At 66.0% G+C, this 57002-nt stretch carries 49 protein-coding genes and 2 tRNA genes (1 of these 51 running past the window's edge); 16 read left to right on the top strand and 35 right to left on the bottom strand.

Features of this window, described 5'->3' with window-relative positions:
* Window positions 1-2030: the 5' portion of a TonB-dependent receptor gene (locus tag BM031_RS10015; protein WP_091874370.1), read on the bottom strand. The gene continues 175 nt to the left of window position 1, outside the view; the window shows 2030 of its 2205 coding nt (coding positions 1-2030); its start codon is at window positions 2028-2030; its stop codon lies beyond the left edge, outside the window.
* Between the two features lie 217 nt (window positions 2031-2247).
* Window positions 2248-3519 (bottom strand): glycerate kinase type-2 family protein, encoded by a 1272-nt coding sequence (locus BM031_RS10010; RefSeq protein ID WP_091874369.1) that lies wholly within the window; start codon window positions 3517-3519, stop codon window positions 2248-2250.
* Between the two features lie 182 nt (window positions 3520-3701).
* On the opposite strand from BM031_RS10010, the gene BM031_RS10005 reads away from it, so the two are divergent.
* Window positions 3702-3777 (top strand) — tRNA-Val (locus BM031_RS10005).
* Between the two features lie 40 nt (window positions 3778-3817).
* Window positions 3818-3894: transfer RNA gene (locus tag BM031_RS10000), tRNA-Asp, on the top strand.
* Between the two features lie 320 nt (window positions 3895-4214).
* Here the strand turns inward: BM031_RS10000 and BM031_RS09995 are convergent.
* Entirely contained in the window at window positions 4215-5369 is a 1155-nt protein-coding gene (locus BM031_RS09995; RefSeq protein WP_091874365.1) for a GGDEF domain-containing protein, read from the bottom strand.
* A gap of 279 nt (window positions 5370-5648) precedes the next feature.
* Here BM031_RS09995 and BM031_RS09990 point away from each other — a divergent pair, with 279 nt between their 5' ends.
* Window positions 5649-6134, top strand: a complete 486-nt coding sequence (locus BM031_RS09990; protein ID WP_091874364.1) for a cyclic nucleotide-binding domain-containing protein — start codon at window positions 5649-5651, stop codon at window positions 6132-6134.
* The gene (locus BM031_RS09985) at window positions 6131-7294 is read left to right on the top strand and encodes an AI-2E family transporter (protein WP_091874362.1); all 1164 of its coding nucleotides are present in this window, start codon (window positions 6131-6133) and stop codon (window positions 7292-7294) included. Before BM031_RS09990 ends, BM031_RS09985 begins: the two co-directional genes overlap by 4 nt.
* A 45-nt stretch (window positions 7295-7339) precedes the next feature.
* Here the strand turns inward: BM031_RS09985 and BM031_RS09980 are convergent, their stop codons facing one another.
* From BM031_RS09980 to BM031_RS09960, 5 genes are all read right to left on the bottom strand, one after another.
* On the bottom strand, window positions 7340-9577 hold the full coding sequence (locus BM031_RS09980; RefSeq protein ID WP_091874360.1) for a YgiQ family radical SAM protein: 2238 nt from the start codon (window positions 9575-9577) through the stop codon (window positions 7340-7342).
* A 90-nt stretch (window positions 9578-9667) separates the two neighbouring features.
* On the bottom strand, window positions 9668-9952 hold the full coding sequence (locus BM031_RS09975) for a DUF4404 family protein (RefSeq protein WP_091874358.1): 285 nt from the start codon (window positions 9950-9952) through the stop codon (window positions 9668-9670).
* 10 nt (window positions 9953-9962) lie between these two features.
* Window positions 9963-10175: a VF530 family protein gene (locus tag BM031_RS09970; protein WP_091874356.1), complete on the bottom strand. Its 213-nt coding sequence runs from the start codon at window positions 10173-10175 to the stop codon at window positions 9963-9965.
* A 238-nt stretch (window positions 10176-10413) separates the two neighbouring features.
* Window positions 10414-12540: a M3 family metallopeptidase gene (locus tag BM031_RS09965; protein WP_091874354.1), complete on the bottom strand. Its 2127-nt coding sequence runs from the start codon at window positions 12538-12540 to the stop codon at window positions 10414-10416.
* An 83-nt stretch (window positions 12541-12623) separates the two neighbouring features.
* Window positions 12624-14744, bottom strand: coding sequence for a M3 family metallopeptidase (locus BM031_RS09960; RefSeq protein ID WP_091874353.1), 2121 nt, complete (start codon window positions 14742-14744; stop codon window positions 12624-12626).
* A 220-nt stretch (window positions 14745-14964) separates the two neighbouring features.
* On the opposite strand from BM031_RS09960, the gene BM031_RS09955 reads away from it, so the two are divergent.
* A complete protein-coding gene (locus tag BM031_RS09955) occupies window positions 14965-16260 on the top strand; it encodes an FAD-dependent oxidoreductase (RefSeq protein ID WP_091874351.1) in 1296 nt (431 codons plus the stop codon).
* Here the strand turns inward: BM031_RS09955 and BM031_RS09950 are convergent.
* The 3 genes from BM031_RS09950 to BM031_RS09940 all read right to left on the bottom strand — a co-directional run bounded on the left by BM031_RS09950 (window position 16235) and on the right by BM031_RS09940 (window position 20856).
* A complete protein-coding gene (locus BM031_RS09950; RefSeq protein WP_091874349.1) occupies window positions 16235-16438 on the bottom strand; it encodes a SlyX family protein in 204 nt (67 codons plus the stop codon). The genes BM031_RS09955 and BM031_RS09950 overlap by 26 nt on opposite strands.
* A 58-nt stretch (window positions 16439-16496) precedes the next feature.
* Entirely contained in the window at window positions 16497-18635 is a 2139-nt protein-coding gene (locus BM031_RS09945) for a DUF4214 domain-containing protein (RefSeq protein WP_091874348.1), read from the bottom strand.
* A gap of 160 nt (window positions 18636-18795) precedes the next feature.
* The gene (locus BM031_RS09940) at window positions 18796-20856 is read right to left on the bottom strand and encodes a UvrD-helicase domain-containing protein (RefSeq protein WP_091874347.1); all 2061 of its coding nucleotides are present in this window, start codon (window positions 20854-20856) and stop codon (window positions 18796-18798) included.
* 67 nt (window positions 20857-20923) lie between these two features.
* Here BM031_RS09940 and modA point away from each other — a divergent pair, with 67 nt between their 5' ends.
* From modA to BM031_RS09920, 4 genes are all read left to right on the top strand, one after another.
* Complete coding sequence (gene modA, locus BM031_RS09935; RefSeq protein ID WP_091874345.1) at window positions 20924-21697, top strand: molybdate ABC transporter substrate-binding protein; 774 nt, start codon at window positions 20924-20926, stop codon at window positions 21695-21697.
* Window positions 21690-22406: a molybdate ABC transporter permease subunit gene (gene modB, locus BM031_RS09930; protein WP_091874343.1), complete on the top strand. Its 717-nt coding sequence runs from the start codon at window positions 21690-21692 to the stop codon at window positions 22404-22406. The genes modA and modB overlap by 8 nt, the downstream gene beginning before the upstream one ends.
* A 98-nt stretch (window positions 22407-22504) precedes the next feature.
* Window positions 22505-22990, top strand: a complete 486-nt coding sequence (locus BM031_RS09925) for an SRPBCC family protein (protein WP_091874342.1) — start codon at window positions 22505-22507, stop codon at window positions 22988-22990.
* A 163-nt stretch (window positions 22991-23153) separates the two neighbouring features.
* Complete coding sequence (locus tag BM031_RS09920) at window positions 23154-23624, top strand: PEP-CTERM sorting domain-containing protein (protein ID WP_091874340.1); 471 nt, start codon at window positions 23154-23156, stop codon at window positions 23622-23624.
* Between the two features lie 31 nt (window positions 23625-23655).
* On the opposite strand, the gene BM031_RS09915 is transcribed toward BM031_RS09920, so the two are convergent.
* On the bottom strand, window positions 23656-25095 hold the full coding sequence (locus BM031_RS09915; protein WP_091874338.1) for a dihydrolipoyl dehydrogenase: 1440 nt from the start codon (window positions 25093-25095) through the stop codon (window positions 23656-23658).
* Between the two features lie 62 nt (window positions 25096-25157).
* Entirely contained in the window at window positions 25158-26051 is an 894-nt protein-coding gene (locus tag BM031_RS09910) for a LysR family transcriptional regulator (RefSeq protein WP_091874337.1), read from the bottom strand.
* Between the two features lie 97 nt (window positions 26052-26148).
* Between BM031_RS09910 and BM031_RS09905 the strand changes: the two genes are divergently transcribed.
* The 3 genes from BM031_RS09905 to BM031_RS09895 all read left to right on the top strand — a co-directional run bounded on the left by BM031_RS09905 (window position 26149) and on the right by BM031_RS09895 (window position 28699).
* A complete protein-coding gene (locus tag BM031_RS09905; protein WP_091874335.1) occupies window positions 26149-26751 on the top strand; it encodes a glutathione S-transferase family protein in 603 nt (200 codons plus the stop codon).
* A gap of 4 nt (window positions 26752-26755) precedes the next feature.
* On the top strand, window positions 26756-27652 hold the full coding sequence (locus tag BM031_RS09900; RefSeq protein ID WP_091874333.1) for a pyridoxamine 5'-phosphate oxidase family protein: 897 nt from the start codon (window positions 26756-26758) through the stop codon (window positions 27650-27652).
* A gap of 207 nt (window positions 27653-27859) precedes the next feature.
* Window positions 27860-28699, top strand: a complete 840-nt coding sequence (locus BM031_RS09895; RefSeq protein WP_229408749.1) for an oxygenase MpaB family protein — start codon at window positions 27860-27862, stop codon at window positions 28697-28699.
* A 39-nt stretch (window positions 28700-28738) separates the two neighbouring features.
* Here BM031_RS09895 and BM031_RS09890 read toward each other — a convergent pair whose 3' ends face one another.
* The 3 genes from BM031_RS09890 to hemE form a co-directional block, all read right to left on the bottom strand.
* Entirely contained in the window at window positions 28739-29560 is an 822-nt protein-coding gene (locus BM031_RS09890; RefSeq protein ID WP_091874330.1) for an SEL1-like repeat protein, read from the bottom strand.
* 82 nt (window positions 29561-29642) lie between these two features.
* Window positions 29643-31649: a primosomal protein N' gene (locus BM031_RS09885; RefSeq protein ID WP_091874328.1), complete on the bottom strand. Its 2007-nt coding sequence runs from the start codon at window positions 31647-31649 to the stop codon at window positions 29643-29645.
* 580 nt (window positions 31650-32229) lie between these two features.
* The gene (gene hemE, locus BM031_RS09880) at window positions 32230-33312 is read right to left on the bottom strand and encodes a uroporphyrinogen decarboxylase (protein ID WP_091874326.1); all 1083 of its coding nucleotides are present in this window, start codon (window positions 33310-33312) and stop codon (window positions 32230-32232) included.
* A gap of 90 nt (window positions 33313-33402) precedes the next feature.
* Here hemE and BM031_RS09875 point away from each other — a divergent pair, with 90 nt between their 5' ends.
* The 4 genes from BM031_RS09875 to BM031_RS09860 all read left to right on the top strand — a co-directional run bounded on the left by BM031_RS09875 (window position 33403) and on the right by BM031_RS09860 (window position 41998).
* On the top strand, window positions 33403-35325 hold the full coding sequence (locus tag BM031_RS09875; RefSeq protein WP_091874325.1) for a dipeptidyl-peptidase 5: 1923 nt from the start codon (window positions 33403-33405) through the stop codon (window positions 35323-35325).
* The gene (locus BM031_RS09870) at window positions 35322-39431 is read left to right on the top strand and encodes a DEAD/DEAH box helicase (RefSeq protein ID WP_091874323.1); all 4110 of its coding nucleotides are present in this window, start codon (window positions 35322-35324) and stop codon (window positions 39429-39431) included. The genes BM031_RS09875 and BM031_RS09870 overlap by 4 nt, the downstream gene beginning before the upstream one ends.
* 59 nt (window positions 39432-39490) lie before the next feature.
* Window positions 39491-39973 carry a hypothetical protein gene (locus BM031_RS09865; RefSeq protein ID WP_091874322.1) on the top strand — a complete coding sequence of 161 codons (483 nt, stop codon included), beginning with the start codon at window positions 39491-39493 and terminating at the stop codon, window positions 39971-39973.
* A gap of 141 nt (window positions 39974-40114) precedes the next feature.
* Window positions 40115-41998, top strand: coding sequence for a DUF885 domain-containing protein (locus BM031_RS09860; protein WP_091874320.1), 1884 nt, complete (start codon window positions 40115-40117; stop codon window positions 41996-41998).
* A 63-nt stretch (window positions 41999-42061) separates the two neighbouring features.
* On the opposite strand, the gene BM031_RS26290 is transcribed toward BM031_RS09860, so the two are convergent.
* The 19 genes from BM031_RS26290 to BM031_RS09765 all read right to left on the bottom strand — a co-directional run bounded on the left by BM031_RS26290 (window position 42062) and on the right by BM031_RS09765 (window position 56698).
* Entirely contained in the window at window positions 42062-43453 is a 1392-nt protein-coding gene (locus BM031_RS26290) for a DUF4214 domain-containing protein (RefSeq protein WP_091874319.1), read from the bottom strand.
* A 225-nt stretch (window positions 43454-43678) separates the two neighbouring features.
* On the bottom strand, window positions 43679-44434 hold the full coding sequence (tatC, locus tag BM031_RS09850; RefSeq protein ID WP_091874317.1) for a twin-arginine translocase subunit TatC: 756 nt from the start codon (window positions 44432-44434) through the stop codon (window positions 43679-43681).
* The gene (gene tatB, locus BM031_RS09845; RefSeq protein WP_091874316.1) at window positions 44435-44944 is read right to left on the bottom strand and encodes a Sec-independent protein translocase protein TatB; all 510 of its coding nucleotides are present in this window, start codon (window positions 44942-44944) and stop codon (window positions 44435-44437) included. It abuts the gene before it with no gap.
* A 9-nt stretch (window positions 44945-44953) separates the two neighbouring features.
* Window positions 44954-45199: a Sec-independent protein translocase subunit TatA gene (gene tatA, locus BM031_RS09840; protein WP_091874314.1), complete on the bottom strand. Its 246-nt coding sequence runs from the start codon at window positions 45197-45199 to the stop codon at window positions 44954-44956.
* A 102-nt stretch (window positions 45200-45301) separates the two neighbouring features.
* Window positions 45302-45676: a histidine triad nucleotide-binding protein gene (locus BM031_RS09835; RefSeq protein ID WP_091874527.1), complete on the bottom strand. Its 375-nt coding sequence runs from the start codon at window positions 45674-45676 to the stop codon at window positions 45302-45304.
* A gap of 142 nt (window positions 45677-45818) precedes the next feature.
* Window positions 45819-46160 (bottom strand): phosphoribosyl-ATP diphosphatase, encoded by a 342-nt coding sequence (locus BM031_RS09830; protein WP_091874313.1) that lies wholly within the window; start codon window positions 46158-46160, stop codon window positions 45819-45821.
* Window positions 46157-46555, bottom strand: coding sequence for a phosphoribosyl-AMP cyclohydrolase (gene hisI, locus BM031_RS09825; protein ID WP_091874311.1), 399 nt, complete (start codon window positions 46553-46555; stop codon window positions 46157-46159). Before hisI ends, BM031_RS09830 begins: the two co-directional genes overlap by 4 nt.
* A 9-nt stretch (window positions 46556-46564) precedes the next feature.
* Window positions 46565-47326 (bottom strand): imidazole glycerol phosphate synthase subunit HisF, encoded by a 762-nt coding sequence (gene hisF, locus BM031_RS09820; protein WP_091874310.1) that lies wholly within the window; start codon window positions 47324-47326, stop codon window positions 46565-46567.
* A 158-nt stretch (window positions 47327-47484) separates the two neighbouring features.
* Window positions 47485-48261: a 1-(5-phosphoribosyl)-5-[(5-phosphoribosylamino)methylideneamino]imidazole-4-carboxamide isomerase gene (hisA, locus tag BM031_RS09815; protein ID WP_091874308.1), complete on the bottom strand. Its 777-nt coding sequence runs from the start codon at window positions 48259-48261 to the stop codon at window positions 47485-47487.
* Between the two features lie 40 nt (window positions 48262-48301).
* Window positions 48302-48943 (bottom strand): imidazole glycerol phosphate synthase subunit HisH, encoded by a 642-nt coding sequence (gene hisH, locus BM031_RS09810; protein ID WP_091874306.1) that lies wholly within the window; start codon window positions 48941-48943, stop codon window positions 48302-48304.
* A gap of 10 nt (window positions 48944-48953) precedes the next feature.
* Window positions 48954-49544: an imidazoleglycerol-phosphate dehydratase HisB gene (hisB, locus tag BM031_RS09805; protein WP_091874305.1), complete on the bottom strand. Its 591-nt coding sequence runs from the start codon at window positions 49542-49544 to the stop codon at window positions 48954-48956.
* A 45-nt stretch (window positions 49545-49589) separates the two neighbouring features.
* Window positions 49590-50678 carry a histidinol-phosphate transaminase gene (hisC, locus tag BM031_RS09800; RefSeq protein WP_091874303.1) on the bottom strand — a complete coding sequence of 363 codons (1089 nt, stop codon included), beginning with the start codon at window positions 50676-50678 and terminating at the stop codon, window positions 49590-49592.
* On the bottom strand, window positions 50675-51505 hold the full coding sequence (locus tag BM031_RS09795) for a DNA-methyltransferase (RefSeq protein ID WP_091874301.1): 831 nt from the start codon (window positions 51503-51505) through the stop codon (window positions 50675-50677). Before BM031_RS09795 ends, hisC begins: the two co-directional genes overlap by 4 nt.
* Window positions 51502-52821: a histidinol dehydrogenase gene (gene hisD, locus BM031_RS09790; protein WP_091874299.1), complete on the bottom strand. Its 1320-nt coding sequence runs from the start codon at window positions 52819-52821 to the stop codon at window positions 51502-51504. The genes BM031_RS09795 and hisD overlap by 4 nt, the downstream gene beginning before the upstream one ends.
* 3 nt (window positions 52822-52824) lie before the next feature.
* Window positions 52825-53490, bottom strand: a complete 666-nt coding sequence (gene hisG, locus BM031_RS09785) for an ATP phosphoribosyltransferase (RefSeq protein WP_091874526.1) — start codon at window positions 53488-53490, stop codon at window positions 52825-52827.
* A 9-nt stretch (window positions 53491-53499) separates the two neighbouring features.
* Window positions 53500-54753, bottom strand: a complete 1254-nt coding sequence (gene murA, locus BM031_RS09780) for a UDP-N-acetylglucosamine 1-carboxyvinyltransferase (RefSeq protein ID WP_091874297.1) — start codon at window positions 54751-54753, stop codon at window positions 53500-53502.
* Window positions 54754-54755: 2 nt separating this feature from the next.
* Window positions 54756-54992: a BolA family protein gene (locus tag BM031_RS09775; protein WP_091874296.1), complete on the bottom strand. Its 237-nt coding sequence runs from the start codon at window positions 54990-54992 to the stop codon at window positions 54756-54758.
* Window positions 54993-55010: 18 nt separating this feature from the next.
* On the bottom strand, window positions 55011-55778 hold the full coding sequence (locus tag BM031_RS09770) for an ABC transporter permease (protein ID WP_091874294.1): 768 nt from the start codon (window positions 55776-55778) through the stop codon (window positions 55011-55013).
* Complete coding sequence (locus BM031_RS09765; RefSeq protein WP_091874293.1) at window positions 55775-56698, bottom strand: ABC transporter ATP-binding protein; 924 nt, start codon at window positions 56696-56698, stop codon at window positions 55775-55777. The genes BM031_RS09770 and BM031_RS09765 overlap by 4 nt, the downstream gene beginning before the upstream one ends.
* Window positions 56699-57002 lie beyond the last annotated feature (304 nt).

Raw genomic sequence — 57002 nt, 5'->3', positions numbered from 1 at the left:
GTCAGCGGCGCACCGACGAACTCGACCGCTTCGTACAGGAAGAAGTTGATCTTGCTGCGATACGACCAGTCGGTGAAGAAGTACAGCTCGCCGTCGCGGAAGGGCACGCCGTAGCGGGCGGTGGCGTTGACGCTCCAGCGCGGCGCCTGCGGCAGCGGGTTGCCGTCGATGGCGACGCGGCCGGCCGCGTTCAGCGGGTTGGTCACGGTGCACGAACCGCAGCGGTTCACCGACAGGCTGGCGTCGCGGATCTGGGTGTAGTTGTAGCTGGCGCCGGCGCTCACGCGCAGGGCGGTGCTGAGGGCCGCTTCGAAGTCGAACTCGGCGCCCTTGCCTTTGGTCTTGTCGGCGTTGATCAGGCGGTTGACGTTCGAGTTGCCGCCCACCACGGTCAGCTGCTGGTCCTTGACGGTGTAGTCGTAGATCGAGAACGAGGTGCGGGCGCGGCGCTCGAACAGGTCGGCCTTCACGCCCAGTTCCACCGAGGTGATGGTTTCCGAATCGGCGACGGTGATCGGCACGGCGGCCGAGGCGGCCGCGATACTCGGCGCGCGGAAGCCGGTGGCGACGCGGCCGTACACGTTCACGTCATTGTTCAGCTTGTAGCTCGCCGACAGGTCCCAGTTGATCTTGTCCTGGCTGGTCGACACCGAGCCAGGGCCGATCTGCACGACGTTTTCGGCCGTGATGGTGCGGAATTCCTTCTCGTCCTTGGTGTAGCGCACGCCGCCACGCACAGTCCAGTCCGGGCTGATGGTGTAGTTGACCGACGCGAACGCGGCCCAGGCATCGTTCTTCTGGTTGCTGACCAGGCGCGAGGTGCGCGCGCCGGTGGTGCTGTTGAAGTTGTCGCTACCACCGGTGGCGTCTTCATCGAAGAAGTACAGGCCCGTCTGCCAGTTGAGCGGGCCGGTGTTCTTCGATTCGATGCGGAATTCCTGGGTGTACTGGTCGAGGTCGCTGATATAGCCGCCGGTCTCGACCTGGAACGGGATGAAGCCCGGGCCGGCCGGGGTGCCGCCGTCGATGTCGCCGCGGCTGAAGTAGTCGCTCACGTGCTCGTAGCCGGTGATCGAGAACAGGCGCACGCTGCCCAGGTCCCAGCTCAGGCGCAGGTTGGCGCCGTTGGTTTTCAGGCGCTGGAAGTTGTCGGCGTTGGTGACGATGGAATCGAGGTCGTAGCCGGGCGCGATCTTGTTGCTGCCTTTTTGCAGCAGGTTGGCGCGGAACAGGCGGGCGCTGCCGTTGGTATTGCGCTGGTGGAAGTTAGCCAGGGCATTGAAGCTGCTGTCCGGGCTGTACAGCACCTGCACGCGCTCGGCGTGCTCGTTGTAGCCGTCGAGCTCGTTGCGCTTTTGGGTCTTGGCGACGTCGGCGAAGTTGTCGACGAAGTCATCGCGGTGCTGGCCGACGGCAGACACCCGCATCGCCCATTTGTCCGACAGCGGCACGTTCACCGCGCCTTCGAGGTTGGCGGTCTTGCGGCTGGCGATCGAGGCGTTGTAGTAGCCCTCGGTCTTGCCCAGCTTCGGACGCTCGGATTCGAATTTCACCACGCCGGCCGGGGTGTTGCGGCCGAACAGGGTGCCCTGCGGGCCGCGCAGTACTTCCACGCTGGCCAGGTCGAAGATCGGGAAGCCTTTCAGGATCGGGTTTTCCTGCACCACGTCGTCGTACACGAGCGAGACCGGCTGCGAGGCGAAGGTATTGAAATCGGTATTGCCGTAGCCGCGGATGTAGAAGCGCGGGAAGGTACGGCCGTTGGAGGATTCGACGTTCAGGCTCGGCACCTTGCCGGCCAGCAGGCGGATGTCGTCGCCGCCGGAGATCAGGACGTCCAGTTTCTCGCCCTTGAGCGCGGTGACCGACACCGGCACTTCGCGGATGTTCTCCGTGCGGCGCTGCGCGGTCACGGTAACGGTCTGCAGTTCAGGGGCCTGGCTCGTGGTGGTCTGGGCCTGGGCGGGTACGGCCGCCGCCAGGGCCAGTGCTGCGAGCACGCGCTGGTGCATCTTGGACATCTTGATCATGGAGTTTTTCCTAACGATTGATAAAAGAACCGATGTCCCCGTTCTCTTCCTGGTCGCGCCGCTGTGGATCGCACGGGCGGCGCGGGCGGCTTGTCCGCCTCCGGCCGCGCATCTTGGCGATGTCTTAAGCTTGCCGGGTTTGCAAGGGCGTATTCTCAATGATGACTATGCGGCAGTGCAACAAGCACACGGCTGGGCTGTACGTTTTTCAACACCTTTACAACACATCGGCCTCGATGACGACGGCGCGGAAGTCGTTGACATTGGTGCGGGTGGGGCCGGTGACGATCAGCTGGCCGAGGGCGTCGAAGAAGCCGTAGCCGTCGTTGTCGGCCAACCGCGCCCGTGCATCGAGGCCCTGGGCGCGGGCGCGCGCCAGGGTCCCGGGCGCGAGCCAGGCGCCGGCATTGTCCTCGGTGCCGTCGATGCCGTCGGTGTCGGCGGCAATCGCATGCACGCCCGGCAGGCCGTCCAGCGCGACCGCCAGCGCCAGCAGGAATTCGGCATTGCGCCCACCGCGCCCCTTGCCGCGCACGGTGACGCCGGTTTCGCCGCCGGACAGGATCACGCAGGGCGCGGCCAGCGGCTGGCCATGGGCGAGGACCTGGCGCGCGATGCTGGCGTGCACCAGCGCCACCTCGCGCGCCTCTCCTTCCATGCTGGACGACAGGACCATCGCCGCATAGCCGGCCGCGCGCGCAGCCGCGGCGGCGGCGTCGAGCGCCTGCTGGGCGGTGACGATGACGCGGGTCTCGTTGCCGGCCAGGCGCGGGTCGTCCGGCAGCGGCGCGGCCAACTCTGGGTTGGCCAGCACGCTTCGTACCGCATCGGAGACGGGAATGCCGTACTTGGCGAGGACGGCGAGCGCATCGGCGCCGGTGCTGCCGTCGGGCACGGTCGGGCCGGACGCCACCACGGCCGGATCGTCGCCGGGCACGTCGGACACCACCAGCGTCAGCACGCGCGCCGGATGGCAGGCCAGCGCCAGCCGCCCGCCCTTGATCGCGGACAGGTGGCGCCGCACGCAATTCATCTCGCCGATCGGCGCGCCAGAGCGCAGCAGTTCCTTGTTGATCGCGCGCTTTTCTTCGAACGTGATGCCGGGCGCCGGCAGCGACATCAGCGCCGAGCCGCCGCCGGAGACCAGGCACAGCACCAGGTCGTCCGGCCCCAGCCCGGCCGCCGCGTCCAGCATGCGCCGCGCCGCGTCTTCGCTGGCCGAGTCCGGCACCGGGTGGCCGGCTTCGATGACCTCGATGAAACGGGTCGGTGCGCCGTGGCCATAGCGCGTGACCACCAGCCCCTCCAGCGGCCCGTTCCAGTGCCGCTCCACCGCCTCGGCCATGCGCGCGGCCGCCTTGCCGGCGCCGAGCACGAGGGTGCGTCCCTTGGGCGGGGGCGGCAGGTGCGGCGCGACCAGGTGGTAGGGATCGGCCGCGGCCATGGCGGCGTCGAACAGGTGGTGCAGCAGCGGGTGGGCAGCGGGCATGGAAGGGCTCCTCGACACGGTCCATGATCTTTGCACAAAAGCGCCGGCGCGGTGAAAAGATGCCGGCCCGGCGGTTTTTAATTTTTTTTCAAAAACCCTTGCACACCTCGAATTGCAGCCTCTATAATTCGGGCCTCTTCGGACGCAATGACAAGCGTCAGGTAGAAACCTCTGAAGGAAACGGGCGCTTAGCTCAGTTGGTAGAGCGGATCCCTTACAAGGATTAGGTCGGGAGTTCGAGCCTCTCAGCGCCCACCACGTCATTCAAAGGTTGATCGAAGTAACGATCAGATTAAACGGAGCGGTAGTTCAGTTGGTTAGAATACCGGCCTGTCACGCCGGGGGTCGCGGGTTCGAGCCCCGTCCGCTCCGCCAGCTACAAGTAAAAAGGATCCTTCGGGATCCTTTTTGCTTTTCCGCGCAGGAGTTCTCCCCCTGCGGGGAGAACGGTTTGGGGCTCGAAGGGATTTCCTTGCAAGGAAATCCGCGGCCCGCGGCACGTGGGCGAGCCCCGTCCGCTCCGCCAGCTACAAGTAAAAAGGATCCTTCGGGATCCTTTTTGCTTTTCCGCGCTAACTTCTTAACTTCGGGGTCAGGTCTGACATTCGGACACGAGCTCTGCTTTCCGGCATCTCGCCGACGGCACGTATTGTTGTGGCCGTGTCCAAATGTCAGACCTGACCCCGAAGTTGATTTTAAGCGCGGCGCTGCTGGGGGATGCCTGCTTCCACCCGGTCCCGTCCCCCGCTCTTGGCCGCGTACAGCGCATGGTCGGCACGCGCCAGCGCGGCGCCGAGGGTTTCGTTCGGGTCGAGGACGACCACGCCGATACTCACCGTCATCGTGTACGACGCGCCACTGGTGATCACGGTGGCGCTGCGCACGGCCTGGCGCAGGCGTTCGGCGGCCTGGCGGGCGCCGGCGAGGTCGGTGCCGGGCAGGACCATGGCGAATTCCTCGCCGCCGAGCCGGCCGATGGTTTCGTGGCTGCGGATGGTGTCGCGGGCGGTGCGGGCGAAGACGGTCAGGGCGTCGTCGCCGGTGGCGTGGCCGAAGCGGTCGTTGATCTGCTTGAAGTGATCGATGTCCATCATGGCCAGGGCCAGGGGCTGGCGCTGGCGCAGGGCGGCGAGGCGGGCCTGCTCGGCGCGCTCCAGGAAGGCGTGGCGGTTGGGCAGGCCGGTGAGGCAGTCGGTGGTGGCCAGGCGCGCCATTTCGGCGTCGTCCTTTTCCTTGCACAGCAGCAGGAAGCCAAAACCGTTGACGATCATCAGGAGGTAGCCGGCCATGTAGGCCGCTTCCTGGGCGCTGCGCTGGCCGGGCGGCGCCTCGCTCAGCAGGCCGCCGGCCGCCCACAGCGCCACCAGCACCGCGAACACCGCGTCGTTCACGCCGATGATCCGCTGCAGCAGCGACGCGCGGCGGCGTGGGCGCAGCAGGATCCAGGCCATGGCCGCGGCGAACAGGGACACGACCCCGGCGACCAGTGCGGTCAGGTAGGGGATCGGCGCGCCGGCGCTGCCTGCGGCCAGCACGATCGCCAGCGCCAATGCCGCCACCGGCAGCAGCACGCGCTGCCAGCGCTCGAAACCGAAGAAGATGCAATAGGCCGCAACTTCGAACGAGATCGCGAGCACCCAGCCGGCGCCTTCGATACCGTTCAGTGCCGGCACGTTCAGGTAAGGGCGGCTCCAGCCCAGCAGCTGGCACAGGCCGATGCCGAAGCGCGCCCACATCCACAGGCGCAGGCCCGGACTGGGGGCGGCGCCGTGCGTATAGCCTGCCATTAAGACGGCGAAGGCTATGTTGCCGACGCCGAGCGCCAGCAGGAAGGAATGGATGTCGATCACTGCCCTGGTCCTCGCGGCCAAACCCCGTGGGCAAAGCCGCAAATATGTTATTTTGGTAATATATATTTCCGTAGAGAATTATATTACACCGTTTTTTTGACCCAGTCCGCACATTTGAATAGACAAGCCGCCTGCACCCGGCACATCAGCGGGTCACTTGTGACGGGCGCAACACCCGGATGCGCCGTGCAGGCCGGCGACGCAGCTTTTTGATGCACAGCAGCACCTGATAGCGGATAATCATCCGACAACACCACCACGCACCATTCTGGAGCAATCGTGATTTTCGGTTTCCTTAAACCTCCCAAGATGTCGCCCCGCCTGCACCGCCTGAAGAACCAGGCGCTGTTTGCGGCGCTGACGCCTCTGGAATTGAAAATCGTCGACGGCTTCCTGCACGAGCGCCGCTACCTCACCGACGAGATCGTGTTCGACGAAGGCGAGGAAGGCCAGGCGATCTACCTGATCATGAGCGGCCGGGTGGTGATCAACAAACTGCACCAGGGCACCAACCAGGTGGTGGCGGAACTTGAACCGGGCAGTTTCTTCGGCGACCTGGCCCTGCTTGACAACTCCCCGCGCAACGCCCAGGCGCGCGCCGTCGAGCCCTGCGAGATGGCGGTGTTCTTCCGTGCCGACTTCCTTGGCCTGCTGGAAACCGACGCCGTGATCGGCTACAAGATTTCGCTGGCACTGGCGCGCCATATCGGCCTGCGCCTGCGCGAATGGATGGGAACGGGACGTCCCCAGCTGGAAGCGCTATGACCGGAGGCGAGCGCGCCGGGCCGGTCGTCTGGACCGGGATCATCGCGGCCACCTGCGTGCTGCTGCTGCTCGCGCAGCAGATGCTGTGGCTGGCCCTGCCCTTCCTGTTCGGCGCGGTGCTGCACTACATCCTGCTGGGCCCGATGCAGCGCCTGGTGCGCGCCGGTTTCAGCCGCAACACCGCCGGCCTGCTGGTATGCCTGCTGTTCTTCGCGCTGTTCACGCTGGCCATGACGGCCGCGTTCTCGTGGAGCCGCGGCCCGGAAGAAGATTCGTGGGAAAAGACCGTCGGCCTCTATCTGGATGGCGGCGTGGCCTTCGTGCACAACACGATGACCCTGCTCGAGAAGAAGTTCCCGCTGCTGGCCGAGATGCACCTGACATCGACCGTGAACGAGGCCTTCAAGACCTTCACCGACAACTTCGCCGAGAAACACCTGGGCGAGATCCTGGTGGCGCTGGCAACCTGGATACCGTCGCTGCTGCTGGCGCCCTTCCTGACCTTCTTTTTCCTGCGCGACGGCCTGCGCTTCAAGAAGTTCCTGGCCCGCGCGGTGCCCAACGCCTACTTCGAGCGTGCCCTCTACCTGTTGCATGAAGTCGACCAGACCGCGCGCCGCTATTTCGAAGGCCTGCTGAAACTCACCTTCCTCGATACCGCGGTGCTGGCGCTGGGCCTGTGGACGATCGGCGTGTCCTCGCCGCTGCTGCTGGGGCTGTTCTGCGCGGTGCTGGCCTGGGTGCCGTTTGTCGGGTCGGTGGTCGGCTGCGTGCTGGTGGTGATCGTCGCCTCGACCGACGCCCCGCACAATCCCTTCATCGCCTACGGCGCGATCGGCGTGTTCGTGCTGGTGCGCCTGCTGGACGATTTCGTGTTCATGCCGCTTACGCTGGGACGCAGCCTGCGCGTGCACCCACTGGTGACGGTCCTGATGATCTTCATCGGCGGCGCGCTGGCAGGAGTGGTGGGGCTGATGCTGGTGCTGCCGCTGCTGGGCGTGGTGATGGTGATCGGCGAGACGCTGGGACGGCTGGTGACCAATCCGCGCCTGCGCGCACGGCACCGCTATGCGCGGGCGCTGCGCACGCGCCAGGCCAGCGTCGACCTGGACATCGCGCGCGAGCGGCGCGGGGCGCCGACGCCGAACGCCGGGCTGTGAAACGGGACCTGCTTGATCGTGGGGCGGCAGACTTGGCCGTCCACCCTAGCGCTTCGACTTGGTCTTGATCGTCGACAGGATCGACGGTTTCACCTTCGATGGCGGCGCGACAAATGGCGTGCTCGCCGGCTTGCCCCGTGCGGCACGCTTCGCCACCACCTCGATCGTGCGGCCCTTCGGTACGCCACCCGGCACACGCCGGTCTTCGCGCACCATCGAGGCGCCTTCGTCGGACGCCGGGATCAGGTGGCGCTCGCCGTTGCCGATCAGGTCGGCGCGGCCCATGCGGCGCAGGCCCTCGCGGATGACCGGCCAGTTCTCCGGATCGTAATAGCGCAGGAAAGCCTTGTGCAGCTTGCGGGTCTTGCCGCTCTTGGCGGTCTCGACCACTTCCGAATCCTCGGTTACCTTGGCCAGCGGGTTCTTGCCCGAGTGGTACATGGTGGTGGCCATCGCCATCGGCGTCGGCGTGAAGGTCTGCACCTGGTCGAGCCTGAAGTTGTTCTTCTTGAGCCACAGCGCCAGGTTCAGCATGTCTTCGTCGGTACTGCCCGGGTGGGCCGCGATGAAGTAAGGAATCAGGTACTGCTTCTTGCCGGCCTCGAGCGAATACTTGTCGAACAGGCGCTTGAACTCGTCATAGGCGCCAATGCCCGGCTTCATCATTTTCGAGAGCGTACCGGCTTCGGTATGTTCCGGCGCGATCTTCAGCAGGCCGCCCACGTGGTGGGTCACCAGTTCTTTCACATACTCGGGCGAACGCACCGCCAGGTCGTAGCGCAGGCCGGACCCGATCAGGATCTTCTTGATGCCGGGGATCGCGCGCGCCTTGCGGTACAGCGAGATCAGCTTGCTGTGGTCGGTGCCCAGGTTGCTGCAGATGGTCGGGTAGACGCAGGACAGGCGGCGGCAGGATTCCTCGATGGTCTTGTCCTTGCACGCCAGGCGGTACATGTTCGCGGTCGGTCCGCCCAGGTCGGTAATGGTGCCGGCGAAGTTCTTGGTGGTGTCGCGGATCAGCTCGATCTCGCGCAGGATCGACGGCTCCGAACGGCTCTGGATGATGCGGCCCTCGTGCTCGGTGATCGAGCAGAAGGTGCAGCCGCCGAAGCAGCCGCGCATGATGTTCACCGAGTAGCGGATCATTTCCCAGGCCGGGATGTGGGCCTTGCCATAGCTCGGGTGCGGCGCGCGGGCATACGGCAGGTCATACACATTGTCCATCTCGTCCATGCCCAGCGGCAGCGGCGGCGCGTTGAGCCAGACGTCGCGGTCGCCATGCGCCTGCACCAGCGCGCGTGCGTTGCCGGGGTTCGACTCCAGGTGGAACACGCGCGAGGCGTGCGCATACATCACCGGGTCGGTACTGACGGTGTCGAACGAGGGCAGGCGCACCACGGTCTTGCGCGCCTTTTCGCGGACCGCGGCCTGGCGCTCTTCGCGCGTCATGATGACGATCGGCTTGGCGACCGGTTCCGGCGCCGCGTTGTCGAGCGCGCAGGCTTTCGGGTCTTCCAGGGCCATCGCGTAAGGGTTCGGCTGCTTGTCGATGCGGCCCGGCACGTCCACGCGGGTGGAATTGTGCACGCTCCACTCTTCGTCCGGCAGCCAGCCCTGCGGCACCAGGAAGGCGGTGCCGCGCAGGTCGCGGATTTCCTTGATGTTTTCGCCCGCGGCGAGACGGCGCGTGACGTCCACCAGCGCGCGCTCGGCGTTACCGAAGATGAGCAGGTCGGCCTTCGATTCGAACAGCACCGAGCGGCGCACTTTATCGGACCAGTAGTCGTAGTGGGCGATGCGGCGCAGCGAGGCTTCGATACTGCCGGCGATCACCGGCACGCCGGGGAAGGCTTCGCGCGCGCGCTGGCAATACACGGTGACGGCACGGTCCGGGCGCTTGTTCGGCTCGGCGTTCGGGGTATAGGCGTCGTCGGAACGGATCTTGCGGTCAGCCGTGTAGCGGTTGACCATCGAGTCCATGTTGCCGGCGGTAACGCCCCAGTAGAGGTTCGGCTTGCCCAGCGCGCGGAAGGGCTCGACCGAAGTCCAGTCCGGCTGGCTGATGATGCCGACGCGGTAGCCCTGCGCTTCCAGCAGGCGGCCCACCAGCGCCATCCCGAAGCTCGGGTGGTCGATGTAGGCGTCGCCGGTGATCAGGATGATGTCGCACGAATCCCAGCCCAGAGCGGTCATTTCTGCGCGGGTCATCGGGAGGAAAGGCGCGGCAGGTCCGCGGCTGGAGCGCTTGGCGACGCTCGCGAAAAGGTTTACTGGGGAGTTCATTGGCCGGTATTGTACCGGAAAACCATTTTCAGGTCGCCCCGCCGACCGAAAAATGGCTTACTTATCAATGACTTGTGGCACAGTAACCAATTAAATACCCATGTTCGACAAGATATTGCCGAGCTCGCGCAGGCCGGTCGAGACGGTCGGGTGGCGGGCATTGAAGCGCGCGGCCAGCTCCTGGGTGCGGGAGGACAGGCCGTAGGTGTTGTTATCGAGTTCGCTTTCGGCGCGGCGATCGAGCGCCTTGTCGATGTCGCCGTCGAGCTGGCGCAGCAGGGTTTCCAGCTCGGGGTCGATGTCGTCGGTTTCCTGCAGCTGGCGGTGCAGGGCTTTCAGGCGTGCTTTCAGGTTGGCATCGTTCTCGTTCAGCATGTGGCTCTCGCTAGTTGGTGAAGCGGGTGTCGAGGTAGAGCGCCTCGACCTGCTCGCGCGCCCATGGCGTGCGGCGCAAGAATTTCAGGCTCGACTTGATGCTCGGGTCTTTCTGGAAACAGTTGATATCGATCCGGCGGCCGAGGCCTTCCCAGCCGTAGTGCTCGACCAGGCGGGTTAACAGGGATTCTAAGGTAATACCTTCCAGGGATTGAACACTCATGGGTTGGGGGGTGCTTTGGTGGGGGTCAGGTGGTGGTTATACACCGGGGCGATGGTTGTGTGCGAGCAAAATTAGGCTCCGGCCTGCGCCGGAGCGACGTTGCTTTATTGCGTAAAGAGAGTTGACGATGGCAATTTAGCCTGCGCCCCCAGCAGGTCGTCCCGGCGCAGGCCGGGACCCAAGTTAGGTGAACACCCACAAACACCGACCGCATTGCACGGCCGGTATCAAACAACAATTACTCCCCCGTCAACCCACGACGCTCCAGCAGCGGCTGCACCTTCGCATCGCGGCCGCTGAAGTTGCGGTACATCTGCATCGCGTCGATCGTGCCGCCGCGCGAGAGCAGGGTCTTGCGGAAGTGGTCGCCGTTCTTGCGGGTCAGGCCGCCGTTTTCCTTGAACCAGTTCACGGTGTCCGCATCCAGCTTCTCGGCCCACAGGTAGCCGTAGTAGCCGGCCGAGTAGCCGCCTGCGAAGGTGTGCGAGAAGTAGGTGGTGCGGTAGCGTGGCGGCACCAGGGCGAAGTCGACGCCGGCCTTCTTCAGCGCATCAGCCTCGAAGGCCAGCACGTCGGTCGGGATCTGGCTTGGGCTCAGCTGGTGCCAGGCCTGGTCCAGCAGCGACGCGGCCAGGTACTCGGTCGTGCGGAAGCCTTCGTTGAACTGCTGCGATGCCTGGACCTTCTCCAGCAGCGCCGATGGCATCGGCGCGCCAGTCTGGTAGTGCTTGGCGTAGTTGGCCAGCACTTCCGGATACGCCATCCACATCTCGTTCACCTGCGACGGGAACTCGACGTAGTCGCGGGGCACGCGCGAGCCCGAGAAGCGCGGGTATTTCACGTCCGAGAACATGGCGTGCAGCGCGTGGCCGAACTCGTGGAAGGTGGTGCGCACTTCGTCGTAGGTGAGCAGGGTCGGCTCGCCGGCGGCCGGCTTGGCGATGTTCAGGTTGTTGGCGATGACGGGCCTGGCGCCCATCAGCTTCGATTGCGCGACCAGGGCGTTGGCCCAGGCGCCGCCGCGCTTGTTGGCGCGCGCATACGGGTCGAAGGTGAAGATGGCGAGCTGCTTGCCGTCGTGGTCGAACACGTCGAACTTGCGCACGTCCTCGACATAGCTCGGGAGGTCCTTGCGTTCCTTGAAGGTCAGGCCGAATTCCTTGTTCGCGGCGAAGAACACGCCGTCCACCAGTACGCGATTGAGTTCGAAGTACGGGCGCAGCTGGCCGGCGTCGAAGGAATACTTGGCGGCGCGCACCTTGTCGCTGTAAAAGGCCCAGTCGTGCGCGGCGGCCTTGAAGCCACCGTTTTCGGCGTCGATGACCTTCTGGATTTCAAGCGCTTCCTTGCGCGCGTTGTTCACGGCAGGCTTGGCGAATTCGGCCAGCAGGCTGTTGACGGCCTTCGTATCCTTGGCGGTCTGGTCTTCCAGGCTGTAGGTGGCGTGGTTCGGGTAGCCCAGCAGCTGCGCACGTTCGGCGCGCAGCTTGGCCAGCTTCAGCACGACCTCACGGTTGTCGAATTCACCGCCGCGCGAGCCGCGCGCCAGCGAGGCTGCCAGCAGCTTTTCGCGGGTGGCGCGGTTGGTCAGCACCGACAAGCCAGCCTGCTGGGTAGTGTTCACGACCGGGATGGCGAACTTGCCGTCCATGCCGCGCTTCTTGGCTTCCAGCGCGGCGGCGTCGATCTGCTTGTCCGACATGCCGGCCAGTTCGGCGCGGCTGTCCACCACCAGGGCCGAGGCGTTGGCTTCGTTCAGGGTGTTCTGCGCGAACTGGGTCGACAGCGCGGCCAGCTGGCCGTTCATGGCCTTGAGCTTCTGCTTGTCGGCGTCGGACAGCTTGGCGCCGGCGCGCACGAAGTCGGTGTGGTAGCGCTCGATCAGGTATTGCGATTCGGCGTCCAGGCCCAGCTTGGTGCGCTTGTCGTACAGCGCTTTCACGCGCGCGTACAGTTTCGGGTTCAGGCGGATCGCATCGCTGTGGGCCGACAGCTTCGGCGCCAGGTCCTTGTCGAGGGCTTTCAGGGTGTCGTTGGTGTAGGAACCGGTCATGATGCCGAACACGGTGCCGACGCGACCCAGCAGCTGGCCCGAACGCTCCATCGCCACGATCGTGTTCTCGAAGGTCGGCGCGACCTTGTTGTTGGCGATCTTCTCGATTTCCGCGGCTTGCTGGCGCATGCCTTCGGCATAGGCCGGCGCGAAATGCTCGTTGGTGATCTTGTCGAAGGCCGGGTACTGGAACGGCAGGGTGCTCTGGGCGGCGAACGGATTCGACGCTTCGAGCATGGAAGCAGGGGCGGCATACGCCAGGTTGGCGACGGCGCTCACGGCGGCGACCAGCATGATGTTTGGACGGTTCATGTTGTCTCTTTTGGAAGTGGTTGGAGCAAACAACACGCCGCCCTCCTCGCCGCTCGTGGCGGCAGGAAGGACGGCGCAGGGGATCAGTTACCGGTCAGGCCGCGGCGTTCCAGCAGCGGCTCGATGACCGGGTCGCGGCCGCGGAAGTCGCGGAACAGGTCCATCGCATCGGCGCTGCCGCCGCGCGAGAGCAGGGTCTTGCGGAAGTGGTCGCCGTTCTTGCGGCTCAAGCCGCCGCTGGTGGTGAACCACTGGACCGTGTCGGCGTCGAGCTTCTCGCTCCACAGGTAGGCGTAGTAGCCGGCCGAGTAGCCGCCGTTCATCGAGTGCGAGAAGTAGGTCGTGCGGTAGCGCGGCGGCACCGGCGCGAAGTCCACGCCCGCCTCCTTCAGCGCCCTGGCTTCGAAGGCCAGTACGTCGGTCGGGATCTCGGAGGCTTTCAGCTGGTGCCAGCGCTGGTCGAGCAGGGACGCGGCCAGGTATTCGGTGGTCATGTAGCCCTGGTTGAACTTCTTCGAGGCGACCACCTTGTCCAGCAGTTCTTTCGGCATCGGCGCGCCGGTCTGGTGGTGCTTGGCGTAGTTGGACAGGACCTCGGGCCAGATCGCCCACATCTCGTTGACCTGGGACGGGTACTCGACGAAGTCGCGCGGCACGCTGGTGCCCGAGAAGTGCGGGTACTTCACGTTCGAGAACATGCCGTGCAGCGCGTGGCCGAACTCGTGGAAGGCGGTGCGCACTTCGTCGTAGGTCAGCAGGGTCGGCTCGCCGGCAGCCGGTTTCGGGATGTTGAGGTGGTTGCCGACCACTGGCTTGTTGCCCAGCAGGTGGGACTGCGACACGTATTCGTTCATCCAGGCGCCGCCCTGCTTGTTGCCGCGTGCGTAGGGGTCGAAGATGAAGATCGCCAGCTGCTTGCCGTCGTGGTCGAACACGTCGAAGGTGCGCACGTCGGCGTCGTACACCGGCAAGTCCTTGCGCTCCTTGAAGGTGATGCCGTATTCCTTGGTCGCCGCGAAGAACACGCCGTCCACCAGCACGCGGTTCAGTTCAAAGTAAGGGCGCAGCTGGTTCTCGTCGAAGTTGTACTTGGCGGCGCGCACCTTGTCCTGGTAGATCGGCCAGTCGTAGCTGGCGACCTGGAAGCCGCCCTTGCCGGCATCGATGACCTTCTGGATCTCGGCCGCTTCCTTGCGCGCATTGTTCACCGCCGGTTTTGCCAGCTCGGCCAGCAGCTTGTTGACCGCTTGCGGGTTCTTGGCCGTTTCCAGTTCCTGCGAATAGGCCGCGTAGTTCGGGTAGCCCAGCAGCGTGGCGCGTTCGGCGCGCAGTTTGACCAGCTTGAGCACCAGTTCGCGGCTGTCGAATTCGCCGCCGCGGCTGCCGCGATTGAGCGACGCGGCCATCAGGCGCTCGCGCGTCGAGCGGTTGGTGAGCGTCGACAGGGCCGGCTGGCTGCTGGTGTTGACGATGGCGATCGCGTACTTGCCTTTCTGGCCGCGCTTGTCGGCTTCGAGGGCGGCGGCGTTGATCTCGGCATCCGAGAAGCCGGCCAGTTCCGCGCGCGTGGCGACCATCAGCGCCGAGGCATTGGCCTCCTTGAGCACGCGCTGCGAGAACTCGGACTGGAGCGAGGCGATCTCGGCGTTGTACTTCTTGAGCCTGTCCTTGTTGGTGCCTGAGAGGTTGGCGCCGGCGCGCACGAACTCCTTGTATACGCGCTCGAGCAGGTGCTTCGATTCGGCGTCCAGCCCCAGCGTGGCGCGCTTGGCGTGCAGGGTTTTCACGCGCTGGAACAGGGCCGGGTTCAGGTAGATGGTGTCGTTGTGCGCGGCCAGTTTCGGCGACATCTCGCGGTCGACCGCGTCCAGCGTGTCGTTGGTGTTGGCGGTCTGCAGATTCGAGAAGGTCGCGGCCACGCGCGCGAGCATCTGGCCGGCGCGCTCCATGGCGACGATGGTGTTGTCGAACGTCGGCGCCGAGCGCACCCGGGTGATGGCGTCGATCTCGCGCAGGTGCTCGGCCATGCCGGCCGCGTACGCAGGCAGGAAGTGCTCGTTCTTGATCTTGTCGAAAGCCGGGTAGTGCAGCGGCAGGCTGCTGGGCTGGGCAAACGGGTTGGAGGCATCGAGGGCGGGTGCGGCGAAGGCCGTGTGCGCGAGCGCGAGGCTGGCGGCAACGACGAGCAGATGTGGTCGGTTCATGCGATCTTTCACAGACTCTTGGGAGGGAGCTGCCGGGCACGCTCGACAGCCGTTGCGCGAAGATCATAGCAGGCTTATACGCATGCCGTCACAACAAAAAGCGTATGTATGCTGCATGGAATACCCCGCGTATTTACCCGCGTATTTACCCTGTCACGACACTTTGCAGGCACCGGCTGCGAGCGTGTTAACATCCGTTTTCACCTCGCCTTGCCTATCCATGGAACCCGCCTTCCCCCAACCTTTCGACGCCATCGTCGTCGGCACCGGCCCCGGCGGCGCCAGCACCGCGCGCGCGCTGGCGCGCGGCGGCTTACGGGTACTGATCCTGGAACAGGGCAGCGCCGCGCCGCTCAAGGGCACGCTGGGCCAGATGGCCACGATGGCGCTGCCGGGCAAGGGCGCCTGGCTGCACCGCGACGCTTCGCTGCTGGTGGCCGGCAGCGCGCTGGGCGGCAGCTCGGCGCTGAACTTCGCCACTGCCGCCGCGCCGCCGCTGGCCATGTTCGCGGCCCACGGCATCGACCTCGCGCCGGCCCTGGCGGCGCTGCGCGCCGAGCTGCCGCTGGCGCCCCTGCCCGACCGCCTGGTGGGCCCGATGGCCACCCGTATCATGGCGGCCGCGCGCGCCGCCGGCTTCGACTGGCGCAAGCTCGACAAGATGATCCGCCCGCAGGCCTGCCGCAGCGGCTGCTGGCGCTGCGTGTATGGCTGCCCCTACGGCGCCAAGTGGAGCGCGCGCGACTTCGTGGAACAGGCCTGCAGCCACGGCGCCGTGCTGCGCGACCGCAGCCGGGTGCTGAAGGTGGTGATGGAGGACGGCCGGACCGCCGGCGTGGAGCTGGAGCATGCGGGCCGCCGGCACACGGCGCGCGCGCCACTGGTGGTGCTGGCCGGCGGCGGCATCGGCAGCCCGCGCCTGCTGCATGCCTCCAGCCTGGGGCCGCGCCATGCGCCCTTCTTCAGCGACCCGGTGGTGGCGGTGATGGGCAGCGTCGATGACCTCGACGGCGGTGCGGAAGTGCCGATGGCGGCCGGCGCCAGTTTTCATGAAGCCGGCATCGCGCTGGCCGACCTCACCTTGCCGCGCACGATGTACCAGGCCTTTGCGCTGCAGGCCGGCCGCGTCGACCGCGTCACGGCGCATGCGCGCACGCTCAGCATCATGGTGAAGATCCGCGACGAGATCGGCGGCGCGGTGGGGCCGCGCTGGGTGGACAAGCGCCTGGGTCCCGGCGACCGGGCGCGCCTGGCGGAGGGAGTCGGGATGGCGCGCCGCATCCTGGAACAGGCGGGCGCGCACCAGGTCTTTGCCAGCCACCACTTCGCGGCGCATCCTGGCGGCAGTATCCGCATCGGGGCCGGCGTCGACAGCGAGCTGCGCGCGGCGCCGGGCCTGTACGTGTGCGATGCGTCGGTGATCCCGCAGGCGTGGGGATTGCCGCCGACGCTGACGCTGCTCTGCCTGGGCCAGCGCCTGGGCGAAGGCCTCAGTAGTGGGGCGGCTTCTCGTTGAGCGGCCCGCCGCGGTTGGACTGCAGGTTGCGGACGTGGTCCGCCATGGCGGTGACCATGGCTTCGAGCTGGTCGATGCGGCGGCCCTGGCGGTAGATGGTCTGGTTCAGCGTCTCGACCAGGTCTTCCTGGTGCGTGAGCTTGATTTCGATGTCGACGATACGGTCTTCCTGGCTCACGGTACACTCCGGCGCAAAGCCGGCATTATGCCAGCCTTGCGCACGGATACGCGCCGGTTTATCCACCGGAGAGCGGGAACTCGATCCCGTCGTTGATCGCACCGATCACCTGGGCCTGGTTTTCCGGGCTCTCCGAGAAGAAGGCCAGCACTTCGGCGCGGGTAGCCTGCTGCAGGCCATTGACCCAGAAGTCGAAGCCAGCGCCTTCGGCCGGGCGGTGCAGCACGTGGGCGTAGAGCTTGGTGACGAAGCTGGTATCCGACGGATCCTGCGCATACAACGCGTACGACTCCTCCTGGTTCAGGAACAGGCCGGAAATGTCGTTCAGGTCGAAGGCGCCGCTGTCGAGGGCCTTGATCCAGTAGGCCAGGCCGCCGGCATCGGGCACGCGGTCGAAGGCGGCCTGGTACAGGCGGTAGACCTGGCCGGCATTGCCATCGATGTCCAGCGCCAGCATGGTGTCGCCGAACTGCACGCGCTCGACATTGACCAGGTTATCGGTGCCGCCGGTGCCGGTCTTGGCGGCCACGGTCACGCCGTACACGCCGCGCTCGACGACGAAGTCGGCGCGCGCGCCGGTGTACACCACGGTATCCAGGCCGGCCTGGCCATCGATCGCATTGTTGCCGGCGCCCGCAGCGAAGCGGTTGTCGAGGCTGTTGCCGGCCAGGTTCAGCGCGCTGTCGATGGTGAACTTCATGCGGTTGAGCGCACTGGTGGCGTTGTCGGCGATGTCGACCGACACTGCCGCGATTTCGTACTCGCCGTTCGGCAGGGCCGCCGAATCGATCTTCCAGGTGCCGTCGGCCTTGGTCACGGTGCGGCCGATCTCGACGGCGTCGCTGATGCGCACCAGCTGGATCGTGGTGCCGGCTTCCGCGGTCCCGCTGAATACCGGCTGGTTGCTCTTGTCGGCCAGCGTCATCGTCGAGGTCGGGATGAAGGGCGCGGTGGCGTCGACGTGGAAGGTGGCCAATTCGCTGAAGGGCGATACGTTGCCGGTGGCGTCGGTGGCGGTCACGCGCACCGCGCGGTTCAGTCCATCGGTGAAGGTGCCGGTGGTGACGACGGTCCAGAGTCCGTTGGCGTCGGCCAGGGTCTCGCCCACCAGGCGCGCGCCCTCGTACACGCGCACGGTCGAATTGGGCTCTGCCTCGCCGCTCACGCGCGGCTGGTTGCCGGCAGCGTAGCCGGCGGCATTCTTGGTGACAGCCGCGGTCGGCGCGGCCGGCGCAGTGATGTCGACCAGGACCTGGGCCCGCTGGTAGGTGCCATCGAAAAAGGAGAACTGCTCGATGCTGTTGAGCGTGACCGTGCCTTGCGTGGCATGGGCGATGATCAGGTCGTGGGCGGCGTTTTCGCTGACCACGTATTCGCCGCGCGGACGGCTGAAGGCCACCGTGTCGTTGCCGGCGCCGCCCAGGATGGTGTCGTTGCCGCCGAAGCCCGCGAACATGTCGTCGGCCGCGCTGCCGGTCAGGCGGTCGGCGCCGGTGGTGCCGGTAACATAGCGCCCGCCAGCGGTCGAGTTGATGCCGAGCGCGCCGCGCAGGCCGTCGCCGCCATACAGCCAGTTCAGGGCCGCGATGTCGTAGGGGCTGAAGGTGGAGTAGGGTCCGCCGCTGCCGTAGGACATCAGGGTATTGCCCGGATTGTCCTGGCTGGCCGGCAGCCGGATATCGTCCTCGAACGGATGCTTCAGGCCCAGTGCGTGGCCCAGCTCGTGCAGCAGGGTTTCATAGCCTTCGCCGCCCGGTTCCAGGTTGCGGTTCTGGGCACGCCATTCGACATTGTCCAGGTAGACATAGGCATTCGCCGAATAACTGTTCAGGACATTGCCGGCGCCATAGGAATAGCTGCTTTCCCAGCTGCACAGGCCGGTCGTGCTGCTGTTGTCCAGGTTGCGGTTGGCCAGGTGGAACTGGGCGCTGGTGCCGATCGCGGTCTCGACGAACTGGATGCCGGTGACCTGTTGCAGGTAGTCGAAGGCGGCGCGCGTCGCTATCTGCTGGGCCTGGGTAAATGCCTCCTGGCCCGCCACGTTTTTTTCGTTGCCCGAAGAAATCGAGAAGGTGTAGTACATCGTGTTGGCCGCGACACCGGTCAGGTAATTCCAGTCGGGGCCGATATCGAGCAGCGCATCGATGTGGTTCAACCCGGACAGGGGCGTATTGGTCAGGTCGGAAACAGTTGCCATGCTTGAGATATTTTTCTGGAAAGTTAGTGCGACGTGCCGATGCGGAAGTTCGCTTTCCGGAAAGTATTTCTTGTGAGACAGGGGAAGTCAAATAAGAATTCAATCGTGCGCGTGAGTTATCAGCCCTTCAAGGCTAATCCGCAACGCGCACGCGTCAAACTTATGCCTTCGGCATCGCCAGCAAGGCTTTCAGGCTGGCCAGCCGGTCTTTGGGCGTGATGACTTCGGTTTCCTTGGGCGGCGCGTCGCCGACGTCGAGCGCCATTTCCTTGATGAAGCGCGACGGCTCGCAATGCACCAGCTCGCCGGCGCGCTTGCGCTTCTTGCACCAGGTCAGGCGCAGGGTGCGCTGGGCACGCGTGATGCCGACGTACATCAGGCGCCGCTCTTCCTGGATGCGGGCGGCGATGATTTCCACCGGCGCATCCGGATCGCCCTTGTGCGGCAGGATGCCCTCTTCCACGCCCACCAGGAACACGTGCGGATATTCCAGGCCCTTGGAGGCGTGCAGGGTCGACATGCGCACCGCATCCTGTTCCTCGTCCTGGCCTTCCAGCATCGACATCAGCGCCACCATCTGGGTCAGCTCGAGCAGGTTCTTTTCTTCGCCGTCGCGCTCGCGCCCGCCGCGTCCCCGTTCCTTCAGCCAGTTGGTGAATTCGAGGACGTTCTGCCACTTGCCCTGGGCTGCGCGGTCGTCGAAATTCTCGTACAAATAGTGCTCGTAATTCATTTCCTTCATCATGTCGTCGAGCACTTCGGCCGCATTGTCGCCGCTGCCGGACGGGCCCGGGCGGGTGGCGCGGTCTTCCAGTTCCAGCATGAAGCGGCAAAAGTCGCGCAGCGGCGCCAGCTGGCGTTCGGCCAGCTTGGCTTCCAGTCCGCCCTTGCGCGCGGCCTCGAACAGGGAGCAGTTCCACTGCTTCGAGAATTCGCCCAGGGTTTCCAGCGTGGCCATGCCGACCCCGCGTTTCGGCGTCGTGACGGCGCGGATGAAGGCCGGGTCGTCGTCCTGGTTCGCGATCAGGCGCAGGTAGGCGATGATGTCCTTGATCTCGGCCTTGTCAAAGAAGCTCTGGCCGCCCGACATGGTGTAGGGGATGCGTTCCTTGCGCAGGGACTGCTCGATGACGCGCGCCTGGTGGTTGCCGCGGTACAAAATTGCGTAGTCGGTCCACTTGTTCTTGCGCTGGAAATGGTCGGCCGAGATCATGATCGCGATCTGTTCCGCTTCCTGCTCGTCGCTCTGCATGCCCAGCACCTCGATCGGCTCGCCCAGGCCGTGCTCGGACCACAGCGACTTCTCGAACAGCTTCGGGTTATTGCCGATGACGGCATTGGCCGCCTGCAGGATGCGGGTGGTGGAGCGGTAGTTCTGTTCCAGCTTGATGACGCGCAGGTCGGGGAAATCGGTCTGCAGGGTCTTCAGGTTTTCCACCGACGCGCCGCGCCAGGCGTAGATCGCCTGGTCGTCGTCGCCCACGGCGGTGAACATCGGCTTCTTGCCGATCCCGGTCACCAGCAGTTTCACCAGCTCGTACTGGCAGGTGTTGGTGTCCTGGTATTCATCCATCAACAGGTAGCGCAGGCGGCGCTGCCAGCGGTCGCGGATCGATTCGTTGTTGCGGAACAGCTCCACCGGCAGGCGGATCAGGTCGTCGAAATCGACCGCCTGGTAGGCCTGCAGGGTGGCGAGGTAGCTGCGGTAGACGCGCGCCGACATGGCTTCGTCTTCATCGACGGCGTTGTGGATGGCGTCGTCCGGGTCGACCAGGCCGTTCTTCCACAGCGAGATGGCGTTCTGGATGCGGCGGATTTCCTGTTTATCCGTGGTCAGCGCCAGGTCGGACACAATGGTGTAGCAGTCGTCGCTGTCCATGATGGAAAACTTGTCCTTCAGGCCGACGCCGGCCGCCTCCTGGCGCAAGATCTTCACGCCCAGCGAGTGGAAGGTGGACACGGTCAATTGCTTGGCCTGTTTTGGCTGCTTGAGCAGCTTGGCGATGCGTTCCTGCATTTCCAGCGCCGCCTTATTGGTAAAGGTCAGCGCGGCAATCGTGCGCGGGTCATAGCCGCACTCTTCGATCATGTAGGCAATTTTCTGCGTAATGACGCGCGTCTTGCCCGAGCCGGCGCCGGCCAGCACCAGGCAAGGACCGTCCAGATAGAGCACGGCTTCGCTTTGCGGCCCGTTGAGGCCGAACTTTGGTGCGTTGGACATGGGAAAGATTTCTGCAGAATGGCCGGGTATTGTAACGAGGCGCGGGCTGCCGCGCTAAAATGAACTCATGAATAAATTGCTTGTCATCCTGTTTGCAACACTGCTGGCCGCCCCTGGCGCACGCGCCAACACCACGCCGCTGCTGGTGGCCGCGGCCAGCGACCTGGTGTATTGCATCGACGAGCTGGCGGCCGCCTTCCGCAAGGAGGCGCCTGGTGCGGACGTGAAGATCTCTACCGGCGCGTCCGGCAACTTCTTCGCCCAGATCCGCAACGGCGCGCCCTTCCACGTCTTCCTGTCGGCCGACATGCTGTACCCGACCCAGTTGGCCAAGCTGGGCGCGGCCGACGGCGCCACCCTGCGCCCCTATGCGATCGGCCGCATCGTGCTGTGGACCACCGACCCGCGCTTCGATGTCAGCCAGGGCTTGCCCCTGCTGCGCGACCCGCGCGTGGCCCGCATCGCCATTGGTAACCCGGACACGGCGCCGTATGGACGCGCGGCCAAGGCCGCATTGGAACGCGACAAGCTGTGGCAAGCGGTGCAGCCGCGCCTGGTCATCGGCGAGAACATTGCCCAGGCCGCGCAGTTCGTCCAGACCGGCAACGCCCAGCTGGGCATCATTTCGCTGGCCACGGTGCGCTCGCCAAGGATGGCGGGGGTCGGGCGCCACCACCTGATCAGCGATGCCGGCGTGGCGCCGATCGAGCAGGGCGCCATCGTCACCTCGGCCGGCAGCACGCAGCCGCTGGCCGCGCGCTTCGTGCGCTTCCTGGGCTCGCCCGCGGCGCGCGCCATCCTCGAACGCAACGGATTCGGCCTGCCGGCGGTGAATGACTAGCCTGGGCTCGGAAGGCCTGGCCTTCGCGCCCGAGCTGTGGGCGGCGCTCGCGCTCACGCTGCGGCTGTCGCTGGTGACGGCGCTGGTGCTGATCGCGATCGCCATCCCGCTCGCCAACTGGCTCAACACCAGCCGCATGCGCGGCATCCTGTTCATCGAGACCCTGGTCAGCCTGCCGATCGTGCTGCCTCCCACCGTGATCGGGTTTTACCTGCTGATGCTGATGTCGCCCCAGCAGCCGGTGGGCGCGGCCTGGATGTCCCTGTTCGGACACCCGCTGCCATTTTCCTTCGCCGGCCTGGTGGCAGGTTCAGTGGTGTACAGCCTGCCGTTCGCGGTGCAGCCGATCCAGTCGGCGTTCCGCAACGTGAGCCGCGACCTGGTGCAGTCGGCGCTGGCGCTCGGACTCACCCGGCGCCAGGCCTTCTTTTCGATCGTGCTGCCGCTGTCGCGCAACGGCATCCTCACCGGCCTGTCGCTCAGCTTCGCCCACACCATGGGCGAGTTCGGCGTGGTGCTGATGTTGGGCGGGAATATCCCGGGCCAGACCCGGGTGGCCTCGATCGCGCTCTACGACGAGGCGCAAAAGCTCAACTATGCGGCGGCGCATGCGTATGCGCTGGTGCTGCTGGCGATCTCGTTCGCGATCCTGGTGGCGATCGCCTTCTTCCAGCGCAAGCAGCATGCGCTTCTCCTCGGCAATAACTAGGGCTGCCGAAGGCCCATCGGCGCGGCAGCGGGCGCCGCAATCGGGTACCATGCCCCCTTTGCGGCGCGCGCGCCGGCGCTACTCCTGGACACCTGCACATGAAATTTGAACACCTCATCGAGATCAACGATCCGCTCAACCCCTTGATGGACACCATGACCATCGAGCAGCTGTGGCGCGGCCTGGTGCTGCGCGCCGAATCGCCGACCCTGTTCGTGCCGCACCTGGACGAATGCACGATCGGCGAGCGCGCCAGCGGCAGCTTCGCGCGCCGCCTGCGCTACGGCGACCTGGTGATCGAGGACGTGGTGCACCTGACGCCGCTGAAGGAAGTGCGCTTCGAGGTGCCGGCCCAGGGCGATATCGCCGCGTCGAACCTGCGCATGCTGATCGAGGCGCCGGGCGACGCCATGCTGCTGGTGCGCTTCTGCTACGACGACGGCCAGGGCGAGCACACCGACCCGGCCAACGCCATGTACGACGACTTCAAGCGCTCGGCCTACCAGGAAGCCGACATCGACACGGTGCGCATCCTGCGCCAGCTGGCGGGCGAGGGCAAGCTGGATGCGACGCGGCTGAACTGAGTCGGTTGCCTATAATCACGCTTTTTTTCTGTCGGGAAACTTTACACGAGGTCTGCTGCTGACTGGCCGAATGAACGCAAGCCTTTGAAATTGTTGTATATTTCCATGCGGGCACAACAATTGCTTTAGATTAATTATCTAAATCGATTTTCCAGGGTCCCACATGTTCAAGAAGCTTTTCCCGGCACTGCTCCTCGCAGCCGCAGCAAACGCCAACGCCACCGTCATCGACTATACGATGGCGGTGAGCGCCGCCATGATCCCCGCTTCGGGCCAGTTCACGGGTGTAGACAACAACGCCGACGGTTTCCTGAGCCAGGACGAGCTGAGCGCGCTGAGTTTCACCATTCCATCGGTGAATTACCACTTCACCCTGGCCGACGTGACCAACTTCGGCCGCTATGACATCGCGCTCAATACCTGGCTCAACGAAGCATTGAACAACAACCAGAAGGCCATCGCCTGGGTCACCTTCATGGACGGCCGCCTGGAAGCCAGTACGCTGACGGTGAGCAACGTGGTGACCCGCGTGGCGCCGGCGGCTGTACCGGCCGACGTGCCCGAGCCTGCCTCGATGGCGCTGGCCGCGCTGGGCCTGGTGGCCCTGGGCGCCACCCGCCGCCGCAAGAAGTAAGCAGGCCGCTCGGTCTGGCAGCCGGCCCGGGTCAGGTACCCGGCTCGCTGTCAGCGGCATCGACGTCGCTTTCGCCCTTGGCCAGGCAGTGGGCCAGGTCGCGCAGCGCGGTGCGCACGCCTTCTTCGATGACCGGGTGGTAGAAGGGCATCTCCAGCATCTGGTCCACCGTCATGCGCATTTGCACCGCCCACGACAGCGTGTGGGCCAGGTGCTCGGCGCGCGGCGCGATCATCTCGGCGCCCAGGAAACGGCGCGAGCCGAATTCGGCATACACCCGCAGCATCCCCTTGTTCTGCAACATCACCCGGCTGCGGCCCTGGTTGGCGAAGGACACCGCGCCGACCGCGAACTTGCGCTTGCCGCCTTCGCACAGGCTGCGGTAGCTCTCGCCCAGGGTCGCGATGTTCGGTTCGGTGAAGGCCACCGCGATCGGCGTGCGGCGCAGGCCGGGACGCACGTCCGGGTAGCGGCCCGCGTTGTCGCCGGCGATCTTGCCGTGGTCGGCCGCGTCGTGCAGCAGCGGGCGTTCGTTGTTGGCGTCGCCGGCGATGAAGATGTGGCTGGTCCCGCACTGCATGGTGCAGGGATCGAAGGCGGGAATACCGTCGGGCCCGCGCGCGAGCCCCGTGTGTTCCAGGCCGATATCGTGCACGTTGGGCGTGCGGCCGGCCGCCATCAGCACGAACTGGAAGCGTTCGGTGTGTTCCACCCCGAGTGCATCGCTGACGGTCAGCGCCACGTCATCGCCTTCCTGCACCGCGCCCACCACCTTCGACTGGAAGCCGATGTCGAGTTCCTCGGCCAGCACGCGGGTGGCGGTGCGCAGCACTTCCGGGTCGCTGAGCTGGGCAATGCTGCCGCCGCGCGCATAGAATTTCACGCGCACGCCCAGGCGCGCCAGGGCCTGGCCCAGTTCCAGGCCGATCACGCCGGTGCCGATCACGGCCACCGACTTGGGCAAATCGTCCCAATAAAACACGTCGTCGCTGGTGACGATGCCGGGGCCGACGTTTTCCAGCGCCGGCAGGCGCAGCGGCGTCGAGCCGGTGGCGATGACGACGCGGGCGGCGGCAATCTCGGTGTGGTCGTCGACCAGCAGCGTATGCGGACCGGTGAAGCGCGCATGGCCGCGCAGCCGGTCTTGTTCGGGGAAGGACTCGACGCCCTCCAGCACGAAGCCGACGAAACGGTCGCGCTCGCGCCGCACGCGTTCCATCACGGCCGGCCCGTCGATGCGCACCTCGCCCGCATGCACGCCGAAGGGCGCGCTGTGCTGCATCGCGTGCGCCGACTCGGCCGCCGCGATCAGGAGCTTGCTCGGCATGCAGCCGACCCGCGCGCAGGTGGTGCCATATTGCCCGCTTTCGATCACCACCACGCGCGCCCCTTGCGCTCTTGCGGCGCGGTAGGCAGTCATGCCGGCGGTGCCGGTGCCGATGATGGCAACGTCTACGTCCAGTTTGTTCATTGCATTCTCCTGCGGTTTCATGACGGAACAATACGCGATTTTCGTCGAACCGGCCGAACCCCTCAGGCCAGCAGCGCCAGCTGCCCGAACTGCTCGACCGCGAAATCGACGAAGGCGCGCTGGCGCGCGGCCATGTGGCGCGCGCTCGGGTAGACCAGATGGACCGGGAGCGGCGCGGGCTCATAGGCCGCCAGCAGCGGCGCCAGGGCGCCCGTTGCCAGGTCGGGCGCCACCTGGTAGGACAGCGCGCGGGCGATGCCGAAGCCGTCGCGCGCGGCGCCCAGCACGCCTTCGACATCATTGAGCTGCAGGCGCGGCGTGAAGCGCACGATGTGCTCGCGCGCACCGGCCTGGTAGCGCCATTCGGGCAGCCCGCGCACGGTGGTCGTGAGGATCAGCTCATGCCCGGCCAGCGCCTCCGGCGTGGCCGGTTCGCCGCGCCGCGCCAGGTAGGCCGGGCTCGCCACCGTCACGCGCCGCACCACGCCGAGCTTGCGCGCCACCAGGCTGGAATCGTCCAGCGCACCGATGCGCAGGGCCAGGTCGATGCCGTTGTCGATCATGTCGAGGTTGCGGTCGGACAGCACCAGCTCGACCTGCACCTCTGGATACAGCAGCAGGAATTTCGTGACTACCGGCGCCATGTGGCGGCGCCCGAACACCATCGGCGCGGTCACCCGCAGCAGGCCGCGCGGCGCGGATTGCGCATGTTCGCGCATCGCGGCCTCGTAGTCCGCCAGCAGGCGACGGGCCTGCGCGGCCAGGTTCAGGCCTTCATTGGTGGCCGTGAGCCGGCGCGTGCTGCGCTCGAACAGGCGCACGCCCATGCGCTCTTCCAGCGTCGACAGGATGCGCGTGACGGCCGACGGCGAGCGCCGCAGCCTGCGCGCAGCGGCCGCCATGCTGCCGGCGTCGAGGATGGCCAGGAACACCTGCAATTCGTCCAGACGGTCCATTATTGTGCGCAGTGAAAGAATGAATTTCAATTATGCATGATTCTGCAAGGATAGGTTCGGGACTAGGATGAAGCTTCCTCCACCTGCTTCCGCCGCCATGACTTCCCTGATCCTCTACGGCACTGCCCTGTCCGGCCACACCCACCGGGTCGAACTGTTCCTGCACCTGTTGCAGCTGCCCTACCAGCGCATCGACGCGCCGGCGCCGGTGCGCCAGGGCGCCGACTTCCTGCGCATCAATCCGCTCGGCCAGATTCCCGTCCTGCAGGATGGCGCGCTGGTGCTGGCGGACAGCAATGCCATCCTGGTCTACCTGGCGCGGCGCTATGCGCCCGGCAGCGGCTGGCTGCCCGACGACCCGGTGGGCGCCGCCCAGGTGCAGCGCTGGCTGTCGCTGGCGGCTGGCGAGATCGCCTTCGGCCCGGCGCGGGCGCGGGTGTCGGCGCGCTTCGGCGACACCGGCATGCCGCCAGAGCTGATGGGCAAGCTGGCCGGCAAGGCGCTCGGTGTCATGGAGCACAGCCTGGCGCAAACGCCCTACCTGGCCGGCGCTCAGCCGACCCTGGCCGACATCGCCTGCTATGCCTATGTGGCGCATGCCCCCGAAGGCAGTATCGCGCTCGACCCGTATCCGCAAGTGCGCGCCTGGATCGCCCGCATCCAGGCCCTGCCCCGTTTCATCCCCATGCCGACGGAGTGAGACCATGTTTGATTCCCGCATCCCCGCCCCCTTCCACGCCGGCGAGCAGCGCGCCCAGCACCTGGCCGGCGGCGGCCCGCCGGGCGCGCCGATCCGTAGCCAGCTGCCGGACCAGCACCGCCACTTCTTCCCCCTGCTGCCCTTCCTGTGCGTGGCCGTGGCCGACGACAGCGGCTGGCCGCTCGCCACCCTCGTGCACGGCGAACCGGGCTTCGCCACCAGCCCCGACCCCGGCACGCTCGACATCGCCGCCCTGCCCGATCCGGACGACCCGGCCCGCGCCATGCTTGCCGCCGGCGCCGACATCGGCCTGCTCGGCATCGACCTGGCGACGCGCCGCCGCAACCGCGCCAACGGCACGCTGGCGCGGGTGGACGGCCACGGGCTGTCGGTCAAGGTGCATCAATCGTTCGGCAACTGCCCGAGGTACATCCACGTGCGCCAGCTGGCGCCCGCCGCGCGCCAGCCCGGCCCGGTCGAGATGTTCGGAACAACGCTGCCCGCCGCCGCCGTGTCCCTGGTCGCCGCCTGCGAAACCATGTTCGTCGCCACCTCGAGCGGCGCCGCGCCCAAGCGCGCCGTGCGCGGCCTCGACATCTCCCACCGCGGCGGCCCCGCCGGCTTCCTGCGCCTGGATGGCCACGTGCTCACCGTGCCCGACTACCCCGGCAACCACTACTTCAACACCCTCGGCAACCTCCTGCTGGAACCACGCGCCGCCCTCGTGATGGTCGATTTCGCGAGCGGCGACATCCTGCAGCTGCAGGGCACCGCCCAGGTGGCATGGCAGCCCCCCGGCCCGGAAGGCGACGCGCTGGCCGAACGCAGCTGGACCTTCACCATCGCCCGCGGCTGGCTGCGGCACTCCGCCTTCCCCCTCGAACTTCGGGGTCAGGTCTGACATTTGGACACGGCCTCGACAGTAAAAGCGCTGCAAGCTGCATGTAACGGCAGAGCTCGTGTCTGAATGTCAGACCTGACCCCGAAGTTACGAAGTTGCGAAATTGCGGGTTCGCATTGCGACTTGTATCCAGCGCAGCCGTCCCGATCTGAAGGTGGTCGATCACGGCGCGAGAGGCCGGCAATGCTCAGTACGATCCAGAGCTTGATGAAACCACCGCCGGGCATGGCCTTCGACTTCAGCCAGCCGGCGGGCGAGCCGGCGCTGGCGCCGGCCGGTGGGGTGTCGTGGCGCGTGTTCGCCAATCCGGTGGCCCTGTTCGTCGGCGGGGTGGCGGCGGTGCTGCTGGAGCTGGCCGAGCCGTCGGTGCGCGCGGGCGTGTGGGACCATAGCGGCTTCCGGCGCGACCCGGGCCTGCGCCTGAGGCGCACCGGCTATGCGGCCATGATGACGGTGTATGGCCCGCGCTCGGCCGCGCAGGAGATGATCGCGCGCGTGGTGCGGATGCATGGGAACGTGGAGGGCGCCACATCCGCCGGCCTGCCCTACCGCGCCAACGATCCGCGCTTGCTCGACTGGGTGCATGCGACCGCCGCCTTCGGCTTCACCGAGGCCTACCACCGCTACGTGCGGCCCTTGTCGGCGGCCGACAAGGACGCCGCCTTCGCCGAAGGCCAGCATTCCGCGCACCTGTACGGGGCGCACGGCGCGCCGCGCTCGTGGGCGGAGTGGGAAGCGCTGCTCGCTGCCACGACCCCTGGCCTGGAAGGCTCCGCCGTCCTCGACGAATTCCTCGGCATCATGGCCGGGGCGCCGCTCCTGCCCGCGCCGCTGCGGCCCCTGCAGCGGCTGCTGGTGCGGGCCGCCGTCGAGATCAGTCCCGCCGCGCTGCGTTCAATGCCGCAGTTGCGCGGACGCGGCCTGCGCCTGGGCGAGGCGGCGCTGGTGCGCGCGCTGGCGCAGGCGGCGGGGCTGCTGCCGCTGGGCGATTCCCCGCCTGCGCAGGCTGCCCGCCGGCTCGCGGCGTCGCGCGACAGGGATCGATAACCCCTCGGACAACAGCAGCTCCGGGCCTCGGCACCAGGCTCAGCGCGCCATCTGCCCTTCCATATGGAAGTTGTATTTCACCTGGAGCAGCGCATCGGCCGCGATACTGCCCGGATGCGGATAGCGCGCCAGCGCGCGGTTGGCGACGCTGCTCAGCGCCTGCTCGAAACCGTCGGCCATCCGGCGCGCCTTGCGGTCGCGCAGCATGTCGGCGCTGACCCAGCCCACCAGCTCGTACTCGCGCGATTCGCCGCGCTGCAGTTCGATGCGCGGCACGCCGGCCAGGAAGCGCAGGGTCACGTCCCCGCCGATGCCATGGGCGCTCGCCAGTTCCGGGTACTTCACTTCGGCGGCGATGGTGGCCAGCACCCCGGCCAGGTAGTTGCAGACCGCCAGCTGCTGCTTCGGCCAGGCCGCCAGCGCCGCCACGAACCGGTCCGGGTCGGCCCTGGCCTCCAGCGGCACGCTGCACTGGGCTACCCGGAAGCCCTCGGTCTTCCAGGACCACCACAGCGCCGCGGCGACGTCCGGGCCATTGGCCGGGTCGGCGTAGCCGGCCGCGACCCGTGCCGCGCCTTCCTTTTCCCCGCCGTCGTAGGCCTGCACATAGAAGCCCACGGCGCGCTGCCAGTCGCGCTTGACGCAGATGCCGTTCTCATACATCGAACCGGCCAGCAGCGCGGCTTCCGGGTAGTCGTTCTCCAGCGCGCTTTTCAGCCGCTTGACGGCGGTGGCGCAGTCGCGCGCAGCGATGCTGCCGCGGATGGCGTCGACGGCCAGGGAGCCGGGATAGGTGCCGGCGCCGGCGTGCGGCGCGGCGGCCGACAGGGCAAGCAGGAGGGCGGTGATGGATGCGCGCATGGCAGGTCTGTTCCGGTGGCGTGGTGGGCACCGGTACTCTAGCAGGTCGCGGGCGGCGAATTCTCACCGATCGCCACACCGCTCAGATATCGAGCGGGTCGACTTCGAGCGACCAGCGCACGCGCGACTTCATGGCGCGCAGGGTGTCGACCCACTCGCGCAGGAAGGCCTGCAGCGCGGGGCGCGAGCTCGATTCCACCAGCAGCTGGGCGCGGTCGGTATTGTGCACGCGCGTCATCGTCATCGGGATCGGGTCGTTGATCATGATCCCATCCCACAGCAGGCAGTCGCGCGCGCCCTCGAGGAAGGCGATCGCGGTGGCCAGTTCGGGCGCTTCGGCGCGCAGCAAGGCCTGGTACATGAAGGGCGGCAGCCCGGCCTGGCGGCGCTCGTCGAGCAGGCTGCCGGCGAAGCGGTCGTAGTCGTGGCGCACCACGGCGCCGTACAGCGGATGGCTGGCGTAGCGGGTCTGGACCAGCACTTCCGAGGCGGCGCCGGCGCGCCCGGCGCGGCCCGCCACCTGCATCAGCTGGGCGAACAGGCGCTCGCTGGCGCGGTAGTCCTGCGAGAACAGCGCGGTATCCGGGTTCAGGATGCCCACCAGCGTGAGCTTCTTGAAATCGTGGCCCTTGGCGACCATCTGCGTGCCCACCAAAATATCCACCTCGCCCCGGTGCACGCTGTCGAAGGCCGCCTGGGCGCTGCCTTTCAGGCGGGTGGAGTCGGCGTCGATGCGCAGGATGCGCGCTTCCGGGAACATCGCCTGCAGGCCTTCTTCCACGCGCTGGGTGCCGCGCCCGAGCGGCTGCAGGTCGACGTTGCCGCAGGTGGGGCAGGAACGCGGGATGCGCAGCTCCAGGCTGCAGTGGTGGCAGCGCAGCCGGTGTTCGGGCTTGTGCAGCACCATGAAGGAGGTGCAGCGGGTACAGTTGCTGATCCAGCCGCAGGCGTCGCAGCAGATCACCGGGGCGTAGCCGCGCCGGTTCAGGAACAGCAGCGACTGTTCGCCGCGCTCCAGGCGCTGGCGCAGCGCGGCCAGCAGGGCGCTGCTCAAGCCGTCCTTGGGACGGTCGCGCTCCAGGTCGACCAGCTTCACGGTGGGCAGCACGGCGTCGCGCACGGCGCGCTCGCGCAGTTCCAGCTTGCGGTAGCGACCCGAGCTCGCGTGGTGCCAGCTTTCCAGCGACGGCGTGGCCGAACCGAGCACGATCGGGATCGCCAGCTGGTGCGCGCGCCACACCGCCAGGTCGCGCGCCGAATAGCGCAGGCCTTCCTGCTGCTTGTACGAGGGGTCGTGCTCTTCGTCGATGACGATCAGCTTCAGATGCGGCAGCGAGGACAGGATCGCCAGCCGCGTGCCCAGCACGATGCGCGCCTGGCCCTGGTGCGCGGCCAGCCAGTGCAGGCTGCGCTCGCCCTCGGACAGGCTGCTGTGCAGGGTGGCCAGCATCACGCCCGGGAAGCGCGCCCGGATGTTCCCTTCCAGCTGGGGCGTCAGGTTGATTTCCGGGACCAGGATCAGGATCTGGGCGGCGGCGTCGCGCGCCAGCACCTGGGCGCAGGCTTGCAGGTAGACCTCGGTCTTGCCGCTGCCGGTGACGCCGTACAGCAGGATGGGAGTAAAGCCCTGGGCCCCGCCGATGCTGTCGGCCGCCAGCTGCTGCGCCGGGTTCAGGGCCGGCATGCCGGACGGGGTGGCGTCGTGGGGGGATGTGTCCTTGGCCAGCTTTTTCAGCGCGCGGTCCAGCGCCACCGTCCTGGGCGCCCGCAGGTTCTTGGGCAGGCCGGGCAGCGCCACCTCGCCCAGCGGACGCTGGTAGTAGTCGGCCGCGAACTGCGCCAGCGCGATCCAGCGCGCCGGCAGCGGCGACAATTGGCTGCGCACGGCGATCGCATCCTTGAGCTTGTCCACAGGGACGTCGGTGTCCTGCTTGACCGCGACGATCAGGCCCATGACCTCGCGCCGGGCGAACGGCACCAGCACCAGCTGGCCCACCAGCGGCTCTTCGCCCGGCTGGCAAGGCCAGCGGTAGTCGAAGCAGCTGTTGAGCGGGGTGTCAAGCGCGACCTCCAGGAAGCAGTGTGCCAAATCCAACCTTCTTTTATGTCCAGTAAGCTGTGGAAAACTTTGTGAATAGCGTGGTACTTGACCCTGTCCGAGGTTTACGTTAGATCAACTCCGGCCGGACGATTCGCAGAATCAACAATAAATTACCGTGTAAATTCAAGCACTTGCAAACAAGGACTTATCCCTGTTAACAACCCACCCCGGAATTGCCGTGCTGTGCATAACTGCACAGTAAGTGTCGGGAAAACGCGCTGCGCCGCACCACAATGTTGAGACCTTACATGAAGAGTTGAGCTAAGTCCGCGTAAACGAAGCACTTTTCCCAACCCCCACCTCTGCCTGTGCATAACTTTGTGAACAATGGACAGGAAACCGGGACAATTTAGTTCTGGACCCTACAGCCTACTGTGTAAATCCACAGTCCCGCATGAAAAAACCACTTAATAATCAGAAGCTTACGTTTTTTCTGACGAGGCAAAGATGTCCACAGGAATAATTTCAAGTTTTTACGAACTTGTGAACAAGTGTGATTTTGCTGCGGCAACGGAACCCGTTTCAGGCCCCGTTGCGTGAGAGATATCGCTGCCGCGCCAGGCGACGTTCAGGCAGCGCGCTGCTTGCGGCTGAAGCTGTGGACAGCCTCGACCATCGCCGTCACCGACTCCGGCGGGGTGAATTGTGAAATGCCGTGGCCGAGGTTGAACACGTGGCCGTGGCCTGCCGACGGCGTGCCGTAGGCAGTGAGGGAACGCTCGACTTCGGCGCGGATCTGCGCCGGGTCGGCGAACAGGATGGCCGGGTCGAGGTTGCCCTGCAGCGCCACCCGGTCGCCCACCTGCGCGCGCGCGCGGCCCAGGTTGACGGTCCAGTCCAGGCCCAGCGCATCGGCGCCGATGTCGGCCATCTCGTCGAGCCACAGGCCGCCGCCCTTGGTGAACACGATGGCCGGGATGCGCACGCCGTCTTTTTCACGCTGCAGCTGGCTCACGACGGTGCGCATGTAGTTCAGCGAGAACTCCTGGTAGGCGCCGTCGGCCAGCGCGCCGCCCCAGGAGTCGAAGATCATCACGGCCTGGGCGCCGGCGTCGATCTGGGCGTTCAGGTATTGGGCCACGGCGCGCGCATTGGTGTCCAGGATGTGGTGCATCAGGTCCGGGCGCGCGTACATCATCTTTTTGATGGTGTGGAACTCGCGCGAGCCCTGGCCTTCGACCATGTAGCAGGCCAGTGTCCAGGGACTGCCCGAGAAGCCGATCAGCGGCACGCGGCCATTGATTTCGGTGCGGATCTGGGTCACCGCCTTGAAGACGTAGTCGAGCGACGCCATATCGGGTACTTCGAGGGCGCGCACCGCTTCTTCGGTGCGCAGCGGACGCTCGAACTTCGGGCCTTCGCCGTCGGCGAAATACAGGCCCAGGCCCATCGCGTCGGGCACGGTCAGGATGTCCGAGAACAGGATCGAGGCGTCCAGCGCATAGCGGTCGAGCGGCTGCAGCGTGACTTCGGTGGCGTAGTCCGGATTCTTCGCCAGCCCCAGGAACGAGCCGGCGCGCGCGCGCGTGGCGCGGTATTCCGGCAGGTAGCGGCCCGCTTGGCGCATCAGCCACACCGGGGTGTACTCGGTCGGCTGGCGCAGCAGCGCACGCAGGAAGGTGTCGTTCTGGAGCGGGGCAAATTGTGGCATGGCTGGCAATGAAGAGCGGAAGGAAAACGCCTATTATCGCATCCTCGGCCTGCACTTATAATCCCATTCCCGTCAAGGAAAGAACCTGTCATGACCGTTGCCACTACTAAACAGCAAGCGCCCTGCGGCGCCTGGACCTCCCCGATCGGCGCAGCCGTGGTCGCGGCCGGCGCCACGCCGCTGGCGGCTATCATGTTCGACGGGCCGGACCTGTACTGGCTGGAGGGCCGCGCCAGCGAGGCGGGACGCTCCACCTTGACGGGCCCCGCAGGCGAACTGACGCCGGCGCCCTTCAACGTGCGCAGCAAGGTGCATGAATACGGCGGCGGCGCCTACGCGGTCCATGACGGCGTGGCCTGGTTCTCGCACCATGCCGACACCCGCCTGTACCGGGTAGAGCCGGGCCAGGCCCCGGTGGCGGTCACGCTGGACAACGCCCACCGCTACGCCGATTTCGTGGTCGACGCGCCGCGCGCGCGGCTGGTGTCGGTACGCGAAGACCATTCCGCCGGCGGCCACTACCCCGTCAACACGATCGCCGCCATCGGCTTCGACGGCAGCGAGACCGTGCTGGTGGAGGGCAACGACTTCTATGCCGCGCCGCGCATCTCGCCGGATGGCAGCCGCCTGGCCTGGCTGTGCTGGGACCACCCGCGCATGCCGTGGGAAGGCACCGAGCTGTGGCTGGCCGATATCGGCGCCGACGGAACGCTGCTGAACGGCCGCATGGTGGCAGGCGGCCCGCAGGAATCGATCTGCCAGCCGGAATGGTCGCCGAACGGCGCCCTGCACTTCGTCTCCGACCGCAGCGGCTGGTGGAACCTGTACGCGTTCGAACACGGCGTGGTGCAGGCGCTGTGCCCGCGCGAAGCCGAATTCGGCGGCCCGCACTGGAACTTCGGCGGCTCGCTCTACGGCTTTGCCGCAGGCGGCGACATCGTCTGCGCCTACGTCGAGGGCGGCGTGAGCCGGCTGGCGCGCCTGCGCGACGGTGGCCTGGCCGACATCGCGACGCCGTATGAGGAAATCCGCGAGCTGCGCGTGCAGGGCGCGACCGTCGCCCTGCTGGGCGGCGCGCCGACCGTCGCGCTGGAACTGGCGCGCATCGACCTGGACACTGGCGCGCACGCCGTGCTGGCGCGCTCGATCGGGCAGCTGCCCCCCGTCGACGAGCTGTCGGTCCCGCGCAGCATCAGCTACCCGAGCGCGAACGGCCGCACGGCCCACGCCTTCCACTACCCGCCGGCCAATGCGCGCTTTGCCCCGCAGGACGGGGAGCTGCCGCCGCTGATCGTCATCGGCCACGGCGGCCCCACCGGCATGGCGGCCAGCACCCTGAAGCTGTCGACCCAGTTCTGGACCAGCCGCGGCTTCGCCGTGCTGGACGTGAACTACGGCGGCAGCACCGGCTTCGGGCGCGCCTACCGCGACCTGCTCAAGGGCCAGTGGGGCGTGGTCGACGTGGAAGACTGCGTGGCCGGCGCGCGCCACCTGGCAAGCCAGGGCCTGGTCGATCCGGAGCGCCTGCTGGTGCGCGGCAGCAGCGCCGGCGGCCTCACCACCCTGTGCGCCCTCGCCTTCCACGACCTGTTCAAGGCCGGCGCCTGCTACTACGGCGTGTCCGACCTGGCAGGGCTGGATGCGGATTCGCACAAGTTCGAGGCGCACTACAACGAATACCTGGTCGCGCCCAAGGCGCAGGCGGCGGCCGTCTACCGCGAACGCTCGCCGATCCACCACACCGACAAGCTCACCCGCCCGATGATCTTCTTCCAGGGCCTGGACGACATGGTGGTGCCGCCGCAGCAGTCGCAAAGCATGGTCGATGCACTGCGCGCGCGCGGGGTGCCGGTGGCCTACCTTAGCTTGGCGGGCGAAGGCCACGGCTTCCGCAAGCCCGAGAGCGTGGTGGCGACGCTGGAAGCGGAACTGGTGTTCTACCTGCGGGTCTTCGGCATCCCGGTACCCGCCGGCCTGCCGGCGCTGGACATCGGCAACCTGCCCGCCGCATGAGGTTCGAACTGGACGAAGGCGAACAGGCGATCCTGACCCTGCTGGCGATAGCGGGCGAGCCGATGGGCCGCCAGCGCATCCTCGAACACCTGATGGTGCTCGGCTTGCCGCTGCCGGCCGGGCAATGGCAACATGAGCTGGAACGCCTCCGCAGCGAAGGCCTGGTCATCGATGTCGCCGGGCGCGGCTACACCACGGCGCCGTCGGCGGTGGAGGCGGCATTCGAGTATGCCCTCGACACCGGCCTGTTCTTCGCCCTGCGCCTGGCTTACGAACGTCTCACCCCGCTGCGCCGCGACTGGCAGGGCACGCCGATCCTGCGCAGCTACCGCCAGGGCCTGGCGCTGCTGCGCGTGACCCTGTTCTGCGGCGACGACCCCAGCGTCGTCACGCCCCTGCTCGATGCCTGCCTGCGCTGCCACGAAGCGTCCTACTTGCATCCGCTGGTCGACGTCTGCGCCCGCCCGTTTTCGCCGCTGCTGATGGAAAGAGTCCATCCCCACCTGCGCGACGCCATCTACGCCGAGCTCCTGAAGCACGCGCAGCGCGAACCGGCGCTGGCGCCTGCGATCCGCGCCGCGGCCGAGGCCCATGCGGCGACGCTCCCACCGTCGATCTACCTGCGCGTGGCGCTGGCCGAACATTTCATCGCCTGCGGGCGCCTGGACGACGCCCTGGCGCTGCTCGATAGCGTGCCCGACGCCACCGGGCTGTTCCTGCGCAGCGTGATCGCCCTGCTGCGCGACGATCCCGACACCGGCTTGGCCGGCGCCGAGCAAGCCCTCAAGCAGCTGCGCCGCGAGACCGGCAAGCGCAAGGCCATTTTCGATGGCATCGGCGCCCATCTCTACCTGACCGCCCTCCTGCGCAGCAAGCAGCCGGCCCATATCAAGCTGGCCGATGCCTGGCTCGAGATCGCCACGCGCGCCGTGCAGCGGCCGGATACGGCCGTGGTCTTCCAGCTCAGCATGCTGCACGAGATCCGCCGCGGCACCGTCGACGCCGACGTGCTGGCTTCGCGCAGCTGGGAGATGGCGCTCGAAGCCTTCACCTTCCGCGCGCTGATGCACCACTGGCTCGGCCTGCCGCAACTGGCAGCCAAGCGCAAGGACATCGAGGACATGCTGGAACAGTCGGAACAAGCCGGCTTCGACTTCCTGTCGGCCCAGCTGGCAGGACTGCTCGGGCAACTGGGTTATGTGGGCCAGGAACAATATGCGGGCGAGCTGCGGCGGCGCCACCGCTTCACCGACCTGGCCCACTGGTTCGAACGCGAGGAAACCTGGGAGCGCCAGCTCAATGCACTGATCAACCTGCAGCCGGCCCTGAACGCGGAAGTCGTGCGCGAGTCGCGCCTGGTGTGGATGATCCGCTACGACGAGCAAATGGGCGTGCAGGAGCTGGAGCCGCGCGAGCAGAAGCGCGACGCCCAGGGCGGCTGGAGCCGCGGCCGCGCCGTGGGCCTGAAGCGCCTGGCCGAAGACGCCCAGCAGCTCGATTTCCTCACCGCCCAGGACGTGCAGGCCGTGTCGACCATCGCCGGGCGCCGCTACTACGGCAGCTCCGGCATCCGCTTCGAATTCGAGCGCGAAAAAGCCATGGCGGCGCTGGTCGGCCACCCGCTGCTGTTCTGGATGGATTCCCCTGGCACGCGGGTGGAACTGCTGCCGGGCGAGCCCGAACTGCTGGTCAAGGCGCGCGGCGGCAAGGTGATCATTTCCCTGCAGCCGGCGCTGGACGGGCAAGACGCTGCGGTGATCGTCAGCCGCGAGACGCCGACCCGCCTGCGCCTGGTGCGCGTGAGCGAAGAGCACCGCCGCATCGCCGCCATCGTCGGCGATGGCCTGGAAGTACCGGCCGAGGCCGAGCGCCGCGTGCTGCGCGCGATCGGCGCCATCTCGTCGATCGTCACCGTGCAGTCGGACATCGGCGCCAGCCCGGGCGACATCGAACAGGTCGCGGCCGACCCGCGCCTGCACCTGCACCTGCGCCCCTACCAGCAGGGCATGCGGATGCAGGTCCTGGTGCGCCCCCTGCCGGACAGCGGCGCGTATTACTCGCCCGGCACCGGCGCCGAAAACGTCATCGGCGACGTCGACGGCGTGCGCATCGAAGCCCGCCGCAACCTGAATGCCGAACGCGACGCCGAGCGCCAGCTGGTGGCCGCCTGCCGCACCCTGGAAAACGGCGAGCTGGACCACGGCGAATGGCTGCTGGCCCAGCCGATCGCCTGCCTGGAACTGGTGGAAGAACTGCGCGGCCTCGACCCGTCCAAGGTGGTGGTGGCCTGGCCCGAAGGCGAGACCTTCCGCGTGTCCAAGCGCGCCAGTGCGAAGTCGGTGCGGGTCCAGATCCGGCGCGACAAGGACTGGTTCGCGGCCAGCGGCGAGGTGGTGATCGACGAGCAGCGCATCATGGACCTCGGTTCGCTGCTGGCCCGGGTACGCGAGGAAAAGAGCCGCTTCGTGGCGCTGGGCGACAACGAATACCTGGCCCTGAGCGACGAACTGCACCGCAGGCTGATGGAGCTCGCCGACTACGGCAGCCTGCATGGCGACGAGCTGCGCATGCATCCGCTGGCCAGCTTCTCGCTGGCCGAACTGGCGCGCGACGCCGGCGGCGTCGAAGCCGACGCCGCCTGGCGCAGCCACCTCAAGCGCATGGCCGACAGCGAAGCCTTCACGCCGGAACTGCCCTCCACCTTGCAGGCCGAATTGCGCGACTACCAGCGCGAAGGTTTTGAATGGCTGGGTCGCCTGGCCCACTGGGGCGTGGGCGCCTGCCTGGCCGACGACATGGGGCTGGGGAAAACGCTGCAGGCCTTGGCCCTGCTGCTCACGCGCGCGCCCACCGGCCCGGCGCTGGTGGTCGCCCCGACCTCGGTATGCCTGAACTGGATCGACGAAGCCCGGCGCTTCGCGCCGACCCTGAACCTGAAGCTGTTCGGGCCGGGCGACCGCGCCGCCACCGTCACCGAGGCCGGCCCCTTCGACGTGGTGGTGGTGAGCTACGGCCTGCTGCAGCTCGAGGCGGCCGCGTTTGCCAAGAAATCCTGGCACAGCATCGTGCTGGACGAAGCCCAGGCCATCAAGAACATGCACACCAAGCGCTCGCAGGCCGTGATGGCCTTAAAGGGCGACTTCCGCATGGCGGCCACCGGCACCCCGCTGGAAAACCACCTGGGCGAATTGTGGAACCTGTTCAGGTTCATCAACCCGGGCCTGCTGGGCAGCGCCGACCAGTTCCAGCTGCGCTTCGCCGGGCCGATCGAAAAGGCCCAGGACAAGCGCGCCGAAGCCGGCGCCCGCACCCGCCTGCGCAGGCTCACTCAACCCTTCATCCTGCGCCGCACCAAGGCGCAAGTGCTGACCGAGCTGCCGCCGCGCACCGAGATCGTGGTGCCGGTCGAACTCACCGCCGACGAAAGCGCGCTGTACGAATCCCTGCGGCGCCAGGCGCTCGACAAGCTGGCCGCGCTGGAAGCGCCCGAGAACCAGAAATCGATCGGGATCCTGGCCGAGATGATGCGGCTGCGGCGCGCGGTGTGCAACCCGGAGCTGGTGGCGCCGGGCGCCGGCATCGTGAGCAGCAAGCTGGTGGCCTTCGCGCGCCTGGTCGACGGCCTGCTGGAAAACAAGCACAAGGCGCTGGTGTTCAGCCAGTTCGTCGACCACCTGAGCCTGATCCGCAAGTACCTGGACGGGAAGAACATCCCCTACCAGTACCTCGATGGCGCCACCCCGATCCAGGAGCGCAAGCGGCGGGTCGATGCCTTCCAGGCCGGCGAAGGGGAGCTGTTCCTCATCAGCCTGAAGGCGGGCGGGGTCGGCATCAACCTCACCGCGGCCGACTACGTGATCCACATGGACCCGTGGTGGAACCCGGCGGTGGAAGACCAGGCCTCGGACCGCGCCCACCGCATGGGGCAGCTGCGGCCGGTGACCATCTACCGGCTGGTGGCGCGCGGCACCATCGAGGAAGGCATCGTCGACCTCCACCACCGCAAGCGCGACCTGGCCGACAGCCTGCTCGAAGGGACCGAAGTGGCGGCGCGCATGTCGCCCGGGGAAATGCTCGCGATGCTCAAGCAGGGTTTGGGGTCGTAGGGTGGCGCGCCAGCACATTCCATGTGATCATGCCGCCTTTAACCCAAGAGTAAGCAAGCATGGAACTGGACAAAGCGGCAAGCACGGCGCAGGCCCGGGTCATCGGCGTCAAATCCTGGATGGCCTACGCCGGCGTGCTCGCGCTGGCCGTGCTGCTGTTCGCCGGCGCGCTGCCGCTGGCCGCCCTGTGGCACGAATACGCGGCGGCCGGCGTGCTGGCCGTATCGGCACTGCTGGTTGGCTACCGCTTCCTGCTGGTGCGCAGCGTGCAGCTGTACTACGACGACGCGGGCGTGTGGGTGGTGTCGGGCGTGCTGCCGTGGAAGCGGGGCGTGACGGGCGTGAAGTGGCGCGACATGGATGATGCTACTTACGTCAACGGCTTCGTGAGCTGGGCCACGCGTTCCTACACGGTGCGCATCGCCCACCGCTTCACGAAGGACAGCGAGATCGTGCTGCACCACATCCGGGGCGGGCGCCGGGCCGTCGAGACGATCAACGCCGTCCACCAGGACATGATCCGCGCCACGAATATTGACTAACAAACCACCATGCCCGGCATACGTGTCGGAATGTTTCAGCCGTCCGCAAGCGGCCTGAATGGTGCTACTCTTCTTGCGCTCCGCTGCGCCTGACGCGCACGGGACGCTCCCGAGCTTATTTATCGACAGGGTTCGAACAGGATGATGAAATCGAAAATCGCGCTGGCAGTGCTGCTGGCGAGTTTCGCGCTGGCGCCCGCCAGCGCCAAGACCACCAAGCCCGCCAAGGGCAAGGCGAAAGCCACCAAGGTAGTCAAATCCAAACCGACCGACAAGCGCAAGGCCAAGGCGCCGGTCAAGAAGGCTGCCGCCGTTGCGGCAGCGACCACGGTCGCCGCCGCGCCGCTCGCCAATGCGTCCGAAAAGCGTCTCGACCGCCGCCTCGACACCATGAGCATGCAGTACGTGACCGCGCTGTGGCGCATGGATCCGGAAGGCGGCATCTACGTCGGCAAGTTCGACCAGGCCGCCAACCTCACCATCCCGGACGCCGCCACCCGCGCGAAAAAGCTGGCCTTCGCCAACGAGTGGCTCGACAAGTTCGGCAAGCTCGATACCCGCCAGCTGTCGCCGCGCCAGCGCACCGACCTGGCCCTCCTGGTGAACAAGCTGGAGAAGGACCGCTGGCACCTGACCACCTGGCGCGAGTACGAGTGGAACCCGTCGCAGTACAACATCGCCCAGCCGCTCGACCTGATCCTGAACACCGAGTACGCCGCCAAGCCGCAGCGCCTGCGCACCATCCTCAAGCGCCTGGCCAACGTGCCGGCCTACTATGAAGCGGCGCAGGCCTCGATCGCCAACCCGACCCGCGAGCACACCCAGCTCGCGATCTCGCAGGCGCCGGGCACCATCGCGGTGCTGGCCGACCTGGGCAAGGCGGCGCAGGAATCGATCCTGAACGCGCAGGAAAAGGCGATCTTCGCGCAGCGCATCGCCAACGCCGGCAGCGCGGTGCTGGGCTATGTCGATTTCCTCACCGCGCTGGACAAGGGCATGGCCAGCCCGCGCCCCTTCCGCGCCGGGAAGAACCTGTACGAGCAGAAGTTCGCGCTCGAGATCCAGTCCTCCAGCACGGCCGAACAGACCTTCCGCAAGGCCCTGGCCACGCGCGAGGAACTGCTCACCCGCATGGACGCGATCTCGGACGAACTCTGGCCGCGCTACATGGCCGGCGTCACGAAACCGCGCGACCGCTTCCAGAAGATCGGCCTGATGATCGACAAGCTATCAAGCCGCCATGTCGCGCGCGAGAACTTCCTGCCCGAGATCCGGCGCCAGATCCCGGCGCTGCACAAGTTCGTCACCGAGCGTAATTTGTTGACGCTCGACGCCGACAAGCCGCTGGAAGTGCGCGAGACCCCGATGTACCAGCGCGGCGTGGCCGGCGCCAGCATCGACGCGCCGGGCCCGTACCGTCCCAAGGACAAGACCTGGTACAACGTCACGCCGCTGGACAGCCTGACGCCGCAACAGGCCGAGAGCAGCCTGCGCGAGTACAACGAGTGGATCCTGCAAATCCTCAACATCCACGAAGCGATTCCCGGCCACTACGCGCAGCTGGTGTATGCGAACCGTTCGCCTTCCCTCGTCAAGTCCTTGTTCGGCAATGGCGCGATGGTCGAAGGCTGGGCCGTGTACGGCGAGCGCATGATGCTGGAGAACGGCTACGGCGACAACGCACCGGAAATGTGGCTGATGTACTCGAAGTGGAACCTGCGCAGCGTGACCAACACCATCCTCGACTACAGCGTGCACGTGCTGGGCATGCAGCAGCCCGAGGCAATCGACCTGCTGGTGCGCCAGGCCTTCCAGACCCGCCAGGAAGCCGACGAGAAGTGGCGCCGCGTGTCGCTCACCTCGGTGCAGCTGACCAGCTACTACAGCGGCTACGAGCAGATCATGGAATTGCGCGAGCGCCGCAAGCAGCAGCTGGGCGAGCGCTTCAACCTGAAGGAATTCCACGACCAGTTCCTCAGCTACGGCAACGCGCCGGTGAAGATGATCTCCGAGCTGATGCAGTGACAAGGGGTCGATATTGCACGGCCCTGGAAGTCGGGCTGCGTTTCCGGCAGCCCGGATTCTCGCTCAGGAGAAGGTCAGCACGCCGCCGGCACTGACTGCAGCGGTGTCAAGGCCGACGAGTCCGACCAGTTTGACGACGATGTCGGCGCCACCGTCGTAAGTGCCGTTGCCGTTGACATCCTGGACGACAAAGGTATCGCCCTTGTACTGGAACCAGGCGAGACCCGAACCCACCGAAGCGGCGTCCGCGACCCTGAGAGCCTGGCCCAAGTAGGCATCGAAGGACGCGTCGCTGGAAAGCGTCACCTTTGCGCTGACAAAACTCGTGACGAGGCCGCCGGCGAAGGCAATCCGGTCGCCCTTGGCGAAGTCCGTGACCGTGGCGGCGACGCCGCCATTGGCCAGTGTGACAGCGCCGACGTCGAACAGGTCGTTGCCCGTGCCGCCAGTGAGCAGTGCCAGGCCGGCCGGTCCCGACAGCTTCAGGACGTCGTCCCCGGCGCCACCGAACAGGATGGCGCCGGCCCCGCGGGCAGTGAGCATATCGTTGCCGGCGCCGCCCTTGATTGTCACGCCGGCATCGGCGGCAATGGTCAGGACGCCAGTCGCGGCCAGGCCGTCGACGAGCTTCAGGCCGACGAGGTCCGCCGTCTTCAACTCGACCGCACCACCGCCATGCAATTCCAGGATCTCGATATTCCTGATGTTAGCGAGCAGCGCGTCGTCAACCCGGGTAAAGGCTGCCAGCTGAAGAGTATCCTGGCCGGTGCCGCCGTCGAGCCTATCATTCGCGCCCAGCGTATTCCAGGCCGAATCCGGCGTGGCGTCCACCGATGCCATGAAGATATCGTCACCGGCGCTGCCAAAGATATTGTCGGTTCCCACGGTCAGAACCTCGGGCACAACCGGTGCCGAGCCGGCTTGCACCACGGTGCTCACGGCGTCGACCAGTGCAACCGGCGTCGTTGCGTTTGTCAGCGATGCATTGGTGGTCACATCCGACAACCAGGTCTTGGCGGCAATGTTGGCGCGGGACCCTGCATAACCTGCAATTTTCTGGGTGGTGTCGAGCGCCGAGGAAAACGCGTCCGCAGCGATCACCTTATTGCCGAACACGACGGCATCATCGCTCCGGGCAGCTGCCGAAATCGTCAGCACGGCGTTATCGATCGTCATGGCCTTGCTGGCCAAGGCCTTGCTCCAGAACTGGAGGGCAGCAGCTTCGGCTGGACGACCAAACAGGTTGTGATAAATCGTGTCAACGATTTCCGCGTCGGATTTACCGACATACATGTCACGGTATTCCTGGGACGCGGCAAAAGCTGCCGAAAGTGCGGCGATGTCATTATTTGCGGCCGCCACGGCCTTCACCCAAAACACCAGTCCCGGCGCATCGGCGGGTCTGCTGAAATAGGTAACGTACAGCTTCTGTACTGCTTCCGTATGGATATCCATTGATTCGTGAAACGCCAGTTATCGTTGCCGAGCGCAAATGCGCAAGAATGTCTCATAATGACATAGGGCAACTTAATTTTGACGTGACAAGCATCACAAAACAAAGAAATTGTGCCGCCGTGCAACAATTTGCAGACACAATGCATGGTCGGAGGTTCTAACAGTTGAGACAATGGCAGCAAAGCCACCCTCTCACCCTGCAGTTGAAGGCCGCGCGGGTACGACTCAGGCCGCTTCTTCGGGCGTCCGCGTCACGCGCGCAAAGATTGGCGCCACCAGCAAGCCCAGCTCGAAGAGCAGGCACATCGGGATGGCCAGCGCCAGTTGGCTAACCACGTCCGGCGGCGTGACGATAGCGGCGATCACGAAGGCCCCGACGATCACGTAGGAACGGATGGACTTGAGTTTTTCGACGGTGACGATACCCATGCGCACCAGGATCACCACCACCACCGGTACTTCGAAGGTGGCGCCGAAGGCCAGGCACATCGACATGACGAAATCGAGGTAGTTTTCAATGTCCGGTGTGACCGCGATTGACGAGGGCGCGAACTCGCCGATAAACTGGAAGACACGCCCGAACACGAAGAAGTAGCAGAACGCCACGCCCGCGATGAACAACAGCGAGGACGAGATCACCAGCGGCAATACCAGGCGCTTCTCGTGTATGTACAGGCCGGGGGCAATGAAGGCCCATAGCTGGTAGAACACCCAGGGCAAGGAGATGATGAAGGCCAACAGCAGGGTCACCTTCATCGGCACCAGGAAGGGCGAGATCACGCCGGTGGCGATCATCTTCGATCCCGCAGGCAGCGAGGCGACCATCGGCATGGCCAGCAGGTCGTAGACGTGCGACGGACCGGGCCAGATGAACAGCGCCGCACAGGCAATGGCGATGCCGATCGATGCCTTGACCAGGCGGTCACGCAGTTCGACCAGGTGGGAAATGAAGGTTTCTGCGCCTGCGGCTTCTTCGGTCATCTAGAAAAAGGTAGTCTTGGAGTGAACGGAGACCGGCCGGAACCTGCGCACACGGGCGGCACCCGATTGCACATGGGTCTTGCCGCCATGGCGATGCTTGTACCAGCTCGGGACAGCCGAGGTACGCACCAGCTTCTTGCGGCGGAAGTCGCGCGCCTTGCGCTCGATATCGGAAGTATCGGCGAATACGGGCGGCGAGTCATAGCTCGATGACGAGGAAGATTCGCGTCCATCCCACAGCGCCTCGACCTCGTCGGCGTGGCCGCGGACGGTCTGTTCGACTTCGTCCTTGAAGGACTGCGCGCTTTCGTGTACTTCCTTGTGCAGGTTGCGCAATTCGTCGAGCTCGATCTCGCGGCTGACTTCGGCTTTGACGTTATGCAGGTAGCGCTGGGCACGCCCATACAGGGTGCCCGCCATGCGCGCCACCTTCGGCAGCTTTTCAGGTCCGATCACGATCAGCGCGACGACGCCGATGATCGCTATTTTCGACAGTCCGAGATCGATCATGCCCGGCGATTAATGACGGGTTTTTTCGCGGGTTTCCACGTCGATGGTCGACTTGTCAGCAACCTGTTGGGTCGACTGGGTAGTCTGCGCACCGGCTTCGGCTTTCGACTTCTCGTCTTCGCCTTTGACACCATCCTTGAAGCCCTTGATGGCCTTGCCGAAATCGGAACCCATATTGCCGATTTTCTTGGTGCCGAATAACAGCATCACGATGACCAGGACAATCACCCAATGCCATACACTGAACGAACCCATATATATCTCCTTGCGAGGCGCATGCGCCTGTAAATCGGGAAAGCGTACATTTCAGTATACGCCAAGCAGGAAGCTCCTGCATATTTAAAGCTTAAGCCGGACTTAGGTGCCAAGCCCCCGCCAAGGGCGCTTGCCGCCATACACGTGCAGGTGAAGGTGATAGACCTCCTGCCCGCCATCCGGCCCCGTATTGACCAGGGTCTTGAAACCTCCGCTGCGGTCGCCACTGCCGTCGACTTTGACTGCGATACCATGCTCATCTGCAAGTCTCGGTGCCAGCGCCAGCATCTTGCCCAGTACCGCGGCATGCTCTGCAGTGCAGTCGGACAGCGTCGCCACGTGCTGTTTCGGAATCACCAAGAGGTGAACCGGGGCAGCCGGGTTGATGTCCTTGAATGCCAGCACATCGTCGTCTTCGTAGACAACGTTAGCCGGGATCTGCTTGGCGACGATCTTGCAGAAGATGCAGTTATCCATCATGTCTCCAGAATGTAGTGCAACGTCCCATGGCATGGATCCATGCATGCTAATGATGCGGCATGACACGGGCATGACCATGAGGCCAAATTATGACATCGCCGGATGGCGTCTCAATCGAAAAATAAAGGCCTGCTAACGCTTATTGTTCTTTTCGCGAGGCTTTTTCGTCGATCCCCGACACGCCCTCACGGCGGCCCAGTTCGTCGATCACCTGCTGCGGCGTCAGTCCGAACTGCGACAGCAGCACCATCGTGTGGAACCACAGGTCGGCGGTCTCGTACAGCACTTTGGACGCGTCGCCCGAGACGCGTGCGTCCTTGGCGGCCATCACGGTTTCGGTGGCTTCCTCGCCGATCTTCTTCAGGATGGCGTCGTCGCCTTTGCTGAACAGCTTGGCCACATAGGAAGTTGCTGGGTCGCCGCCGTGTTCGGGCTTGCGCGACTCGATCACGGCCGCCACGCGGGCCAGGATATCGCTCATGGGTGTTTCTTGTCCGGGTAGATGGTGTCGGGGTCCTGCAGCACGGGGTCGACCGCCTGCCAGTCCTCGCCGTCGAATTGCTGGAAGAAGCAGGAGTGGCGCCCGGTGTGGCAGGCGATGCCGCCGGTTTGCTCGATCTTGAGCAGCACCACGTCTTCGTCGCAGTCCAGGCGCATCTCCAGCACTTTCTGGGTGTGGCCGGATTCTTCTCCCTTATGCCACAGCTTCTTGCGCGAGCGGCTCCAGTAGACGGCTTCGCCCAGCTCCACCGTTTTGGCGAGCGCGTCGCGGTTCATCCAGGCGAACATCAGGATGTCGCCGCTGGCCGCTTCCTGGGCGATCACCGGCACCAGGCCGTTCTCGTCCCAGCGGATCTTGTTGAGCCACTTGTGCATAGGTTCTCGTCAGTCCAGGCGCATCGGGATGCCGCGCGCTTGCATGTAGCGCTTGGCTTCGCCCACGGTGTGCTGCCCATAGTGGAAGATGCTGGCCGCCAGCACCGCATCGGCATGGCCTTCCAGGATGCCGTCGGCCAGGTCCTGCAGGCCGCCCACGCCGCCCGAGGCGATCACGGAAATGCCCACCGCGTCGGAGACGGCGCGCGTGAGGCCCAGGTCGAAGCCGGACTTGGTGCCGTCGCGGTCCATCGAGGTGAGCAGCAGCTCGCCCGCGCCCAGCGACTCCATCTTGCGCGCCCACTCCACGGCGTCGAGCCCGGTGGCGTTGCGCCCGCCGTGGGTAAACACTTCCCACTTGCCCGGCGCGACCTGCTTGGCGTCGATCGCCACCACGATGCACTGTGAACCGTGCTTTTGGGAGGCGTCGAATACCAGTTGCGGGTTGGTGACGGCCGAGGTGTTCATGGACACCTTGTCGGCGCCGGCGTTGAGCAGCCGCCGCACGTCTTCCACCTTGCGCACGCCGCCACCGACGGTGAGCGGGATGAACACGGTGGAGGCGACGGCTTCGATGATCGGCAGGATCAGGTCGCGGCCGTCGCTGGAAGCGGTGATGTCGAGGAAGGTCAGTTCGTCGGCGCCTTGCCCATCGTAGCGGCGTGCGATCTCCACCGGGTCGCCGGCATCGCGCAGCTCGGTAAAGTTGACGCCCTTGACCACACGGCCGCCGGTGACGTCGAGGCAGGGGATGATGCGTTTTGCGAGCATAAGAATTCCAGCGTTAGCCAAATACCATCGTTAGCCGATGAACGTCGTCCCGGCGAAGGCCGGGACCCAATTTTGCGTGAGCAGTCGGAACGCATACAAAACTTGGGTTCCGGCCTGCGCCGGAACGACGGTCTTGGGGCTGGTGGTACCAAGCGCTTTTACGCCTGCGCCCCTTCCGTCAATTCATCCGCCCGCTCCTGCGCCGTCGTCAGGTCCAGCGTCCCTTCATAGATCGAGCGCCCGCAGATGACCCCTTCGATACCCTCGTCCTGCACCGCGCACAGCGCCTCAACATCAGCCAGCACGTGCACGCCGCCCGAGGCGATGATCGGGATGCGCACGGCCTGGGCCAGCTTGACGGTGGCCTCGATGTTCACGCCGCCCATCATGCCGTCGCGGCCGATGTCGGTGTAGACGATCGATTCCACGCCGTAGCCTTCGAATTTCTTGGCCAGGTCGATGACCTCGTGGCCCGACATCTTGCTCCAGCCGTCGGTGGCGACCTTGCCGTCCTTGGCGTCCAGGCCGACGATGATCGCGCCCGGGAAGGCGCCGCAGGCGTCGTGCAGGAAGCCGGGGTTCTTCACCGCGGCGGTGCCGACGATGATGTAGGTGATGCCGTCGTCGAGGTAGCGCTCGATGGTGTCGAGGTCGCGGATGCCGCCGCCCAGCTGCACGGGGATCTCGTCGATGCCATTGTCTTCGGCGTATTCCTGCACCACCTGCAGGATGGACTTGACCGCCGACTCGTTCTTCGGCTTGCCCGCGAACGCGCCGTTCAGGTCGACCAGGTGCAGCCGGCGCGCGCCCTTTTTCAGCCAGTGCAGCGCCATCTCGGCGGGGTCTTCGGAAAACACGGTGGCCAGTTCCATGTCGCCCTGTTTCAGGCGAACGCAGTGACCGTCTTTCAGGTCGATGGCGGGGATCAAGAGCATGGTCGTTGTCGGTTGGTTGGGGGTGGGAGAACGCGGAACGTCACGGATTCCAGTGGACGAAATTGCGGTACAGGCGCAGCCCGGCGGCGGCGCTTTTCTCTGGGTGGAACTGGGTGGCCACCAGGTTGTCGCGGGCGACCGCGCAGGTGTAGGCGCCGCCGAAGTCGGCTTCGCCGATGGTGTCATTGGCCTCGCTTGGCGCGGCGTAGTAGCTGTGCACGAAGTAGAACCAGGCGTCGTCGTCCACGCCTTCCCACAGCGGGTGGGCACGGGTCTGGCGCACGCGGTTCCAGCCCATCTGCGGCACCTTGAAGCGCGAGCCGTCGGCCTGCAGCTTGCCGTCCAGCTGGAAGCGCACCACCTTGCCCGGCAACAGGCCCAGGCCCGGCGTGCCCTCGTTCTCTTCGCTGGAATCGAACAGCATCTGCTCGCCCACGCACACGCCCATCACCGGGCGGCTTTTCACGGCGCGCAGCAGGGCTTCCTCGGCGCCGGATTCGCGCAGGCTGCGCATGCAGTCGCGCATCGCGCCCTGGCCCGGCAACACCACGCGGTCGGCGGCGTCGATGTCGGCCGCCTTGCTGGACACCAGGATGTCTGCTTCGGGCGCGGCAGCGCGCAGCGCTTGCGCCACCGAGCGCAGGTTGCCCAGGCCATCCACCACCACAATCTTGTTCGTCATAGTGGCTCGCTTACAGGCTGCCTTTGGTCGAAGGAATGATGCCGGCGGCGCGCTCGTCGAGCGTGGTCGCCATGCGCAGCGCGCGCCCGAAGGCCTTGAACACGGTCTCGCATTGGTGGTGGGCGTTCACGCCGCGCAGGTTGTCGATGTGCAGGGTCACGCCGGCGTGGTTCACGAAACCGCGGAAGAATTCGCCGGTCAGGTCGACATCGAAGGTGCCGATCATGGCGCGGGTCCAGTGGATGTGCATTTCCAGGCCCGGGCGGCCCGAGAAATCGATGACCACGCGCGACAGCGCTTCGTCCAGCGGCACGTAGGAATGGCCGTAGCGGGTCATGCCCTTCTTGTCGCCCACGGCCTTGGCGATCGCCATGCCCAGGGTGATGCCGGTATCCTCGACGGTATGGTGGGCGTCGATGTGCAGGTCGCCCACGGCGTCGACTTCGAGGTCGAACATGCCGTGGCGCGCGATCTGGTCGAGCATGTGGTCGAGGAAGGGCACGCCGGTATTGAGCTTCTGCAGGCCGGTGCCGTCGAGGTTGATCGCGACGCGGATCTGCGTCTCGTTGGTGTTGCGCGTGATTTCAGCGGTGCGGGTCATTGCTGGTTGCTCTTCCAGGCCGCCTCCGGGGGGAGGAAGCCGCTTTTATAGGGACGCTTTCAGGGCATTCAGGAATGCGGTGTTTTCTTCGGGCGTGCTGACGGTGACGCGGATGCAGTTCACCAGCATCTTGTCCATTTTACTCAAATTTTTGATAAGCACCTTCTTGCTGCGCAGTTCTGCCACCGTCCGCTCGCCGTCGGGCACGCGCATCGAGATGAAATTCGCGGCCGATGGAAACACTTCGACCCCCGGCAGCGCCGCCAGTTCGGCCGCCAGGCGGCTGCGCTCGGCGTTCAGCAGGCCGGCCTGCTGGTCGAGCACGTCGAGATGCTCGAGCGCGAACTCGGCCGCGACCTGGGTCAGCACATTGACGTTGTAGGGCGGGCGCACCTTCTCGAACTGTTCCAGCAGTTTCGCGTCGCCCGACAGGTACCCAAGGCGGATGCCGGCCAGGCCCAGCTTGGACAGGGTGCGCATCACGACCAGGTTCGGGAATTCCGGCAGGCGGCCCATGAAGCTCTGGCGCGCGAAGGGCTGGTAGGCCTCGTCCACGACCGCAATGCCGGTCTCGCCCAGCGCGCCGATGATGGCTTCCATGGCGCCGGCGTCGAACAGGTTGCCGGTCGGGTTGTTGGGGTAGGCCAGGAATACCAGCGCGGGCTGGTGCTGCGCAATGGCGGCCAGCATGGCATCCAGGTCGAGCGAGAAGTCGGCCTTCACCGGCACCCCGACGAAGTCTGCGCCCGCGAACTGGGCCGAGCGCGAGAACATGATGAAGGCGGGGGTCGGCGCCATGATCACGGCGCGCCGTCCCTGCTGGGCGACGGCCGTGGCCATGATCGAGATCAGTTCGTCCGAACCGTTGCCCAGCAAGACGTCGTAGCCGGCCGGCACGCCCAGGCTGGCGCAGATCTTCGCCTTGAGCGTCGCGTAGGACGGCACCGGATAGCGGTTCAGCGCGGCGTCGGCCAGGCGCTGGCCCAGGTCGGCGCGCAAGTGCTCCGGCAGCGCGTACGGGTTCTCCATGGCGTCGAGCTTGATGTAGCCTCTCGCATCGGGCACGTGATAGCTGGCGATGGCGCGGATGTCTTCACGGATGGTGTTCTCGACCAGCTTGTCAATGGAGCTCATGCGGTTTCCTCGTTGACGGGCGCACGCTTCGCGGCGCTCTTGCGTTTCTTGATGATCTTTCCGGCCAGCGGCACCTCGGGCGCGGCCAGGCGCGCGCGGATGATGTCGCAGTAGGCGGGGTTCAGTTCGAAGCCGGTGAAATGACGTCCGGCCTGGCGCGCGGCGATCGCCGTGGTGCCGCTGCCCATGAATGGATCGAACACCACGCCGCCCGGCGGGCAGGACGCCTTGACCATGCGCTCGATGATCTCGACCGGTTTCTGGGTCGGGTGGTCGGCGCGCTCCGGGTGCTCGCGGTGCAGGCGCGACACGCTCCACACATCCTTCGGGTTGTAGCCCACTTCCAGCCACTTGGCGCCGATGAAGATCGAGCGCGAGCGCGCCTTCTTGGTCTCGGCGTCGTAGGGAATGCGCACCGCATCGAGGTCGAAGTAGTAGTCCTTGCGGTTCACAAAAAAACCGATGGTGTCGTGCACCGACGAAAAGCTGCGCACGCTGCCGCCCATCGACGGCACGCGGCGATCCCAGATGATCTCGTTCATCATCGCCATGCGTTTTTTCAGCATCACGAAGATCTCCGGCGCGAAGCGCCAGGTGAGGAAGATGTACAGGCTGCCGTTGGGCTTGAGCTTGGGCAGCACGGCGTCGATCCACTGCTCGGTCCAGGCCAGGTAGGCCTCGACGCTCTGCTGGTCCGAGGCGTTGCCGTAGTCCTTGCCCAGGTTGTAGGGCGGATCGGTGAGGATCAGGTCGACGGATGCGTCCGGGATGCGCGCCATGCCGGCCAGCGCATCCTCGCAGAACACCTGGTCGACCCAGCTGCTCATGACTTCAATCGCAGTTCGGCGCTGCGGGCGTGGGCCTGCAGGCCTTCGCCGTAGGCCAGCGTGGCCGCCACCTTGCCCAGCGTTTGCGCGCCGGCTTCGCTCACCTGGATGATGGACGAGCGTTTCTGGAAGTCGTACACGCCCAAGGGCGACGAGAAACGCGCGGTGCGCGAAGTCGGCAGCACGTGGTTCGGGCCGCAGCAGTAGTCGCCCAGCGACTCGGACGAGAAGCGGCCCAGGAACATCGCGCCCGCGTGGCGGATCCGGTCGGCCCATTTCAAGGGCTCTTCGGCCGAGATCTCCAGGTGCTCGGCGGCGATGGCGTTGGCGATGGTGCAGGCCTCCTCCATGTCGCGCACCTTCACCAGGGCGCCACGGTCGGTCAGCGAAGTGGTGATGGTGGCGGCGCGCGGCATGGTCGGCAGCAGCTTGTGGATGCTTTCCTCGACGCGCGCGATGTAGTCGGCGTCAGGGCACAGCAGGATGGCCTGGGCCAGTTCGTCGTGCTCGGCCTGCGAGAACAGGTCCATCGCCACCCAGTCCGGGTCGGTGGTGCCGTCGCACAGCACCAGGATTTCCGACGGGCCGGCGATCATGTCGATGCCCACGGTACCGAACACGCGGCGCTTGGCGGCGGCGACATAGGCGTTGCCCGGGCCGACGATCTTGTCCACCGCGGGAATGCTCTCCGTGCCATAGGCCAGCGCCCCGACCGCCTGGGCGCCGCCGATGGTGATCACGCGGGTGACGCCGGCAATCGAGGCGGCCGCCAGCACCATCTGGTTCTTCACGCCGCTTGGTGTCGGCACCACCATGACGATTTCCTGCACCCCCGCGACCTTGGCCGGAATCGCGTTCATCAGCACCGAGGACGGATAGGCCGCCTTGCCGCCCGGGACATAGATGCCGACGCGGTCGAGCGGCGTCACGCGCTGGCCCAGCACGGTGCCGTCAGGCTCGGTAAAAGTAAAGCCGTTCAGTTCCTGCTTCTGGCGCTCGTGGAACACGCGGATGCGTTCGGCGGCGACGCGCAGCGCGTCGCGCTGGGCGTCGGGCAGCGCGGCCAGCGCGGCGTCGAGTTCGGCCTGGCCCACGTCGAACGCGGCCATCGAGGCTGCGCCGCCGTTCGGGATGCGGTCGAAGGTGTTGGTGTATTCCAGTACAGCCGCGTCGCCGCGCTTCTTCACGTCCGCCAGGATCCTGGCAACCGCCGACTCGATGGCGTCATCGGTTTCCGCCTCGAACGCCAGCAAGGCATCCAGCGTCTGGGTGAAATCGGGAGCGGTGGAATCGAGCTTGCGGATCTGTACTGCCATGGGTCAGCCTTGTTGTTGCGACGCTTGTTGGAAGGCGTCGAGAATCGGTTGCAGGCGCTCGCGCTTGAGCTTGAGCGCGGCCTGGTTGACCACCAGGCGCGAGGAGATGTCCATGATCTTTTCGACTTCGACCAGGTTATTGGCACGCAGGGTGCCGCCGGTGGAGACGACGTCGACGATGGCGTCGGACAGGCCGACCAGCGGCGCCAGCTCCATCGAGCCGTACAGCTTGATCAGGTCGACGTGCACGCCCTTGCTGGCGAAGTGCTCGCGCGCGGTGTTGACGAACTTGGTCGCCACGCGCAGGCGCGCACCCTGGCGCACCGCCGTCTCGTAGTCGAAGCCGGCGTTCACCGCCACCGACATGCGGCAGCAGGCGATGCGCAGGTCGATCGGCTGGTACAGGCCTTCGCCGCCATGCTCGAGCAGCACGTCGCGCCCGGCCACGCCGAAATCGGCGGCGCCATGCTGGACGTAAGTGGGGACGTCGCTGGCGCGCACGATCAGCACGCGCACGCCGGGGTCGTTGGTCGGCAGGATGAGCTTGCGCGAGGTTTCCGGGTTTTCAAGCACGGTGATCCCGGCCGCCTCGAGCAGCGGCAGGGTGTCTTCGAAAATGCGGCCCTTGGACAGGGCCAGGATCAGGCCCGGCTCGCCGTTGCGGTTCATGGTCGTCATTTACTTGAGGCGGACAATGTCGGCGCCCACCGCCGACAGCTTCACTTCCATGCGGTCGTAGCCGCGGTCGAGGTGGTAGATGCGGTCGATCAGGGTCGTGCCTTCGGCGGCCATGCCGGCGATCACCAGGGAAGCCGAGGCGCGCAGGTCGGTCGCCATCACGGGTGCGCCGACCAGGCGGCCGACGCCCTTGATGAAGGCGGTATTGCCTTCGGTGGAGATCTGCGCGCCCAGGCGGTTCATCTCCTGCACGTGCATGAAGCGGTTTTCGAAGATCGTCTCGGTGACCTTGCTCGGGCCGTTCGCGATCGTGTTCACGGCCATGAACTGGGCCTGCATGTCGGTCGGGAAGCCCGGGTACTCGGTGGTGCGGAAGGATACCGGGTTAGGGCGGGCGTCCATGCGGGCGCGGATGGTGTCGCCCTGCAGGTCCAGCTGCAGGCCGACTTCGCGCAGCTTCTCGAGCGCCACGTCGAAGATGTCGGTGCGGGTATTCGTCAGCAGGATGTCGCCGCCGGTGGCCGCCACGGCGCACAGGAAAGTAGCCGCTTCGATGCGGTCCGAGATCACCGCGTGCCTGGCGCCATGCAGGGCGTCCACGCCCTGGATCACCAGGCGGTCGGTGCCGATGCCCTCGATCTTCGCGCCCATGGCCACCAGGAGGTTGGCCAGGTCGGTCACTTCCGGCTCGCGCGCGGCGTTTTCCAGCACGGTCTCGCCTTCGGCCAGGGTCGCGGCCATCAAGAGGTTCTCGGTGCCGGTGACGGTGATCATGTCGGTATGGATGCGCGCGCCCTTGAGCTTGCCGTTGGACCTGGCGTGGATGTAGCCGCCTTCGATCGTGATCTCGGCGCCCATCTGGCGCAGGCCCTTGATGTGCTGGTCGACCGGACGCGAGCCGATCGCGCAGCCGCCCGGCAGCGAGACCTTGGCCTGCCCGAAGCGGGCCAGCAGGGGCCCCAGCACCAGGATCGAGGCGCGCATGGTCTTCACCAGTTCGTACGGCGCTTCCAGGGTGTCGATATTGGCGCCGTTGAGGGTGACGCGCTCGTCGTCCTGGGTGACCTTCAGGCCGGTCTGCGCGAGCAGCTTGAGGATGGTGCGCACGTCGTGCAGGCGCGGCACGTTCGACAGTTCGAGGTCGCCTGCGGTGAGCAGGCCGGCGCACAGGATGGGCAGGGCCGCATTCTTCGCGCCCGACACCGGGATCTCGCCGTTGAGGCGCTTGCCGCCAACGATCTGGAGCTTGTCCATGATTAGCCTCGGTATTCTTCAGGAGTGAGGGTTTTCATCGACAGTGCGTGGATTTCCTCGCGCATGCGATCGCCCAGTGCCGCGTACACCAGCTGGTGGCGCTGGATCGGGCGCTTGCCGGCAAAGGCTGGCGACACGATCATGGCGGTGAAATGCTGGCCGTCGCCTTCGACGTGAAGGTGGGTGCATTCGAGGCCATTGCTGATGTAGCTGTGGATCAGTTCAGGGGTAGTCGTCACGGTAACTCCAGTAGATTCTTAGTGGCGCAGGTTGTAGCCGCGCTTGAGCAGGTTCACCGCAATGGCCGTCAGCACCGCGAAGAACACCGACACGATGGCCAGGCTCATCCAGGGCGAAACGTCGGACTTGCCGAAGAATCCATAACGGAACCCGTCAATCATATAAAAGAACGGGTTGAAATGCGAGACTGCGAGCCAGAACGGCGGCAGTTTCTGGATCGAGTAGAACACGCCGGCCAGGAAGGTGGCAGGCATGATCAGGAAGTTCTGGAACGCCGCCAGCTGGTCGAACTTCTCGGCCCAGATGCCGGCGATGACGCCCATGGTGCCCAGGATGGCCGCGCCCAGGAAGGCGAACACCAGGATCCACAGCGGCGCGACAAACGTCAGGTGCGCGAACCAGGCGGTGATGACGAACACGCCGAAGCCCACCACGACGCCGCGCAGCACGGAAGCCAGGACGTAGGCCGACAGGATCTCGGCGTGCGACAGCGGCGGCAGCAGGATGAACACCAGGTTGCCGGTGATCTTGGACTGGATCAGCGAGGACGACGAGTTGGCGAAGGCGTTCTGCAGCACGCTCATCATCACCAGGCCCGGGATCAGGAAGGCGGTGTAGCTCACGCCGTCGAGCATCTCGACGCGGCCGTCGAGCACATGGCCGAAGATCAGCAGGTAGAGCATGGCGGTGACGATCGGCGCGGCGACGGTCTGGGTCGCCACCTTCCAGAAGCGCAGCGACTCTTTATAGAACAGGGTGCGGAAACCCGTGGTGAACAGGCTCATTGCGGGCCTCCCACCTGTTTGTCGCCGACCACCTGCAGGAAGATGTCTTCCAGGTCGGCCTGCTCCAGCTGCATGTCGTCGACAACGGCGCCGCTTTCGCGGATGCGCGCAAGGATCGGTTCGACTTCGTTCACGTGGTTCACGCGCAAGGTGTATTTGTTGCCATTGTTGTGTTCATCGTGCGAGACCAGGTGGCGCAGCTCCGGCGGCAGGTCGCCGCTGGTCAGGTGCACCACCAGCTGCGAGCCCGACACGCGGCGCAGCAGCGCAGCCATGGTGTCCAGCGCCACCACTTCGCCGAGTTTCAGCATGGCGACGCGCTGGCACATGGCCTGCGCTTCTTCCAGGTAGTGGGTGGTCAGCACCACCGTATGGCCTTCGCGGTTCAGGCGCGCGATGAACTTCCACAGGGTCTGGCGCAGCTCGACGTCGACGCCGGCAGTGGGCTCGTCCAGCACGATCACCTGCGGCTTGTGCACCAGCGCCTGCGCCACCAGCACGCGGCGCTTCATGCCGCCCGACAGGGCGCGCATGTTGACGTCGGCCTTGTTGGTGAGGTCCAGGTTGTGCATCACTTCGTCGATCCAGGCGTCGTTGTTCTTGATGCCGTAGTAGCCCGACTGCAGGCGAAGGGTTTCGCGCACCGTGAAGAAGGGATCGAACACCAGTTCCTGCGGCACCACGCCGAGGCGCTTGCGCGCTTCGCGGAAGTCGCTCACCACGTCGTGGCCGTGGATCTTCACGCTGCCGACATCGGGCCGGATCAGGCCCGCGATGGTGGAAATGAGGGTGGTCTTGCCGGCGCCATTGGGACCGAGGAGGCCGAAGAATTCGCCCTCTTCGATGCTGAGGGAAACGCCCTTGAGGGCCTTGAAGCCCTTGTAGCTTTTCTCGACGCTGTTAATCTGGATCGCTGTCATTCTTGTTCGAGGCGGTGGCGCGAGCGCGCCCGACCGTGCGGGGGAAACGAACCATTATAGGGTTTTTACAGTTCTTATGGAACTTATCAAATTTTGCTCATCTCTGCCCAAAATGAGCGAGTTTCCTGCACCCAGGTCGAGCCACAACAAGAATGCCTTGAATACGACCCGAACGGCTCGCCGGCGGAGAACGCCTGCGGTTTTTTCCTGTCTTAGGGTAGGGAGGTCCAGGCCATGATCATCGAGCCAGGTGGGGGAAGTGTAACGGAGCCGCGACTTATCACAACCGGCGTGTGCCTGGTCG

Origin of the sequence: Massilia yuzhufengensis (genome assembly GCF_900112225.1) — a bacterium.
Taxonomy (GTDB): domain Bacteria; phylum Pseudomonadota; class Gammaproteobacteria; order Burkholderiales; family Burkholderiaceae_D; genus Telluria; species Telluria yuzhufengensis.
Note: the sequence above shows the minus strand (reverse complement) of the source record. Positions and strands in the feature narration are given on the sequence as shown.

What these genes read in the sequence shown, in the direction of transcription:
- BM031_RS09920 (WP_091874340.1), top strand. Translation starts at nt 23,154, where the DNA reads ATGTTCAAGAAGCTTTTCCCGGCACTGCTCCTCGCAGCCGCAGCAAAC.
- BM031_RS09960 (WP_091874353.1), bottom strand. Translation starts at nt 14,744, where the DNA reads ATGAACCGACCACATCTGCTCGTCGTTGCCGCCAGCCTCGCGCTCGCG.
- BM031_RS26290 (WP_091874319.1), bottom strand. Translation starts at nt 43,453, where the DNA reads ATGGATATCCATACGGAAGCAGTACAGAAGCTGTACGTTACCTATTTC.
- BM031_RS09940 (WP_091874347.1), bottom strand. Translation starts at nt 20,856, where the DNA reads ATGTCCAACGCACCAAAGTTCGGCCTCAACGGGCCGCAAAGCGAAGCC.
- BM031_RS09795 (WP_091874301.1), bottom strand. Translation starts at nt 51,505, where the DNA reads ATGAGCAGCTGGGTCGACCAGGTGTTCTGCGAGGATGCGCTGGCCGGC.
- hisC (WP_091874303.1), bottom strand. Translation starts at nt 50,678, where the DNA reads ATGAGCTCCATTGACAAGCTGGTCGAGAACACCATCCGTGAAGACATC.
- modA (WP_091874345.1), top strand. Translation starts at nt 20,924, where the DNA reads ATGAATAAATTGCTTGTCATCCTGTTTGCAACACTGCTGGCCGCCCCT.
- BM031_RS09870 (WP_091874323.1), top strand. Translation starts at nt 35,322, where the DNA reads ATGAGGTTCGAACTGGACGAAGGCGAACAGGCGATCCTGACCCTGCTG.
- BM031_RS09975 (WP_091874358.1), bottom strand. Translation starts at nt 9,952, where the DNA reads ATGCTGAACGAGAACGATGCCAACCTGAAAGCACGCCTGAAAGCCCTG.
- BM031_RS09830 (WP_091874313.1), bottom strand. Translation starts at nt 46,160, where the DNA reads ATGAGCGATATCCTGGCCCGCGTGGCGGCCGTGATCGAGTCGCGCAAG.
- BM031_RS09875 (WP_091874325.1), top strand. Translation starts at nt 33,403, where the DNA reads ATGACCGTTGCCACTACTAAACAGCAAGCGCCCTGCGGCGCCTGGACC.
- BM031_RS09985 (WP_091874362.1), top strand. Translation starts at nt 6,131, where the DNA reads ATGACCGGAGGCGAGCGCGCCGGGCCGGTCGTCTGGACCGGGATCATC.
- BM031_RS09905 (WP_091874335.1), top strand. Translation starts at nt 26,149, where the DNA reads ATGACTTCCCTGATCCTCTACGGCACTGCCCTGTCCGGCCACACCCAC.
- BM031_RS09945 (WP_091874348.1), bottom strand. Translation starts at nt 18,635, where the DNA reads ATGGCAACTGTTTCCGACCTGACCAATACGCCCCTGTCCGGGTTGAAC.
- hisA (WP_091874308.1), bottom strand. Translation starts at nt 48,261, where the DNA reads ATGCTCTTGATCCCCGCCATCGACCTGAAAGACGGTCACTGCGTTCGC.
- murA (WP_091874297.1), bottom strand. Translation starts at nt 54,753, where the DNA reads ATGGACAAGCTCCAGATCGTTGGCGGCAAGCGCCTCAACGGCGAGATC.
- BM031_RS09910 (WP_091874337.1), bottom strand. Translation starts at nt 26,051, where the DNA reads ATGGACCGTCTGGACGAATTGCAGGTGTTCCTGGCCATCCTCGACGCC.
- BM031_RS09955 (WP_091874351.1), top strand. Translation starts at nt 14,965, where the DNA reads ATGGAACCCGCCTTCCCCCAACCTTTCGACGCCATCGTCGTCGGCACC.
- BM031_RS09900 (WP_091874333.1), top strand. Translation starts at nt 26,756, where the DNA reads ATGTTTGATTCCCGCATCCCCGCCCCCTTCCACGCCGGCGAGCAGCGC.
- BM031_RS09895 (WP_229408749.1), top strand. Translation starts at nt 27,860, where the DNA reads ATGAAACCACCGCCGGGCATGGCCTTCGACTTCAGCCAGCCGGCGGGC.
- modB (WP_091874343.1), top strand. Translation starts at nt 21,690, where the DNA reads ATGACTAGCCTGGGCTCGGAAGGCCTGGCCTTCGCGCCCGAGCTGTGG.
- BM031_RS09965 (WP_091874354.1), bottom strand. Translation starts at nt 12,540, where the DNA reads ATGAACCGTCCAAACATCATGCTGGTCGCCGCCGTGAGCGCCGTCGCC.
- hisF (WP_091874310.1), bottom strand. Translation starts at nt 47,326, where the DNA reads ATGCTCGCAAAACGCATCATCCCCTGCCTCGACGTCACCGGCGGCCGT.
- BM031_RS09890 (WP_091874330.1), bottom strand. Translation starts at nt 29,560, where the DNA reads ATGCGCGCATCCATCACCGCCCTCCTGCTTGCCCTGTCGGCCGCCGCG.
- hisG (WP_091874526.1), bottom strand. Translation starts at nt 53,490, where the DNA reads ATGAACCGCAACGGCGAGCCGGGCCTGATCCTGGCCCTGTCCAAGGGC.
- BM031_RS09980 (WP_091874360.1), bottom strand. Translation starts at nt 9,577, where the DNA reads ATGAACTCCCCAGTAAACCTTTTCGCGAGCGTCGCCAAGCGCTCCAGC.
- hisH (WP_091874306.1), bottom strand. Translation starts at nt 48,943, where the DNA reads ATGACGAACAAGATTGTGGTGGTGGATGGCCTGGGCAACCTGCGCTCG.
- tatB (WP_091874316.1), bottom strand. Translation starts at nt 44,944, where the DNA reads ATGATCGATCTCGGACTGTCGAAAATAGCGATCATCGGCGTCGTCGCG.
- BM031_RS09835 (WP_091874527.1), bottom strand. Translation starts at nt 45,676, where the DNA reads ATGGATAACTGCATCTTCTGCAAGATCGTCGCCAAGCAGATCCCGGCT.
- hemE (WP_091874326.1), bottom strand. Translation starts at nt 33,312, where the DNA reads ATGCCACAATTTGCCCCGCTCCAGAACGACACCTTCCTGCGTGCGCTG.
- tatC (WP_091874317.1), bottom strand. Translation starts at nt 44,434, where the DNA reads ATGACCGAAGAAGCCGCAGGCGCAGAAACCTTCATTTCCCACCTGGTC.
- BM031_RS09915 (WP_091874338.1), bottom strand. Translation starts at nt 25,095, where the DNA reads ATGAACAAACTGGACGTAGACGTTGCCATCATCGGCACCGGCACCGCC.
- tatA (WP_091874314.1), bottom strand. Translation starts at nt 45,199, where the DNA reads ATGGGTTCGTTCAGTGTATGGCATTGGGTGATTGTCCTGGTCATCGTG.
- hisB (WP_091874305.1), bottom strand. Translation starts at nt 49,544, where the DNA reads ATGACCCGCACCGCTGAAATCACGCGCAACACCAACGAGACGCAGATC.
- BM031_RS10010 (WP_091874369.1), bottom strand. Translation starts at nt 3,519, where the DNA reads ATGCCCGCTGCCCACCCGCTGCTGCACCACCTGTTCGACGCCGCCATG.
- BM031_RS09860 (WP_091874320.1), top strand. Translation starts at nt 40,115, where the DNA reads ATGATGAAATCGAAAATCGCGCTGGCAGTGCTGCTGGCGAGTTTCGCG.
- BM031_RS09770 (WP_091874294.1), bottom strand. Translation starts at nt 55,778, where the DNA reads ATGAGCCTGTTCACCACGGGTTTCCGCACCCTGTTCTATAAAGAGTCG.
- BM031_RS09970 (WP_091874356.1), bottom strand. Translation starts at nt 10,175, where the DNA reads ATGAGTGTTCAATCCCTGGAAGGTATTACCTTAGAATCCCTGTTAACC.
- hisI (WP_091874311.1), bottom strand. Translation starts at nt 46,555, where the DNA reads ATGCACAAGTGGCTCAACAAGATCCGCTGGGACGAGAACGGCCTGGTG.
- hisD (WP_091874299.1), bottom strand. Translation starts at nt 52,821, where the DNA reads ATGGCAGTACAGATCCGCAAGCTCGATTCCACCGCTCCCGATTTCACC.
- BM031_RS09925 (WP_091874342.1), top strand. Translation starts at nt 22,505, where the DNA reads ATGAAATTTGAACACCTCATCGAGATCAACGATCCGCTCAACCCCTTG.
- BM031_RS09765 (WP_091874293.1), bottom strand. Translation starts at nt 56,698, where the DNA reads ATGACAGCGATCCAGATTAACAGCGTCGAGAAAAGCTACAAGGGCTTC.
- BM031_RS09865 (WP_091874322.1), top strand. Translation starts at nt 39,491, where the DNA reads ATGGAACTGGACAAAGCGGCAAGCACGGCGCAGGCCCGGGTCATCGGC.